This is a genomic window from Streptomyces lunalinharesii (assembly GCF_039532155.1).
Classification (GTDB): domain Bacteria; phylum Actinomycetota; class Actinomycetes; order Streptomycetales; family Streptomycetaceae; genus Streptomyces; species Streptomyces lunalinharesii.
In genome coordinates, this window is record NZ_BAAARK010000022.1 from 113,517 (window position 1) to 159,808 (window position 46,292).

General features: G+C 74.0%; 39 protein-coding genes (1 of these 39 only partly in view). 22 read left to right on the forward strand and 17 right to left on the reverse strand.

Features of this window, described 5'->3' with window-relative positions:
- The 3 genes from ABD385_RS28280 to ABD385_RS28290 all read right to left on the reverse strand — a co-directional run.
- Positions 1–24, reverse strand: partial view of an SCO2322 family protein gene (locus tag ABD385_RS28280; protein WP_344581465.1) — the 5' portion only. 606 nt of this gene lie to the left of the window's left edge; 24 of the gene's 630 nt are visible here — the first part of the coding sequence; its start codon is at positions 22–24; its stop codon lies off the left edge, out of view.
- Positions 25–65: 41 nt separating this feature from the next.
- A complete protein-coding gene (locus ABD385_RS28285) occupies positions 66–1,391 on the reverse strand; it encodes an SCO2321 family membrane protein (protein WP_344581381.1) in 1,326 nt (441 codons plus the stop codon).
- 455 nt (positions 1,392–1,846) lie between these two features.
- Positions 1,847–2,926, reverse strand: coding sequence for a Strvi_7410 family MBL fold metallo-hydrolase (locus tag ABD385_RS28290; RefSeq protein ID WP_344581383.1), 1,080 nt, complete (start codon positions 2,924–2,926; stop codon positions 1,847–1,849).
- A gap of 227 nt (positions 2,927–3,153) precedes the next feature.
- On the opposite strand from ABD385_RS28290, the gene ABD385_RS28295 reads away from it, so the two are divergent.
- Together ABD385_RS28295 and ABD385_RS28300 are read left to right on the forward strand one after the other, a co-directional pair.
- On the forward strand, positions 3,154–4,605 hold the full coding sequence (locus ABD385_RS28295; protein ID WP_344581385.1) for an aldehyde dehydrogenase: 1,452 nt from the start codon (positions 3,154–3,156) through the stop codon (positions 4,603–4,605).
- Entirely contained in the window at positions 4,605–4,838 is a 234-nt protein-coding gene (locus tag ABD385_RS28300; RefSeq protein WP_344581386.1) for a ferredoxin, read from the forward strand. The genes ABD385_RS28295 and ABD385_RS28300 overlap by 1 nt, the downstream gene beginning before the upstream one ends.
- A 100-nt stretch (positions 4,839–4,938) precedes the next feature.
- Here the strand turns inward: ABD385_RS28300 and ABD385_RS28305 are convergent, their stop codons facing one another.
- Positions 4,939–5,592 (reverse strand): TetR family transcriptional regulator, encoded by a 654-nt coding sequence (locus ABD385_RS28305; protein ID WP_344581388.1) that lies wholly within the window; start codon positions 5,590–5,592, stop codon positions 4,939–4,941.
- 238 nt (positions 5,593–5,830) lie between these two features.
- Between ABD385_RS28305 and ABD385_RS28310 the strand changes: the two genes are divergently transcribed.
- The 4 genes from ABD385_RS28310 to ABD385_RS28325 all read left to right on the forward strand — a co-directional run bounded on the left by ABD385_RS28310 (position 5,831) and on the right by ABD385_RS28325 (position 9,927).
- Positions 5,831–7,216, forward strand: coding sequence for a glycosyltransferase family 4 protein (locus tag ABD385_RS28310; protein WP_344581390.1), 1,386 nt, complete (start codon positions 5,831–5,833; stop codon positions 7,214–7,216).
- A gap of 76 nt (positions 7,217–7,292) precedes the next feature.
- Positions 7,293–8,144, forward strand: a complete 852-nt coding sequence (locus tag ABD385_RS28315; RefSeq protein WP_344581391.1) for a class I SAM-dependent methyltransferase — start codon at positions 7,293–7,295, stop codon at positions 8,142–8,144.
- Positions 8,141–9,211: a prenyltransferase/squalene oxidase repeat-containing protein gene (locus tag ABD385_RS28320; RefSeq protein ID WP_344581393.1), complete on the forward strand. Its 1,071-nt coding sequence runs from the start codon at positions 8,141–8,143 to the stop codon at positions 9,209–9,211. The genes ABD385_RS28315 and ABD385_RS28320 overlap by 4 nt, the downstream gene beginning before the upstream one ends.
- Before the next feature lie 128 nt (positions 9,212–9,339).
- Complete coding sequence (locus ABD385_RS28325) at positions 9,340–9,927, forward strand: hypothetical protein (RefSeq protein ID WP_344581394.1); 588 nt, start codon at positions 9,340–9,342, stop codon at positions 9,925–9,927.
- A 643-nt stretch (positions 9,928–10,570) separates the two neighbouring features.
- On the opposite strand, the gene ABD385_RS28330 is transcribed toward ABD385_RS28325, so the two are convergent.
- Positions 10,571–11,911, reverse strand: coding sequence for a UDP-glucose dehydrogenase family protein (locus tag ABD385_RS28330; protein WP_344581396.1), 1,341 nt, complete (start codon positions 11,909–11,911; stop codon positions 10,571–10,573).
- 206 nt (positions 11,912–12,117) lie between these two features.
- Between ABD385_RS28330 and ABD385_RS28335 the strand changes: the two genes are divergently transcribed.
- The gene (locus ABD385_RS28335) at positions 12,118–13,290 is read left to right on the forward strand and encodes an acyl-CoA dehydrogenase family protein (RefSeq protein ID WP_344581398.1); all 1,173 of its coding nucleotides are present in this window, start codon (positions 12,118–12,120) and stop codon (positions 13,288–13,290) included.
- A 75-nt stretch (positions 13,291–13,365) separates the two neighbouring features.
- Here ABD385_RS28335 and ABD385_RS28340 read toward each other — a convergent pair whose 3' ends face one another.
- The gene (locus ABD385_RS28340) at positions 13,366–14,661 is read right to left on the reverse strand and encodes an LCP family protein (RefSeq protein WP_344581399.1); all 1,296 of its coding nucleotides are present in this window, start codon (positions 14,659–14,661) and stop codon (positions 13,366–13,368) included.
- 284 nt (positions 14,662–14,945) lie between these two features.
- Between ABD385_RS28340 and ABD385_RS28345 the strand changes: the two genes are divergently transcribed.
- The gene (locus ABD385_RS28345) at positions 14,946–15,500 is read left to right on the forward strand and encodes an acyl-CoA thioesterase (protein ID WP_275464403.1); all 555 of its coding nucleotides are present in this window, start codon (positions 14,946–14,948) and stop codon (positions 15,498–15,500) included.
- Between the two features lie 27 nt (positions 15,501–15,527).
- On the opposite strand, the gene ABD385_RS28350 is transcribed toward ABD385_RS28345, so the two are convergent.
- From ABD385_RS28350 to ABD385_RS28360, 3 genes are read right to left on the reverse strand one after another with little or no spacing between them, the layout of a single operon-like run.
- On the reverse strand, positions 15,528–16,127 hold the full coding sequence (locus ABD385_RS28350; RefSeq protein ID WP_344581401.1) for a VanZ family protein: 600 nt from the start codon (positions 16,125–16,127) through the stop codon (positions 15,528–15,530).
- Between the two features lie 45 nt (positions 16,128–16,172).
- Positions 16,173–16,625 (reverse strand): hypothetical protein, encoded by a 453-nt coding sequence (locus ABD385_RS28355; protein ID WP_344581403.1) that lies wholly within the window; start codon positions 16,623–16,625, stop codon positions 16,173–16,175.
- Positions 16,622–18,082, reverse strand: coding sequence for an LCP family protein (locus tag ABD385_RS28360; RefSeq protein ID WP_486388772.1), 1,461 nt, complete (start codon positions 18,080–18,082; stop codon positions 16,622–16,624). The genes ABD385_RS28355 and ABD385_RS28360 overlap by 4 nt, the downstream gene beginning before the upstream one ends.
- Before the next feature lie 293 nt (positions 18,083–18,375).
- Between ABD385_RS28360 and ABD385_RS28365 the strand changes: the two genes are divergently transcribed.
- On the forward strand, positions 18,376–19,404 hold the full coding sequence (locus tag ABD385_RS28365) for a glycosyltransferase family 2 protein (protein ID WP_344581405.1): 1,029 nt from the start codon (positions 18,376–18,378) through the stop codon (positions 19,402–19,404).
- Between the two features lie 52 nt (positions 19,405–19,456).
- On the opposite strand, the gene ABD385_RS28370 is transcribed toward ABD385_RS28365, so the two are convergent.
- The 4 genes from ABD385_RS28370 to ABD385_RS28385 form a co-directional block, all read right to left on the reverse strand.
- Positions 19,457–21,214 (reverse strand): LCP family protein, encoded by a 1,758-nt coding sequence (locus tag ABD385_RS28370; RefSeq protein WP_344581406.1) that lies wholly within the window; start codon positions 21,212–21,214, stop codon positions 19,457–19,459.
- A gap of 148 nt (positions 21,215–21,362) precedes the next feature.
- Entirely contained in the window at positions 21,363–23,123 is a 1,761-nt protein-coding gene (locus tag ABD385_RS28375) for an LCP family protein (protein WP_344581409.1), read from the reverse strand.
- A gap of 251 nt (positions 23,124–23,374) precedes the next feature.
- Positions 23,375–24,673, reverse strand: a complete 1,299-nt coding sequence (locus tag ABD385_RS28380) for an LCP family protein (protein ID WP_344581411.1) — start codon at positions 24,671–24,673, stop codon at positions 23,375–23,377.
- Between the two features lie 210 nt (positions 24,674–24,883).
- On the reverse strand, positions 24,884–25,642 hold the full coding sequence (locus tag ABD385_RS28385) for a TIGR03089 family protein (protein WP_344581414.1): 759 nt from the start codon (positions 25,640–25,642) through the stop codon (positions 24,884–24,886).
- Positions 25,643–25,767: 125 nt separating this feature from the next.
- Here ABD385_RS28385 and ABD385_RS28390 point away from each other — a divergent pair, with 125 nt between their 5' ends.
- The 3 genes from ABD385_RS28390 to ABD385_RS28400 all read left to right on the forward strand — a co-directional run bounded on the left by ABD385_RS28390 (position 25,768) and on the right by ABD385_RS28400 (position 29,486).
- The gene (locus ABD385_RS28390) at positions 25,768–27,114 is read left to right on the forward strand and encodes a peptidoglycan recognition protein family protein (protein ID WP_344581418.1); all 1,347 of its coding nucleotides are present in this window, start codon (positions 25,768–25,770) and stop codon (positions 27,112–27,114) included.
- Between the two features lie 333 nt (positions 27,115–27,447).
- Entirely contained in the window at positions 27,448–28,530 is a 1,083-nt protein-coding gene (manB, locus tag ABD385_RS28395; protein ID WP_344581420.1) for a mannose-1-phosphate guanylyltransferase, read from the forward strand.
- A 50-nt stretch (positions 28,531–28,580) separates the two neighbouring features.
- Positions 28,581–29,486, forward strand: coding sequence for a DNA-3-methyladenine glycosylase family protein (locus ABD385_RS28400; RefSeq protein WP_344581423.1), 906 nt, complete (start codon positions 28,581–28,583; stop codon positions 29,484–29,486).
- Positions 29,487–29,525: 39 nt separating this feature from the next.
- Here the strand turns inward: ABD385_RS28400 and ABD385_RS28405 are convergent, their stop codons facing one another.
- From ABD385_RS28405 to ABD385_RS28415, 3 genes are all read right to left on the reverse strand, one after another.
- The gene (locus tag ABD385_RS28405) at positions 29,526–30,908 is read right to left on the reverse strand and encodes a coenzyme F420-0:L-glutamate ligase (RefSeq protein ID WP_344581427.1); all 1,383 of its coding nucleotides are present in this window, start codon (positions 30,906–30,908) and stop codon (positions 29,526–29,528) included.
- Complete coding sequence (gene cofD, locus ABD385_RS28410; protein ID WP_344581430.1) at positions 30,905–31,864, reverse strand: 2-phospho-L-lactate transferase; 960 nt, start codon at positions 31,862–31,864, stop codon at positions 30,905–30,907. The genes ABD385_RS28405 and cofD overlap by 4 nt, the downstream gene beginning before the upstream one ends.
- Before the next feature lie 115 nt (positions 31,865–31,979).
- Positions 31,980–32,510 (reverse strand): cysteine dioxygenase, encoded by a 531-nt coding sequence (locus tag ABD385_RS28415; protein ID WP_344581431.1) that lies wholly within the window; start codon positions 32,508–32,510, stop codon positions 31,980–31,982.
- A gap of 693 nt (positions 32,511–33,203) precedes the next feature.
- Here ABD385_RS28415 and ABD385_RS28420 point away from each other — a divergent pair.
- The 3 genes from ABD385_RS28420 (at position 33,204) to ABD385_RS28430 (ending at position 39,246) form a co-directional block, all read left to right on the forward strand.
- On the forward strand, positions 33,204–33,467 hold the full coding sequence (locus ABD385_RS28420; RefSeq protein ID WP_003983763.1) for a WhiB family transcriptional regulator: 264 nt from the start codon (positions 33,204–33,206) through the stop codon (positions 33,465–33,467).
- Positions 33,468–33,787: 320 nt separating this feature from the next.
- Positions 33,788–37,657, forward strand: a complete 3,870-nt coding sequence (locus ABD385_RS28425) for a glycosyltransferase family 2 protein (RefSeq protein ID WP_344581433.1) — start codon at positions 33,788–33,790, stop codon at positions 37,655–37,657.
- Positions 37,654–39,246: a DUF5719 family protein gene (locus ABD385_RS28430; RefSeq protein WP_344581435.1), complete on the forward strand. Its 1,593-nt coding sequence runs from the start codon at positions 37,654–37,656 to the stop codon at positions 39,244–39,246. The genes ABD385_RS28425 and ABD385_RS28430 overlap by 4 nt, the downstream gene beginning before the upstream one ends.
- A gap of 48 nt (positions 39,247–39,294) precedes the next feature.
- Here the strand turns inward: ABD385_RS28430 and ABD385_RS28435 are convergent, their stop codons facing one another.
- On the reverse strand, positions 39,295–39,753 hold the full coding sequence (locus ABD385_RS28435; protein ID WP_344581436.1) for a metallopeptidase family protein: 459 nt from the start codon (positions 39,751–39,753) through the stop codon (positions 39,295–39,297).
- 268 nt (positions 39,754–40,021) lie between these two features.
- Here ABD385_RS28435 and ABD385_RS28440 point away from each other — a divergent pair, with 268 nt between their 5' ends.
- The 7 genes from ABD385_RS28440 to ABD385_RS28470 form a co-directional block, all read left to right on the forward strand.
- Complete coding sequence (locus ABD385_RS28440; RefSeq protein WP_344581438.1) at positions 40,022–40,468, forward strand: DUF3499 domain-containing protein; 447 nt, start codon at positions 40,022–40,024, stop codon at positions 40,466–40,468.
- Between the two features lie 103 nt (positions 40,469–40,571).
- Complete coding sequence (locus ABD385_RS28445) at positions 40,572–41,930, forward strand: phosphomannomutase/phosphoglucomutase (RefSeq protein ID WP_344581441.1); 1,359 nt, start codon at positions 40,572–40,574, stop codon at positions 41,928–41,930.
- 129 nt (positions 41,931–42,059) lie between these two features.
- The gene (locus ABD385_RS28450) at positions 42,060–42,242 is read left to right on the forward strand and encodes a Trm112 family protein (RefSeq protein ID WP_016573075.1); all 183 of its coding nucleotides are present in this window, start codon (positions 42,060–42,062) and stop codon (positions 42,240–42,242) included.
- Between the two features lie 44 nt (positions 42,243–42,286).
- Positions 42,287–43,423 (forward strand): SIS domain-containing protein, encoded by a 1,137-nt coding sequence (locus ABD385_RS28455; RefSeq protein WP_344581445.1) that lies wholly within the window; start codon positions 42,287–42,289, stop codon positions 43,421–43,423.
- Between the two features lie 73 nt (positions 43,424–43,496).
- The gene (gene manA, locus ABD385_RS28460) at positions 43,497–44,699 is read left to right on the forward strand and encodes a mannose-6-phosphate isomerase, class I (RefSeq protein WP_344581449.1); all 1,203 of its coding nucleotides are present in this window, start codon (positions 43,497–43,499) and stop codon (positions 44,697–44,699) included.
- A gap of 117 nt (positions 44,700–44,816) precedes the next feature.
- The gene (locus ABD385_RS28465; protein WP_344581469.1) at positions 44,817–45,761 is read left to right on the forward strand and encodes a cation diffusion facilitator family transporter; all 945 of its coding nucleotides are present in this window, start codon (positions 44,817–44,819) and stop codon (positions 45,759–45,761) included.
- A 377-nt stretch (positions 45,762–46,138) separates the two neighbouring features.
- The coding region (locus ABD385_RS28470) for an adenosylhomocysteinase (protein ID WP_344581471.1) at positions 46,139–46,292 on the forward strand (154 nt) is incomplete at its 3' end.

Below are 46,292 nucleotides of genomic sequence, written 5' to 3' on the forward strand. Positions count from 1 at the left end.
GCCGGCGCCCAGACCGGTCGCCATCCCCGCCAGCAGCAGCACCCCAGCGGTCCGCCGCGCCCGCCTCACAGCCCGGTCTTGTTCTTGTTGCGGCCGCTGATCAGGAAGCCGGCGCCGGCGCCGACGGCCAGCCCCACGCCGATCACCCACCACAGCCCGATGCCGCCGGCGTCGCCGTCCTTGGTGTCGTCGTCAGCGGCCGGCGACGCGGCGCTGCTGCCGGCCGGCGCGGGGCCGGTGGCGTTGAGCGCGGCCACCAGGTCGGTGCCGCCGAAGGACCGCGGGTCGGTGCCGGTGGCGTGCGCGGCGAGGACCAGCTGGGCGTAGGCGGCCGGGCCGTTCTGCTTCGCCCAGCCGGTGGCGTTCTTCTCCAGCCAGGCCAGCGGCTGCTGCGCGGCCGCCCCGTGCCCGCCGGCCGCCAGCGCGACCACGGTGTCCGCGGTGTTGCCCACGTCGGGCTGCTGCGTGGCACCCGGCATCGCGGACTTCAGGTGCTGTCCGTTCGCGGCGAGCTGCCCGACCAGCCAGCTGGCGCCGCCGTCCGCGAGCGCCGTACGGGCGTCCGTGCCGCTGCCCGGTGCCCCGTCCTTCGCGCAGTCCAGCGCCTTGACCGGCTGGCCCGCGTCCTTCGCCGCCGGCGCCACGACGAAGCCCTTGCCCAGCGCGCCGGTGATCGCCGCGGCGGTCGCGTCGGCGTTCGGCGCGGCGTTTTTCAGCTGGAAGGTGAACGCCCCGCGCTCGCCCTCCTTCGCGTCGCACCCCAGCTGGAAGCCGAGCAGCGCGTCGTACGGCGACTTGCCGCCCTTCGCCGTCACCGACTCCGGCTTCTCGCCCGCGGCGGCGAGCGCCCCGATCACCACGGCGGTGGAGTTGGCGTCGCTCTCCGAGCCGCCCTGCCCGCCGGGCATCGAGCTCCAGCCGCCGTCCGGGTGCTGGACGGACTTCAGCCATCCGACGGCCTTCTGCACCGCGTCGCCGTGCCCGCCGAGCGCGGTCAGCGCCTGGATCGCGGCGGCCGTCTGGTTGGTGTCCCGCAGGGTGCCGGCACCGCACGCCGCACCGGGGTCGGCCCGGAACGCGGTGAACGCCCCGTCGGCGCACTGCTGCCCCGCCAGCCAGTCCACGGCGGACGTCGCCGGGCGCACCCCGACGGTGTGCTGCGCCAGCAGCGCCAGCGACTGCCGCCACACGCCGTCGTACTGCGGGTCCTTGCTGCCGTACAGCCCCTTGGGCAGCTTCTGCTGCGGCGGGGCCGCTGGGCCGTCGGCGTACGCGGCGGGGGCCGCGGCACCGGCCAGCACGGCGGCGGTCGCCAGGGCGGCCAGCGCCGTGCCGGCGCGGCGCGGCCGGGGGGCGGCGGAGTGCGGCTGCGGCGCAGCCGTGGGGGCCATGCGGGCCATCGGGTGGGTGCCTCTCGGGTCGGTCGGGTCGCGGCGGGGTGCGGAGCCGAGCCGCGCTCGGGCGACCGTCCGCCGCGCCTCGGGGGTGCGGCGCGGTGGCACCGGGCTCAGCTCCGCATACCTCGACGGTGCCGCGCACCGGCCGGCCGCAGGGGCGGCGGGTCCGGTGGCGGGAGCTTTGGTCGTGCCCCACCGGGTGCTCCGGCTCGCAGGGCCGCGCTGCGGGCGGCCGTGCTCACGGATGGGGGTGCCCCCGGGCTTGAGCGAAGCCGAGAGCTTGGGGGAGGGTCAGCGCCGGATTTCCACCGGCTTCCCCCGATCGGGTACGGATGAAGTTGTCCCGCACACCTTAACGCCGGCGCCGACGGCGGTGGGGCGCGCATCGGAGCGCGAGCGGAGCGCCCCCACCGCGCCCGCCGCCCCGCCCCCGCCCCGCCGGGGCCCGGCTAGATCGCCACGTACCGCACCGGCGCCGAGCCGGCGACCGGTTCGACGTGCCCCCGTTTGACCAGGTGGCGCAGGTGGGCCTCGGCCTCGGAGACGGCGATGGTGCGGGAGCCGGCGGGGATCTGCTCCCAGGGGCGGTTCCACTGCATGGACGTGGCGAGCTGCCAGGCGGTGAGCGGCTCGCGCAGCAGCCGGCGGAGGTCGGTCAGCCGCTCCTCGTGGTGGGCGAGCAGCTCCCGGACGCGGCCGGCCGCGTCCGGGAAGGCGTGCTGGTGGGCCGGCAGCACCTCGGCCGGCGCGAGGCGGGCGATCCGTTCGAGGGAGTCGAGGTAGTCGCCGAGCGGGTCGCCCCGGTCGAGCAGGTCGGGGGCGACCTCGTCGGGGTCCTCGTACAGGCCGATGTGCGGGGTGATGCCGGGCAGGAGGTGGTCGCCGGAGAAGAGCCGGCCGAAGCCGGTGGGGCGGGCCGCGGTGGGGGCGCTCTGCTGGGCGGGGTGGGTCTCCTCCAGGTGGAGGCAGACGTGGCCGGGCGTGTGGCCCGGCGTCCAGATCGCCCGGACGCGGCGGCCGGCCAGGTCCAGGAGCGCGCCGGGCTCGATGGCCCGGTCCGGCAGGGCGGCCCGCCGCCCGGGCGGCTTGCGGCCGCGCCCGGCGGCGCGGGCGGCCCGCAGCGGTTCCAGGTGGTCCTCCGGCGCCCCGGCCGCGGTGAGCGTGCCGAGCACGTAGTCGAGCCACCGCCCTGGTTCGGCCGCGCGGCTGCGCCGGACCAGCGCGGTGTCCGCGGCGTGCATGGCGACCCATGCGCCGGAGGTCTCCCGCATCGTGGCGGAGAGTCCGTGGTGGTCGGGGTGGTGGTGGGTGATGACCACCCCGTGGACGTCGGCGGGGTCGAAGCCGCAGGCGGTGATGCCGGCGGTGAGGGCGTCCCAGGAGTCCGGGTCGTCCCAGCCGGTGTCGATCAGGACCGGGCCGCGGTCGGTCTCCAGGAGGTGGACGAGGGTGTGGCCGAGGGGATTGTCCGGGATGGGGACGGCGATGCTCCACACCCCGCCCTTGTGGTCGATCACCTGCGGTGCCATGGCTACCGTCCCCTCCCGCGCCGTCGTCGCCTCAACTATAACTAGAACGAGTTCCAACAACAGGGTGACTGCCGCGCCGGAGAGGGGAGTTGGGATTCGGTGGTGGGCGTGGACTCCGCCGGGTGGAACTGGTATCAGTTCTGCTGGCACCGCAATCCTGATGGACCGTCAGAAATCGTGGTCCGTCGGGAGCGCAATCCGTCGAGACCGTCGGGAGGCGGGCAGCAATGAGCGACCTCGTCGAGCACGGAAAGCTCTACATAGGCGGTGAGTGGGCCGATCCGGCCGGACCGGACGCGATCGAGGTCGTCTCGCCGCACACCGAACGCGTCATCGGCCGCGTCCCGCACGCCGCGCGGGCCGACGTCGACCGGGCGGTGGCCGCGGCCCGGGCGTCCTTCGCGTCCGGGGTGTGGGCCGACGCCCCCCTTGCCGAGCGGATCGCGGTGGTGACCCGCATCAAGGACGCGTTCGCGGCGCGCAGCGAGGAGTTCGCGCGGGTCATCGGCGCGCAGAACGGCACGCCGGTCACCTCGGGCGTGATGGTGCAGTCGCTGGCCGCGCTGATGGTGTGGGACGCGACGCTCACCGTGGCGCGGGAGTTCGCCTTCGAGGAGCGGCGGGCCGGGGCGTTGGGGCCACTGTTGGTGCGCCGTGAACCGGTGGGGGTGGTCGCGGCCGTCGTGCCGTGGAACGTCCCGCAGTTCACCGCCGCCGCCAAGCTCGCGCCGGCGCTGCTGGCCGGGTGCTCGGTGGTGCTGAAGGTCTCGCCGGAGACCCCGTTGGACGCGTACCTGCTCGCGGAGATCGCCTCGGAGGCCGGACTGCCGCCGGGGGTGCTGTCGATCCTGCCGGCCGACCGCGAGGTCAGCGAGTACCTGGTCGGCCACCCGGGCGTGGACAAGGTGTCGTTCACCGGCTCGGTGGCGGCCGGCAAGCGGGTTATGGAGGTCGCCGCCCGCAACCTCACCCGGGTGACGCTGGAGTTGGGCGGCAAGTCGGCGGCGGTGATCCTGCCGGACGCGGACCTGGACGCGGCGGTGGCCGGCATCGCGCCGTTCGCGTGGATGATCAACGGCCAGGCGTGCGTGGCACAGACCCGGATCCTCGCGCCGCGCAGCCGCTACGACGAGATCGCCGAGCGGTTCGCGGCGGCGGCGGGCGCGCTCGTCGTCGGCGATCCGCTGGACCCGGCCACGGAACTCGGGCCGCTGGTCGCCCGCCGCCAGCAGCAACGCTCGCTGGACTACATCGCGTTGGGCCAGCAGGAGGGCGCCAAGGTGCTGGCCGGCGGGGGCCGCCCCAAGGGGCAGCCCACCGGGTGGTACGTCGAGCCGACGCTCTTCGGCGAGGTCGACAACGGGATGCGGATCGCCCGGGAGGAGATCTTCGGCCCGGTCATCTGCCTGCTGCCGTACGGGGACGAGGCGGAGGCGGTGCGGATCGCCAACGACTCGGAGTACGGGCTGTCGGGGTCGGTGTGGACCGCGGACACCGACCGCGGCATCGACCTCGCGCGGCGGGTGCGCACCGGGACGTACTCGGTGAACACCTTCAGCATCGACATGCTCGGTCCGTTCGGCGGCTACAAGAACTCCGGCATCGGCCGGGAGTTCGGGCCCGAGGGGTTCGCCGAGTACCTGGAGCACAAGATGATCCACCTGCCGGCGGGTGCCTGATGGCGGAGCGGTGGCGGGTGGCGGTGGACCGGGGGGTCTGCATCGGTTCGGGGCTGTGCGCCGGGACCGCACCGGAGCGGTTCCGGCTGGACGCGGCGCGCCAGGCGCACCCCGTCGAGCCGGAGACGGAGGCCGCGGACGGCGTGCTGGCGGCGGCCGAGGGGTGCCCGGTGGAGGCGATCGCGATCACCGCGGCGGACGGCGGCGCGGCGGTCTTCCCGCCGGACGAGTGAGCGGTGGGACGGGGGAGTTGGGCCCGTAGGGGGTGGGGCGGTCCGGCCCGTAGGGGGTGGGTGGGCCCCTTGCGGGCCCGCTACCCGCGGCCGGGGGAGGTCATGCGGAGGGAGGCGGACGGTGGTGGGACCGCCCCGGGGTGGTGAGGTCGATCAGCCGGCAGACCGTCTCGATGTCGATCTTCACCTGGGCGATCGAGGCCCGTCCGGACAGCCAGGTGATCAGCGCGGAGTGCCAGGTGTGCTCGATGACCCGGACCGCGGAGAGCTGCTCGGGGGAGGGCGGACCGTCCAGCCCCATGGCGTCGAGGATGATCGCGGTGGTCAGCCGGGAGACGGTGTCCACCTCGGGGCTGACGGACCGGTCGGCGAAGGTCAGCGCGCGCACCATCGCGTCGGCCAGGTGCGGTTCGCGCTGGAGGGCGCGGAAGGCCCGCATCAGCGTCTGGGCGACCCGGGCGCCGGGGTCCTCCTCCGACGGGGGGCGCTTGCGCAGCGTCTCGTGCAGGTGCTGGAGCTGGTCCTGCATGGTGGCCACCAGCAGGTGCACCTTGGAGGGGAAGTAGCGGTAGAGCGTGCCGAGCGCGACCCCGGAGGATTCGGCCACCTCGCGCATCTGGACCGCGTCGAACCCGCCGCGGCTGGCCAGCCTGGCGCTGGTGTGCAGGATGCGGCGGCGCCGGGCCTCCTGACGCTCGGTCAAGGGAGGACTCGCCGGAAGCGCCGGACCGGCCGCCTTGGATTCCGTAGTCATGTGTCCCATTCCGTGGCTTTCCGTCCGCGATGCGGTGCGTGCCGGTGGTGCGATCGGCACAGCATGGCAGGGCCGGTGTCGTGGCGCGAATCACCTGGTGTGGCTCTTTTCGCTCCGTTCCCGGCCGGTAGATTCGAAACTCGGTGAACTGATCAGTAGCTTTTCAGTTCTGAAACTTGTTCTAGATTACCGCCAGCGGTTACGCTCCGGCGAAAGTCCAGCGAGAAGGGGGCCGTGCGTGACCGCAGAGGCCGTCCAGGCAGCCGCGCCCCGCCCGGCGGAGACCCCCTCGGCCTCCGCCCCGACGGACGGTGAGCGTCCCTTGCGGATCGCCATGCTCACGTACAAGGGGAACCCGTTCTGCGGCGGTCAGGGCGTCTACGTCCGCCACCTCTCCCGCGAGTTGGCCCGCCTCGGCCACACCGTCGACGTCATCGGCGCCCAGCCCTACCCCGTCCTCGACGCGGTGGACCCCGCCCGGTCGGGGTCCGGGGCGGTGACGCTGACCGAGCTGCCCAGCCTCGACCTCTACCGCCAGCCCGACCCGTTCCGCACCCCCGGGCGCGACGAGTTCCGCGACTGGATCGACGGCCTCGAAGTCGCCACCATGTGGACCGGCGGCTTCCCCGAACCGCTGAGCTTCTCCCTCCGCGCCCGACGCCACCTCGCCGCCCACCGCGGCCGGTTCGACGTCGTCCACGACAACCAGACCCTCGGCTACGGCCTGCTCGGCGGCCCGGACGCGCTCGGCGCCCCGCTCGTCACCACGATCCACCACCCCATCACCGTCGACCGCCGGCTCGACCTGGCCGCCGCGCAGGGCTTCAAGCGCCGCGCCTCGGTCCGCCGCTGGTACGGCTTCACCCGGATGCAGAAGCGGGTGGCCCGGCGGCTGCCGTCGGTGCTGACCGTCTCCGGCTCCTCCCGCCAGGAGATCGTCGAGGACCTCGGCGTGCACCCCGGCCGGATCCACGTCGTCCCCATCGGCGCCGACACCGACCTCTTCTCCCCGGACCCGGCCGTCCCCGAGGTGCCCGGCCGGATCGTCACCACCTCCAGCGCGGACGTCCCCCTCAAGGGGCTGATCCACCTCGTCGAGGCGCTTGCCAAGGTCCGCACCGAGAACCCCGAGGCCCACCTGGTCGTCGTCGGCAAGCGGGCCGACGACGGGCCGGTCGCCGCCGCCATCGAACGGCTCGGCCTGTCCGGCGCCATCGAGTTTGTCAAGGGCATCAGCGACGCCGCACTCGTCGACCTGGTGCGCGGCGCCCAGGTCGCCTGCGTGCCCTCCCTCTACGAAGGCTTCTCGCTGCCGGCGGCCGAGGCGATGGCCACCGGCACCCCGCTGCTCGCCACCACCGGCGGCGCCATCCCCGAAGTCGCCGGCCCGGACGGCGAGACCTGCCTCGCGGTGCCGCCGGGCGACGCCGGGGCGCTCGCCGCCGGCCTGCTCCGGCTGCTCGGCGACGAGGGGCTCCGCCGCCGGCTGGGCGCCGCCGGCCGGGAGCGGGTGCTGGCCCGCTTCACCTGGCGGCAGGCCGCCATCGGCACCGCCGAGCGCTACCGGGAGGCCATCGCCCGGCAGGCGGCCGGCGCCGCCGTGCGGGCCACCGGCCGCCGGTGACCCCCGCATACCGTCCTCCCGCCGCCCACGACGCACTCCACCCCGCCCCTGACCGCCGGACGAAAGCGTAAACGCCGTGCTGACCGTCGACTTTTCCCGTTTCCCGCTCGCCCCCGGCGATCGCGTGCTCGACCTGGGCTGCGGCGCCGGTCGGCACGCCTTCGAGTGTTACCGGCGCGGTGCGCAGGTCGTCGCCCTGGACCGGAACGGCGAGGAGATCCGCGAGGTCGCCAAGTGGTTCGCCGCGATGAAGGAGGCCGGTGAGGCCCCGGCGGGCGCCTCCGCCACCGCGATGGAGGGCGACGCCCTCGCGCTGCCGTTCCCCGACGACAGCTTCGACGTCGTGATCATCTCCGAGGTGATGGAGCACATCCCGGACGACAAGGGCGTCCTCGCCGAGATGGTCCGGGTGCTGCGCCCCGGCGGCCGGATCGCCGTCACCGTGCCGCGCTACGGCCCGGAGAAGGTCTGCTGGACGCTCAGCGACGCCTACCACGAGGTCGAGGGCGGCCACATCCGCATCTACCGCGGCGACGAACTCCTCGACAAGATGCGCCAGGCCGGCCTGGAGCCGTACGGCACCCACCACGCGCACGGGCTGCACAGCCCCTACTGGTGGCTGAAGTGCGCGTTCGGCGTGGACAACGACCAGGCGCTGCCGGTGAAGGCGTACCACAAGCTGCTGGTCTGGGACATCATGAAGAAGCCGCTGGCCACCCGCCTCGCCGAGCAGGCCCTCAACCCCCTCATCGGCAAGAGCTTCGTCGCCTACGCCACCAAGCCGCACTCCCCCTCGCTCCGCGAGGGGGACCCCCAGCCCGAACCGGCGGCGCGGCCCGAGCCGGCCGAGCCGAAGGCGGCCAAGCGCCCCCGATCCGCCGCCAAGCCCGCCGCCAAGCCCGCCGGCGCCCGCGGGGCCGCCAAGTGACGAGTCCCGGACGCACCGAACGGCTCGTCCTGCCGGGCGTGCTGACCGCCGAACAGGCCGCCCGCACGGTCGCCGGCATCCTGGCGACCCAGCGCACCGACGGCGCCATCCCCTGGTTCCGCGGCCACCACCTCGACCCGTGGGACCACACCGAGGCCGCCATGGCCCTGGACGCGGCCGGCGAACACGAGCGCGCCGAGGCCGCCTACGACTGGCTGGTCCGGCACCAGAACCAGGACGGCTCCTGGTACGCCGCCTACGCCGACGGCGACGCCGCCGCTCCCACCGACCGCGGCCGGGAGACCAACTTCTGCGCCTACCTCGCGGTCGGGGCCTGGCACCACTACCTGTCCACCAGCGACGAGACGTTCCTCGACCGGATGTGGCCGGCGGTCCACGCGGCGATCGAGTACGTCCTGGAACTCCAACAGCCCGGCGGCGAGGTCGGCTGGAAGCGGGAGGACGACGGCACGCCCGTCCGCGACGCGCTGCTGACCGGCTCGTCCTCCGTCTACCAGGCGCTGCGCTGCGCCCTGGCGATGGCCGAGCAGCGCGAGGAGCCACAGCCCGACTGGGAACTGGCCCTCGGCCGCCTCGGCCACGCGATACGCCACCACCCCGAGCGGTTCCTCGACAAGTCCCGCTACTCCATGGACTGGTACTACCCGGTGCTGGGCGGTGCGGTGCGCGGCGCGGCGGCCCGCGAGCGGATCGACGCGGACTGGGACCGCTTCGTCGTCCCCGGCCTGGGCGTGCGCTGCGTGGTGCCCAACCCCTGGGTCACCGGCGGCGAGAGCGCGGAACTGGCGCTGGCGCTGTGGGCGATGGGGGAGTCCGACCGGGCCGTGACGATCCTCAAGTGGATCCAGCACCTGCGCGCCGACAACGGCATGTACTGGACCGGCTACGTCTTCGAGGACGACGCGATCTGGCCGCGGGAACTGACGTCCTGGACGGCCGGTTCGCTGCTGCTGGCGGTGGCCGCACTCGGCGGTGACGAGGCCACCACCTCCGTCTTCGGCGGCGAACGGCTGCCGGTCGGACTGGCGCCGGACTGCTGCCGGTAGGCCCGGACCCTGCCCCGGCCGGGTAGGAAGCGCCCCCATACGGCCGATTCCGGCTGGCGCCCCTCCGGCGGGTGGGACAGGCTGCGGACGATGCTCCCCAGCCGAACCGAGCCCGCCGGAGGCGCGCCGTGACCGTTCCGCAGCCCCCCGTCCGCAGCCGCGCCGCCCTGCGCCGGGCCGCCGTCGCGCTGCCGTTGGCCTGCACGCTGAGCCTGGGCGCCGTCGCCTGCGGCGGCTCGAAGAAGGACGAGGGCGGGGCCAGCGCCGCCCCCGCCGGCTCGCCCAGCCCCACCAGTTCGGTGGAGAAGCAGAAGTTCGCCAAGACGCGGTTCGTGACCAACGCCGGCCTGGCGGCCGGTGCCACCTACCAGTGGATCATCAAGCCGTACAAGGCCGGCGGGTTCCACAAGGGCGCCAACCACCGCAAGACCGCCCTGGTCAAGGCGGGCCTGGCCGGGGTCTTCACCTACAACCGCCTCAAGGCCGCGGTCCGCAACGCGCAGGGTGACCCGACGCTCTCCAAGGCACTGGCCCCGCTCAACAGCGGCATCGACTCGCTGAAGAACCTCGGCACCAAGCTCCGCAAGGGCGAGGCCGGCCCCGGCGACGTCGACCAGTTCCAGAACGTCATCAACAACGTCAAGGACGTCGGCAAGAAGAACGGCGCCGAGGTCACCAACCAGGTCCCGAGCGCCTCCCAATTGAGCGGCGGCTGACGGGTCGCTGCGCTTGGCTTTGCTTCCCACGTTGTTCTCTTTCCCGCCGTGGTGGTTGCCGTCTTTGCGCCTGCGGCGCGGGGCCGCTGCGCGGGGCTTGTTGGGGTGCGGTGCCGGGTTGGCGGGTGGTGGGGTGCCCGGACTGCTGCGCTTTACGTCCGGGCACCCCACCACCCGCCAACCCGACCCCTCCCGTAGATGGGTGGAAGAAAGCTGAGCGGGGGTCTGTGTTGGTGGGTCCCTGCAACTCCGTGGGTGGATTCACATCCTTGAGCGCGCTCAGTGGCTGCGCCAGCACCAACCCACCGGGCCTCTGCCCCCACCCACCCCTCTTTCAACCCACCCTCAACGGGAGGGGTCGGGCCTGCGGGGGTGGTGTGCAGGACGTAAAGCGCAGCAGTCCTGCACACCACCCCCGCAGGCCCGACACCGCCACCCGACAGCCCCGCGCAGCGGACAACGCCCCGCGCCGCAGGCGCAACGGCGAGACGCCACACGGCGGCAAACCGGCAACGTACGAGCAAGCCCCGCGCAGCGGCAGGCGCAACGGTGGGAAACCCCGCAACGTGGGAACAGGCCCGCGCCGCCAGGCGCAAACCGCAACCACCACGGCGGGAAAGAAAAAATCGTGGGAAGCCAACCGCTACGCGGTGGGCCGCCCCAAGGCCCGGTACGTCCAGCCGGCCTTGCGCCACAGGGTCGGGTCGAGGGCGTTGCGGCCGTCGAGGATGCGGCGTTCGCCGGCGACCTCGGCGAGTGCGGCGGGGTCCAGCTCGCGGAACTCGCGCCACTCGGTCAGGTGCAGGACGACGTGTGCGCCGCGCACCGCTTCCAGGGCGCTCTCCGCGTAGCCGAGGGTGGGGAACAGCCGCTGGGCGTTGGCCATGCCCTTGGGGTCGTAGACGGTGACCTGGCCGCCCTGGAGGTGGATCTGGCCGGCGACGTTGAGGGCGGGGGAGTCGCGGACGTCGTCCGAGTCGGGCTTGAAGGTCGCGCCGAGGACGGCGACCCGCTTGCCGAGGAAGCCGCCGCCGACGGCGTCCCGGGCGAGTTCGACCATGTGGCCGCGGCGGCGCATGTTGATCGAGTCGACCTCGCGCAGGAACGTCAGGGCCTGGTCGGCGCCGAGTTCGCCGGCGCGGGCCATGAAGGCCCGGATGTCCTTGGGCAGGCAGCCGCCGCCGAAGCCGATGCCGGCCCGGAGGAACTTCTTGCCGATCCGCTCGTCGTGGCCGATCGCCTCGGCCAGCTTCACCACGTCGCCGTCGGCGGCCTCGCACACCTCGGCCATGGCGTTGATGAACGAGATCTTGGTGGCCAGGAAGGAGTTGGCGGCGGTCTTCACCAGCTCGGCGGTGGGGTAGTCCATGACGACGAACGGCGAGCCCTCGGCGATCGGGGTGGCGTAGACCTCGCGGAGCAGCGCCTCGGCCCGTTCGCTGGTGACGCCGGCCACGAGGCGGTCCGGGTGCAGGGTGTCCCGGACGGCGAAGCCCTCGCGCAGGAACTCCGGGTTCCAGGCGAGTTCGGCGTCGGCGCCGGCGGGTGCCGCGGCCGTCAGGCGCCGGGCGAGCCGGGCCGCGCTGCCGACCGGCACCGTCGACTTGCCGACCACGAGGGCGGGCCGCGTCAGGTGCGGTGCCAGCGCGTCGAAGGCGGCCTCGACGTAGGACATGTCGCAGGCGTACTCGCCGTGCTTCTGCGGGGTGTTCACGCAGACGAAGTGGACGTCACCGAAGGCGCCGACCTCCTCGTAGGAGGTGGTGAAGCGGAGCCGGCCGGTCGAGCCCTCGATGCCGGCGACGTGGCGGCGCAGCAGCTCCTCCAGTCCCGGCTCGTACATCGGGACCTCGCCCCGGCGGAGCATCTCGATCTTTTCCGGCTGCACGTCCAGGCCCAGCACCTCGAAACCCAGCTCGGCCATCGCGGCGGCGTGGGTGGCACCGAGGTAGCCGGTGCCGATCACGGTGATCTTGAGGGCCATTGAGGGGCTCCAGACGTCTGGCGGAAAGTGGTGCCGACCGAGCATATCCGCGCACGGAACGCCCTCTCCCGACCGTGGTGGGCCCCATGGGGGACTGTCGGGAACCTCACCTACCCGCGGCCCCGGTATCCGCCCTAGAATCCCTTCTCAGTAAGGGTTACTTAACGGTAGTTAGCGCTGCCGGCACCTCTGGGGAGTGAGAGACCTTGGCGGGAACCGCTGATTTCGATCTGTACCGGCCGTCCGAGGAGCACGACATGCTCCGCGAGTCGGTGCGCTCGCTCGCCGAGGCGAAGATCGCGCCGTTTGCCGCCGCGGTGGACGAGGAGGCCCGCTTCCCGCAGGAGGCGCTGGACGCCCTGGTCGCCAACGACCTGCACGCCGTGCACGTGCCGGAGTCCTACGGCGGCGCGGGCGCCGACGCGCTGGCGACGGTGATCGTCATCGAGGAGGTCGCCCGGGTCTGCGCCTCGTCGTCCCTGATCCCGGCGGTCAACAAGCTGGGTTCGCTGCCGGTGATCCTCTCCGGCGGCGAGGAGCTGAAGAAGAAGTACCTGACACCGCTGGCCAAGGGCGACGCGATGTTCTCGTACTGCCTGAGCGAGCCGGACGCCGGTTCGGACGCGGCGGGGATGAAGACCAAGGCGGTGCGGGACGGCGACTTCTACGTCCTCAACGGCGTGAAGCGGTGGATCACCAACGCCGGCGTGTCGGAGTACTACACCGTCATGGCCGTCACCGACCCGGAGAAGCGGTCCAAGGGCATATCGGCGTTCGTCGTCGAGAAGGGCGACGAGGGCGTCTCCTTCGGCGCCCCGGAGAAGAAGCTCGGCATCAAGGGCTCGCCGACCCGCGAGGTCTACCTCGACAACGTCCGCATCCCCGCCGACCGCATGATCGGCGCGGAGGGCACCGGCTTCGCCACCGCCATGAAGACCCTGGACCACACCCGCATCACCATCGCGGCCCAGGCGCTCGGCATCGCCCAGGGCGCGCTGGACTACGCCAAGGGCTACGTCCAGGAGCGCAAGCAGTTCGGCAAGCCGATCGGTGACTTCCAGGGCGTGCAGTTCATGCTCGCCGACATGGCGATGAAGCTGGAGGCGGCCCGGCAGCTCACCTACGCGGCCGCGGCCCGCTCCGAGCGCGTCTCGGCCGGCAGCAAGGGCGAGGACCTGACCTTCTTCGGCGCCGCCGCGAAGTGCTACGCCTCCGACGCCGCCATGGAGATCACCACCGACGCCGTCCAGCTGCTGGGCGGCTACGGCTACACCCGTGACTACCCGCTGGAGCGGATGATGCGGGACGCCAAGATCACGCAGATCTACGAAGGCACGAACCAGGTGCAGCGGATCGTGATGGCGCGGAACCTGCCGTAGGCAGGGTTCGCCCTACGGGACGGGGCCCCGACCGCAGATGCGGTCGGGGCCCCGTCCCGTAGGCGGCTGGTCCGGTCAGCTGTTGCCGCCGGAGACGGTGACCGGCTCGTCGTTGTTGAGCTGCTGGACGAGCTGCTTGAGCTTGGCCTGGTCCCAGACCAGGTTGCCGCCGACGGTGCCGGAGATCGGCATGTTCATCGACTTGCCGTTGCCGCTGCTGACGTCCTTCATCGCGAAGAACATCTGGCCCAGGTCCCACAGGCTCATGTCCTTGTCCACCTTCAGCGTGTCCAGGCCGGCGCCCAGCGTCGGGTAGAGCTTGAAGGGGTTGAGGATGGTGCCCGGGGTGGCGGCCTGCTTGGCGACGGCGGCCAGGAACTTCTGCTGGTTCTTGGTGCGCTGGAGGTCCTGGGAGGCGAAGGCGTGCCGGGTCCGGACGAAGGCGAGCGCCTGCGCGCCGGTGAGGGTCTGGGTGCCGGCCTTGAAGTCGGCGCCGGAGTCCTTGTCCTTGAACGCCTGGGGGATGTTCATCTCCACGCCGCCGAGCGCGTCGACGATGTTGGCGAAGCCGGCGAACCCGATCTCGACGTAGTGGTCGATGTGCAGGTGGGTGTTGTACTCGACGGTGCGGACCAGCAGGTCGGGGCCGTCCTCGGCGTAGGTGGCGTTCAGCTTGGTGTGCCGCCCGGACGCCGGGTACTTCTTGCCGGAGGTCGAGCCGACGTACGAGGGGATCTCGACGTTGGAGTCGCGGGGCAGGGATATCAGCGTCGGGCCGTTGCTGCCGTCGTGCAGGATCAGCATCGAGTCGGTGCGCCCGCCGTCGGTGGGGCCGCCGGTGTGCAGCTGCTTCTTCATCTCGTCGGTCATGCCCTCGCGGCTGTCCGTGCCGACGATGAGGTAGTTGGTGCCGTCGCCGGTCGCGGGGCGGTCGATGACCTTGCTCAGGTCGACCTCGCGGCGCAGCTTGCCGTCCGCCCAGAAGTAGGTGCCGATGGAGGCGGCCAGCACCACCACGACCAGGATGATCAGGGCCCACTTGATGCGGCGGCCCCACCGCGGGCGCGGGCGGGCGTCGTAGCCGTCGCCGCCGCCGTAGCCGTCATCGCCGCCGCGGCCCCGGCCGCCGCCCCCGCCGTAGACCTGGCCGGTGTTGTAGCCGTCGTCGTGGCTCCGGGACTGCTGCGGCGGCACGCTGCCGCCGCGCGGCGAGAGCGAGGGCGGCAGCGGGGGCTCGTTGCGCTGGTAGCCGGGGCCTGCGTCGCGCCGTACGTGCGGCATGGCGCGCGCGCCCTCCGGCTCGGCGCCGCTGCCGCGCCCGTACCGGTTGCCGCTCTGGTCGCCGGACCGTCCTTGGGGCCACTCATTCATAGAGGGAAGTGTGCACGCCGCGGGGGTCCGCTCCATAGGGCGGGTACCGGATCGGTCCTCGGCTGTTGCAGAGCTGATGCAAAGCGACGCAGCCCTAACGGGCCATACCCCGAAGGGCCCGACGATTCCGGCGCGGCCATCGGAAGCAGCCATTCCGGATGGTTCCCGGCGTCGGGGAGGAGAGCCATCTCACGCCCCCGCCGAGAGCTGCGTCACGCCGGCCCCGGGGCGTTCCCCGGCCCGCGCCGTACGGTCCCGTACGGCACCCGCTTACGCTGTTCTGCATGACCGACCTCGCCACCAACAGTCCGGAGGACGCCCCTGCGGGCAAGCCCACCTCCGTCTCCCGCACCACGCTGTCGCACATCATGACCGCGGCCGACACCAACCTCCTCGGCACGGTGCACGGCGGCGTGATCATGAAACTGGTCGACGACGCCGCGGGCGCGGTCGCGGGCCGGCACTCCGGCGGCCCCGCGGTGACCGCGTCCATGGACGAGATGGCCTTCCTGGAGCCGGTCCGGGTCGGCGACCTCGTCCACGTCAAGGCGCAGGTCAACTGGACCGGCCGGTCCTCCATGGAGGTCGGCGTCCGGGTGCTGGCCGAGCGCTGGAACGAGTCCACCCCCGCCCAGCAGGTCGGCTCGGCCTACCTCGTCTTCGCCGCCGTCGACGAGCACGGCAAGCCCCGCACGGTGCCGCCGGTGGTCCCCGAGACCGAACGCGACCGGCGGCGCTACCAGGAGGCCCAGATCCGCCGGACGCACCGGCTGGCCCGCCGCCGCGCCATCAAGGAACTGCGCGAGCGGCGCGCCGCCGAGGGCCTCGACGACGCCTGACCGCGCCGGTCGGCCGGGCGGCGGCGCTCACGCCTCCTCGGGCGCGGGCGCCGCGGCAGGGGCCGCCTGGTCGGGCAGCGTCCGGTGGTGCAGCACCGCCGCGGCGGCCTTCGCCAGCAGCGCCAGTGCCGCCCCGAGGACCGTCCCGGCCGCCGCGCACAGCACGTCGTCGATGTCGGCGACCCGGCCCGCCCGCATCAGCAGCTGCGCCACCTCGATGGCGACGCTCAGCCCCACCCCCAGCAGGAACGCGCCGGCCGCCGACCACCGGGGCGCGGCCCACCGCAGCAGCAGCGGCAACGGGACGAAGAGCGCGGTGCCGGCGATCTGGCGCCGCACCAGCAGCGCCACCTGGCCCGGCTCCAGCTGGGCGCCCAGTTCGAGCAGTCCCTCCCCGGGGCGCCACCAGATCGTGGCGTCCCCGGAGCCGATCGGCTGGGTGGGGGCGAGGGTGACCACCAGCGTCACCAGCAGCCAGGCCGCCAGCAGCACCCGCGCGGTGCTGCGCGGGGCCCGCCGGTGCGGGGCCCGCAGCGCCCACAGCGCCAGGCCCAGGGCCAGCGCCAGCGCCCCGAGCAGGAAGAGGACCACCGTCGTCGGCGTGATGGCCAGGACGACCTGCCACATGCTCCGCACCCACCTTTCCGGACCCCGGACGCCGCCGGCCCGGAGTCAGCCGCAGCTCCACTTGGTGACGAAGAGCGTCGCGGTGTGTTCCATGACGCCCCGGATGCACTCGTCCGGCAGCATCTCCACCCGTCCGCTCAGCCGGAGCGTGCCGCCCTGGGTCCGTCCGGTGCCGAACCAGCCGGGGAACGCGGTGATCCGGGAGTTCTTGCGCTGGTAGCCGAGCCGGACGGTGAGCTCGCCGGGCATCGGCTCGTCGCGCCGGTAGACGGCGGTGTAGCGGCCCGGGGCGCCGACCGGCCCGCGCAGGCACAGCCGGCCGCGGACCAGGACGCCGCAGCCGGTCGGCGCGTCCGGGGCCGCCGGGGCCGCCGCCGCGGTGGCCGCGAGGAGCGCGAGCACGCCGACGGCGGCCGCGGTCCGGCCCGCGCGGTGCCGCCGGCCCGGCCCGGGCGGCGGCGGCCCCGGCGCGGTCCGTCGGGGCGCGGGAACGGTCATCGGCACACCGCTTGGTCACCGGTGATCGCCGCCAGGGACCCGGGGGCCGGCGTCGGCTCCTCGGCCCGCACCGGCCGCACCGCCCGGAAGCCCGTCCCCACGGTGAGCCGCATCACCGGCCCCTGCCCGGCCGTCGGCCGCAGCCGGGCGCCGGGCAGCGCCGCGGCCAGCGAGCGCGCCGAGCGGTCCCAGTGGGGGTCGTAGGAGAGCACCGTCTCGGTCGCGGCGCCGTGCGCCCCGTCGCCGGGCACCTCGGTGGTGAAGCCGGTGTCGTGCAGCTGCCGGGTGACCTGGGCGGCCAGCCCGGGCCGCCCGGTGCCGTTCTCGACCTGCACCCGGACCTGCCCGGGCGGGACGTCCACGACCGGCGCGGCCGGCGCCTTCGGGTCCGGGCGGGCCGCGAACGGACGGTCCTCGCGCAGCGCCCGGAACAGCTGCGGCGCCCGGACCGGGTCCCAGCGGACCGTCGAGCCCAGTCCCGGCACGTTCTCGGCCTCGCCGCGCAGCGGCACCGAGGCGAACTCCGAGGAGGCCGGGCCGAAGCCGCGCATCGCCTGCGCCAGGTCGGCCAGGTCGCCCGCCCCGAAGCCGTCGTCGGCCCGCACCGAGCGGAGCATGGCGTCCGCCACCTCCTTGAAGCGGACCGGGTTCATCAGCACCCCGGACGAGGTGATCCGGTCCAGCAACGCGGCCAGGAACCGCTGCTGGCGCTGCATCCGCCCCAGGTCGGCGGAGGCGTCCACGTGGCGCGAGCGGACGTATTGGAGCGCCCGGCCGCCGTTGAGCCGCGAGGTGCCGGCCGGCAGGTCCAGCCCCGAGTAGCGGTCCCGCAGCGGCCGCACCGTGCACACCTCCACCCCGCCGACCGCGTCCACGGTCCGCATGAAGCTGGTGAAGTCGACCTCCAGGTAGTGGTCGATGTGCACCCCCGTCATGTGCTCGACGGTGCGCACGGTCAGGTTGGGGCCGCCCTCGGCGTAGGCGGCGTTCAGCTTGAGCGCGTGCCGCGGGTGGCGCCGGCCGTCGGCGTCCTGGTGCGCGGGCACCTCGGCGTACGAGTCGCGGGGCAGGCTGACGACGCTGGCGCGGCTGCGGTCGGCGGACAGGTGCACCAGCATCAGGGTGTCGGTGCAGTGACAGGGGTCACCGCCCAGGTGGTACTTCTGCTTCTCGCCGTCGGTCAGCTTGTCCCGGCCGTCGGTGCCGACGACCAGGAAGGTCAGGCCGGCGCCGCCGCCGGGCCGGTCGCTGATGCCCTGGAAGGCGTCCACCCGGCTGATCCCGGTCTCCACGCCGGTGACCATGGCGTGCCCCACTCCGCTCGCGGACAGCAGCAGGGCGGTCGCCGCGGCACTGATCCGCACCCCCCAGCGGGCCTGCCGCGGCCGGCATCGCAGGCGGCGACGGGACCGTCGGGGGCGTCGGCCCGGGACGGTGCGGGAGGAGGGGGACGGCACGGTCACGGGCCACCTCCGCGGTGGACGGGGACAGGGGCGGCGGGGCCGCGCGGGCGGGTCCGGCCGGTGCGCGGACGGGTGCGGTGCGGACCCCGTCACGGAACGGACCGGGTCACCATAAACCCGTACGATCTGCATCAAAACGCCACACACCGGGCGGTCGTCGTCCGGCCACCCGGTTGCCGTCCGAAGGGGTCGCCCGTTCGCGGTACCGTGAGGCGGAATACCGCAGTCTCCCGGCGGGCGCTGCCGCCCCGATGGCGGCTCGCCGCGGGCCGTACCCCCGAGGAACCATGCCCCAGCAGCAGCTCCCGGCCGTCTCCGTGATCATGCCGGTGCTCAACGAGGAACGTCACCTGCGCAACGCGGTCCGGCACATCCTGGCGCAGGAGTACGCCGGCGAGATGGAGGTGGTGATCGCCCTCGGCCCCTCCACGGACCGCACCGACGAGATCGCCGCGGGACTGGTCCGCGAGGACCCCCGTGTGCACACCGTCGCCAACCCCACGGGCCGCACCCCGGCCGCCCTGAACGCCGCGATCAAGGCGTCCCGGCACCCCGTCGTCGTCCGCGTCGACGGCCACGGCATGCTCTCGCCGAACTACATCGCCACCGCCGTGCGCCTCCTGGAGGAGACCGGCGCGGCCAACGTCGGCGGCATCATGCACGCCGAGGGCGAGAACGCCTGGGAGGAGGCGGTGGCCGCCGCCATGACCTCCAAGATCGGCGTCGGCAACGCCGCCTTCCACACCGGTGGCGCGGCCGGCCCCGCCGAAACGGTCTACCTCGGCGTCTTCCGGCGCGAGGTGCTGGAGCAGCAAGGCGGCTACAACGAGGAGTTCATCCGCGCCCAGGACTGGGAGCTGAACTTCCGCATCCGCGAGGCCGGCGGGCAGGTCTGGTTCTCGCCGGAGCTGCGGGTCCAGTACCGGCCGCGGCCCAGCATCAAGGCGCTGGCCAAGCAGTACAAGGACTACGGCAAGTGGCGGCACGTCGTCGCCCGCTACCACTCCGGATCGATCAACCTGCGCTACCTCGCCCCGCCGACCGCGGTCTGCGCCATCGCGGCGGGCCTGGTCGTCGGTGTGGCCGTCACGCCCTGGGGCCTCGTCGTCCCGGCCGGCTACCTGGCCGCGATCACCGCGGGTTCGCTGCCGGCCGGCAAGGGCCTGTCGTTGAAGGCCCGCGCCCAGATCCCGCTCGCCCTGGCGACCATGCACCTGTCGTGGGGCACCGGCTTCCTCACCAGCCCGCGCGCGCTCGCACAGAAGGTCATCGCCAGCCGGCGGCCCGCGGTGGTGCCGGCCCCGGCCGCGGAGTAGCCGCCCCGGTGCGCGCCTTGCGGGGCGCGCACCGGCACGGCGCGTCGGCGCGTCAGAACGAGTACTGCGGATTGACCTTCATGCAGGCCGAGGAGTCCTTCTCCGCGTTCAGCGGGTCCGCGCTCTTGGGGGCCTGGTGCGCCGACCCGCCGTCCCCGCCGGCCGCCGCCGGGTAGGCCGTGCCGGTTCGCCAGTCGTTCCCGACCACCAGCCGCATCGTGCCGACCGCGGACGACTCCCGCACCGCACCGCTCGGCAGCCCCAGGGCCTTGGCGAGCGCCAGGGCGTCGCCGCGCTGGGCGGCGTCCCGGTAGACCAGGGCGGTGTCGGCCCGGCTGGTGAGCCGGGAGTCGGTGCGCGCACCGGTGTAGCCGAGCGCGAGCAGCCGGTCGTGCAGCTCGTTGGCGCGACCGCCCGCCGGGCCGCGCGCACCCTCGGTGCCGTTCTGCACGACGACCTCCAGCTTCGCCTTGGGCGTCGACGCTCCGGGCTCCGGCGTCTTCTTGGTGCCGGTGCCGGCTCCGTCCTTGCCGCCCTTGCCACCCTTGCCGTCCAGCGCGACGTCGTTGCGCAGCATCGCGAAGGTCGCCTGGGCCTCACCGGGCTTGGGGAGCACGTACTCCTCGCCGGGACCGTACTGCCACGGCATGGTGGCCATCGTGATGCGCTGGGTCGGCACCCGCTGGAGGTCGCCGCCCAGGTCGTAGAGCTTCTTGACCGAGCCCAGCCCGTCGTCGACGGTGAGCGCGCTGGTCGCGGCCTCCGCGAGGTCCCGCAGCTGCACCGGATCGGTGAGCTTGGTGCCCTGCTTGAGCTGCCGGATCATCGAGTTCATGTACATGTGCTGGGCCTTGGCCCGGCCGATGTCGGTGTTGTCCTCGAAGCCGTAACGGGTGCGCAGCCACTGGAGCGCCTGGACGCCCTGGACGGAGTGGGTGCCCTTGGTCAGCTTCAGCCCGCTGCCGTGGCCCCTGCGGTCGTGCGAGTAGACGTTGCGGTCGACGCAGACCGGCACCCCGCCGACCGCGTCGGCCATGTCCACCACCCCGGCGAAGTCGACCATCATGAAGTGGTCGATGTAGACGCCGGTCAGCTCCTTCCAGGTGGCGACGGTGCAGCCCGGACCGCCGTGCTGGAGCGACTCGTTGATGGCGGCGGTGGTCCGCGGGTAGACGTGGCCGTCCTTGGGGTCGGTGCACTGCGGGATGTCCACCCGGGTGTCCCGCGGTATGGAGAGCACCGACATGTTGCTGCGGTCGGCGCTGACGTGCAGCAGCATCTGCACGTCCGCCAGCGGTTTGCGGTCCGCGTCCTGGCGGGCCCCGCCCAGCTCGATGTTCTTCTCGCTGTTCCGGCCGTCCGAACCCACCAGCAGGATGTTCAGCGGCGTCTGCCCGAACGCGTTGGGCTCCGGCTTCGCCAGTCCGCCCGGCCCGAGGTCCAACGCCTCCTTGCGGAGGTTGGAGTTCAGGTGCTGGTAGTAGAGGTAGCCGCCGGTCGCCCCGGCCACCAGCAGCACGCCCAGGCCCAACGCGGTCCAGCGCAGCACCCGGCGGCCCCTGCGGCGGCGCGGCCCCCGTCCCGCGCGGTGCGCGGCCGGCTCGTCCCCGGGCGGACCGCCGTCCCCGTCGGGAGCCGGGCCGCCGGCACCTCCCTCGGGGGCCCAGCCCGGCGCGTCCGGGGGCAGTCCCTTGTCCTCGAAGCCGTCCGGAGCCGTCCAGCCGAGCCGCTTCGGCTCGGGCTCCGCCTCCGACTCCGCTTCCCGCCGCCCCCGACGCTGCCCCTCACCGCGCACACCGCTCTGCGGCATTCGGCCCACTCCCCGTCGTCCGTTCCGGTGCGCGCGACGGCCCGGCCCGAGGGCCGGTGCCGCCGCAGCGCCCGGCGCGAGCTCCGGCTCCGTCGGCCGCGGCGGACGCCGCGCCCGCTACGGGGCGCCCGTGCCGGGGCCCGCCGGATTACTTCGCGCAGATGTTCTTGTCATCTGCATTGACGTGCTGAACCCCCTCCGGGGTTTCGGTCGGAGCCTCGATCGGTGAACCCGGGGCGGTGAAGTCCTTGCCGAGCACCAGCTTCATCGGGACCCGCGCACCGGCGTCCGCGGTCGCCTGCTTCAACGCGCTCTTGGGCAACCCCATCCATTCCGCCAGCGTGGCGGCCTGGTCGGCCTGGTTGGGCGCGTACTCCAGGCGCGTCGCGGACAGCTTCTCCGGGGCGTTGCCGGCGTTGGTCGAGAGCCGCGCGCCCTTGTTGTTCTGCAGCCAGTCGACGGTCTCCTGGGCCGCGCCGAACGGCCCGCCCCCGTTGGTGACGTCGACCCGGACCAGCTCCGGCGGGGCCTTCTTGACCGGCGCGGACGTCTTGCCGCCCTTGTCCTTGGCGGCCTTGGAGAGCGTGTGGTCCTGCTGCACCATCTTGAACAGCGGGTCGGCCTTGGCCTGGTCCAGTATCACGGTGGCCTTGTCCTGGGGGTTGTCCAGCACCGGGACGGTGGCGAAGGTGATCTTGTTGAGGTCGACCTTCTTCAGGTCGTTGCCGAAGTCCATCAGCTTCGAGGCGCTGCCGATTCCGGTGTCCACGGTCAGCGCCTTGGTCGCGGCCTGCGCCACGTCGAGCAGCTTGCTCGGGCTGCTGAACGCGCTGGACTTCAGCTTGCGGATCAGCGATCCGACGAACTGCTGCTGGAGCTGAATCCGACTCAGGTCGCTGCCGGTGCCCACCGCGTGCCGGGTCCGCACGAACGCCAGCGCCTGCTCGCCCTTGACGACGTGCCGACCGGCCGTCAGCTTCAGGTGCGACTTGGGGTCGTCGATGTCCTTGCCCGCGCACACCTCGACGCCGTCCACCGCGTTGGACAGGTCCTTGACGGCGTTGAAGTCGGCCATCATGAAGTGGTTGACCTTCACGCCGGTGAGCTTCTCGACGGCCCGCCAGGTGCACCCCGGGTCCCGACCCTCCTGCCCCAGGCTGGTGTTGAACCGCACGTGCTGCTGGCCGGGGATGACCTTCGTCGAACCGTCCGGCTGCTTGGTCGGACAGTCCGGGATGTCGGTGATCAGGTCGCGCGGGATGCTCAACGCGGTGGCGTTGGTCCGGTCCTTGGACACGTGCATCAGGATCGTGGTGTCCGCGTGGCCGACGCTGCCCGAGTCGCCGTAGCCGGCGTCGCCCTTGCCGGTGCGCGCGTCGGTGCCGATGACCAGCAGGTTCACCGGGCCGTCGGTGACCGCGGAGTTTTCTTCGCCGACGTCGACCTTCTTGATGTTGCCGTCGAGCTGCTGGTAGATGACGAACGCCGTGCCGCAACCGGCGACGAGCACGAAGCCCACCACACCGGCCGTCCAGTACACGAACTTCCGCTTGCCCGACTTCTTCGGCTTGGGCCTGCGGCGACCGGCCGCCGCGCCACCAGCCGCCGCCGCTGACCCGGCCCGTTCCGCGGCCCGGCGCGCCGCCCGACCGCCCGCCGCGGGCTCGCCGGCGTCGTCCGTGCGCCGGCCCCGCTGCACCGGCAGCGGACGGGTGTCGGTGTCGCCGCCCCCCGCGCCCGGATTCCTCGCGGAACGTCTGCCGGGCGCCTTGCGGTCGGCGGGCCGAGCCGGGCCCTGACCCGTCGGGTCAAGTCGCAACTCGTAGTTGCCGGTGTTCGGATCGAACACCCACTGATCGGCGGGGTCGACGTTGTCGTCGCCCGCCTGCCCACGGCCTTGCGCGTCCACGGTGCCTTGAGTCCTCCGTCGGTACCCCGCGGCGCCATCCCCTCAAGGCGCTCGGTCGGTCGATCGCGTAGTAAATGATTCAGTACTTGGTCGCCGGTCAACGGTCATCGGTCAGCTGGTCGAGCGGACCGGATCGCTCACACTATCCGCCCAGTTCAGCGTCGGGCGACGCCCGTGACACATTCCACTTCCCTACAACTGGGCAATCCGCCCATTCCCTTCGAGGCGCCGCGGCGCACTTTGCGGCCTTTTTATTCGCAGGCGCCGTGTTCTGCGGTGGTTCCGGGAAAAGCCGGTGGTGAACTCGCGGCGGGCCCCGGCCGACCGGCCCGGCCGTTGCCGGGTGCCTTACCGACCGCCTTACCGAGCGCGTTGTCGATCGCCTTGTCGTCGGCCGCCGCGGACGGCGGCTGCGGCACCACCGTCACCGATTGATCCTTGCGCAGCTGCCCGAAGAGCCGTTCCGCATCGGGTTGCACCAGCTCATCGCGATTGGAGTCGTAGCGGTACGCGGTGCGCGGCACGGTCAGGAACTGCACGTGCGCGGTGGGAATGCCGCGCATGCTGCGGACCAATTCGTACAACCCCCTCAGGGAAGCCAGTCCGGCATCGGTCGTCAGGGAACTCGTCGCGGCATCCAGCACCGGATACAGCCGCATCGGATTGAGCAGCACACCATTGCTCTGCACTTTCTTCACCAAAGCGGCGAGGAACTGTTGCTGCCGCTCCATGCGCTGGGTGTCGCTGCCGTCGCCCAAGCTCTTACGGGCCCGCACGAAACCGAGCGCCGCCTCGCCGCCCAACGTCTGCCGACCGGCCGGCAACGTCACGTGCGCCTCGTCGTCCTCGATGGGCCTGGCCAGACACACCTGCACCCCGTGCACCGCGTCCACCATGTTCTTGAAGCCCGTGAAGTCCACGATGACGTGGTGGTCGATCCGGATCCGGGTCATCCGCTCCACCGTGCGGATCGCGCACGCCGCACCGCCGAACGCGAACGCCCAGTTGAACTGCACCGTCTGCGGCGCCGACTCCGTCCCGTCCGCGCGCTTGCAGTGCGGCACCGTCACCATCACGTCGCGCGGCACGCTGACCGCGGTGGCGCTCTTCCGGTCCGCCGCCAGGTGCAGCAGGATCGTGGTGTCCGAACGCTGGGTGCCGCTGTCCGCCCCGTACTCGCCGTTGTCGCCGCCGCGGTTGTCCGAGCCGATCAGCAGGATGTTCTGCGCGTTCGGCGGGCCCGCCGGCGGGCGTTCCGACTCGTACTTCTCCAGCTCCCGCTCGGTGGCGCTGTCCGCGCGGATGTTGCCGTTGAGCCGGGTCCAGACGGCCCACCCCATCCCCGCCGACGCCAACACCGCGACGGTCAGCACCAGCGCGGCGGCCCGCAGCCAGTGGCGGTGCCGCGGCGCCGGGGTGCGCACCGGCCCGGGCCGGTCGGCCGCCAACCGCCCGACGGGCCGCGCCGGCCAGCCCCGGAACCGCGCCCCGCGCCCACCGCCCCGTGAAGGACGCCGGCGGCCGGGCGGGGTGTCGGGGCTCTCGGTCACGGGGCGTCCCTCCCTCACGGCGTCGGCGACACGCTCCCGCCGCCGGGCACCGCCGGGGAGGAGACCGCCGGACCCCGTACCGGGGAGCCCGTACGCGCCGGGCGTACGTACACCGAGCATGGCCCCGCGGGGCCGGCGCGGCCCGTCCGGCGGGACTCTCCTGCGCCGGACGGGGGAGCCGGCGCCCCCGGGCCGGGCCGCCCGCCCCGCCTACGGGCGCGGCACGGTGAAGGTGACCTTCTCGGTGGCCTCCCGCGCGGCCAGCGCCGCCGCGTCCAGCCGGTCCGCGTGGCGGCACAGCACCACCGAACCACCGGTCGCCAACGGCGCGTACAGCCCGAACGACAGGCCGCGCCAGGTGTCGTACGCCAGCCCCGACAGCACCCGCGGCGCCGCCGGCAGCCCGGCGTCCGCGACGTCCGCCGCCGCCCGTCGACCGATGCCGGCACCGGTCAACTCCACCCCGTCGACGACCAGCGCCGGCGCGCCCGGATCCACCGGGACGAACGGCGCGAACCGGTCGCCCTGGGCCGGCACCTCCACCGCGTAGTCCGCGAACCCGGCCGGCGGCTGCGGGAACCGGCCGCCCAACGGGCGCAGCGCCAGCGCCACCCGCTCCCCGGAACAGGCCCGCGCCGCGTCGAGCGTGTCCGGGCCGCTGACGACGAGGTCCGCCGCGGCCGGATCACCGCCCACGTCGGCGACCACGCCCACCGACGCGCACGCCACCAACCAGACGGCGGTCTGCCAGTGCGCGGGCAACAACAGCGCGAGCCGGTCGCCGGGCTCGGCGGCCAGGTCGCCCTGGAGGTAGTTGGCGGTCTTCGCCACCCAATTGGCGAAGGTCGCGACGGACAGTTCCACCCGCTCGCCGGTGGCGTCGTCGTAGAAGGTCACCAGCGGGCGGGCCGGGTCCGCGGCGAGCGCGGAACCCAGCAGGTCGGCGGGGGTGCGATCGGTGGCGTTCATCGCGGCCAGCGTACGCGCGCGAGCCGTTGACGGTCAGTCGGGTGTGGCCCGCGGGCCACCGGTTCGGCCGATGCCCCCGCCGACCAGCGTTGGCGGGCCGCACCCGGCCGTGTCCAGGATTTCCCATGCGCCCCTTCCTCGCGTCCTGCCTCGGCGCCGCGTGCACGGCCGCCCTCGCCCTGCCCCCGGCCCCGGCCGCCGCGCGCCCCGCGGACCCCTCGGGCCCGGTAGCCGGGCCCGAGGCATCGCGCGCCAGCGACCTGCCGGGCGGCACCCAGTCCCTGCCGCTGGAGCACCTCGTCCCGGCCGCCCCGGGCGCCCCCGCCCAGGACATGGCCGCGCCGCAAGGAGGCGCCGTCCACGAACTGGCCCCCCGCACCGTCCGCCCCTTCTCCCTCGTCGGCATCGTCTGGGACGACGTCGCGGTGGCCCTCCGCGGCCGGGTCCAGATCCGCACCCGGGGCCGCGCGGACGGCCGGTGGTCCGGCTGGCAGGACCTCCAGAACGAGAAGAGCGACGACGCCCCCGACCCCGGCGCCGCGGAGGGCCTCGGCAGTGCCGCCCACGGCAGCACGGCCCCCCTGTGGGTCGGCGCCAGCGACGCCGTCCAGGTCCGCCTCACGCTCGCCGACCCGCACCGCGCCGCCCTCGCCGTGCCGCACGGCCTCCGCCTCGAACTCGTCGACCCCGGCCCCGACACCCCCGCCGCCCGCACCGCCCCGGCCACCACCCCCGAGGCCACCGCCAGTTCCGCCGCCAACGCACCCCTCGCGCCGCTCGGCGCCACCGAGATCCCGGCCGCCGACCAGGCCGCCGCGCAGGCCGACGTCACCGCCGCCGGCGGCGCCGCACCGGCCGCACCGGTGCACATCGGCGCCCGCCCCCGCATCGTCACCCGGGCCGGTTGGGGCGCCGACGAGAAGCTGCGCGAAGCGCGCTTCGTCTACACCCGCAACGTCCGCGCCGTCTTCGTCCACCACAGCGCCACCGGCAACAACTACACCTGCGCCGAGACCCCTTCGGTCATCCGCGGCCTGTACCGCTACCACGTCAAGAGCAGCCACTGGCGGGACATCGGCTACAACTTCCTGATCGACAAGTGCGGCTCCATCTACGAGGGCCGCGCCGGCGGCGTCGCCAAACCGGTGCTCGGCGCCCACACCCTCGGCTTCAACAACGACAGCACCGGCATCGCCCTGCTCGGCTCGTTCGGCAAGACCGCCCCGCCCCGCGCGGCCCTCGAAGCCCTGGGCAGGCTGACGGCCTGGAAGCTCGGCCTGCACGGCGCCGACCCGCGCGGCCGCACCGCGATGACGTCCACCGGCGGCAACCTCTACCGCAAGGGCAGGGTCGTCGAACAGCACGTCATTTCCGGCCACCGCGACGGCTTCAAGACGGAATGCCCCGGCACCCTCCTCTACGCCGACCTCCCCTCCGTCCGCCAGGCCGCCGCCCGCCTCCAGGGCCGCTGACCTCGGCCGGAGCCCCTGCGGCGGAACAACCGTGAAACTCGTCACCCCGTTCCCGCGGACTCCGTGGCCCACACACTGAACCGATCACCGCCCCCACACGTCCTAGGGGCCGCGAGAGAACCCGTCACCCCGTCACCTCCCCGGCCGCGTCCCGGCGTCCCGCAGGCCGGGCCCGATGTCCCATCTGCCTACACTGGTCCGCCCGACCAGCCGACCCCCAGGAAGCAGAGAAGACCACGTGAGCGTCGCCCCCGCGGCCGCCGGGCCGCGGTCGACGAGACGATCCCCGCACCGCTGCGCTGCGGGGGCGGAGAAGCGAACAAGAGGACACAAGTGACCGAAGCGATCCTCCTGGTCGGCGGCAAGGGCACCCGGTTGCGCCCGCTGACGGTGCACACGCCCAAGCCGATGGTCCCGGCCGCCGGCGTGCCCTTCCTCACCCACCAACTGGCCCGCGCCCGCGCCGCCGGCGTCGAGCACGTCGTCCTGGCCACGTCCTACCTCGCCGAGGTCTTCGAGCCGTACTTCGGCGACGGGTCCGCACTCGGCCTGCACCTGGAATACGTGACCGAAGTGGAGCCGCTGGGCACCGGCGGCGCCATCCGCAACGTCGCCTCCCGTCTGCACTCCGCCCCCGGCGACCCGGTGCTGATCTTCAACGGCGACATCCTCACCGGCCTGGACATCCGCGCCCTGGTCGACACCCACCGCACCAGCGGCGCCGACGTCTCCCTGCACCTCTCCCGGGTCGAGGACCCGCGCGCCTTCGGACTGGTCCCCACCGACGACACCGGCCGGGTCACCGCCTTCCTGGAGAAGCCGCAGACCCCCGAGGAGATCGTCACCGACCAGATCAACGCCGGCGCGTACGTCTTCAACCGCTCGGTCATCGACACCATCCCCACCGGCCGCCCGGTCTCCGTCGAACGCGAGACCTTCCCCGGCCTGCTCGCCGACGGCGCCCACCTCCAGGGCATGGTCGACTCCACCTACTGGCTCGACCTCGGCACCCCGCAGGCGTTCGTCCGCGGCTCCGCCGACCTGGTCCTGGGCCGCGCCCCGTCCCCGGCCGTCCCCGGCCGCTGCGGCGACCGCCTCGTCCTGGCGGGCGCCGACGTCGCCCCGGACGCCAAGCTGACCGGCGGCACGGTCGTCGGCTCGACGGCCACCATCGGCGCCGGCGCCCGGGTGGACGGCAGCGCCGTCCTCGACGGCGCCGTGATCGAGCCGGGCGCGCAGGTCCGCGACTCGCTCATCGGCGCCGGCGCCCGGATCGGGGCCCGCACCGTCCTGGACGGCGCGGTGATCGGCGACGGCGCGGTGGTCGGGCCCGACAACGAGCTGCGCGGCGGCATCCGCATCTGGTGCGGCGCCGACATCCCCGCCGGCGCGGTGCGCTTCTCCTCCGACCAGTAGCGCCACCGCCACCCACCAGGGACGTCACCCCGATCGCCTAACCTGGCGGCATGCCCGCCCGCACCTGGGTCCCGCCCGGCCCGTACGACCTGCACCGCACCCTCGGGGTGCTGCGGCGCGGTCCCGGCGACCCGGCGTTCGCGGTCCGCGGCGACGAGGTCTGGCGGGCCTGCCGCACGCCCGCCGGCCCCGGCACCCTGCGCCTGGTGACCCGCCCGGCCGACGGCCACGTCGCGGCGACGGCCTGGGGCCCGGGCGCGGAGTGGCTGCTGGAGCACCTGCCGGCGCTGCTGGGGGAGTGCGACGACCCGACGGCGCTCACCGCCCGGCACCGCGTCGTCCACGAGGCGCGCCGCCGCCACCCCGGCGTCCGGCTCGCCCGCACCGGCCTGGTCCTGGAGTCGCTGATCCCCTCGGTCCTGGAGCAGAAGGTCACCAGCGACGAGGCGTACCGCGCCTGGCGGCTGCTGCTCCAGCGGCACGGCATGCCCGCGCCAGGACCGTGGGACCGACTGCGGGTGATGCCCGAACCGCGCGGCTGGGCGCTGATCCCGTCCTGGGAATGGCACCGGGCCGGCGTCGACGCCAAGCGGTCGTCGGCGATCGTGCGCGCCGTCCGGGTCGCGGCCCGCATGGAGGAGGCCGCGCGGATGGACCTCGCGGCCGCCACCCGCCGGCTGACGGCCGTCCCGGGCATCGGCCCCTGGACGGCCGCCGAAACCCTCCAGCGCGCCCTGGGCGCCCCCGACGCGCTCACCGTCGGCGACCTGCACCTGCCGAACATCATCGGCTACGCGCTCACCGGCCGCCGCGGCACGACCGACGAGGAGATGCTGGAGCTGCTGGCGCCCTACGAGGGCCAGCGGCACCGCGCGGCCCAGCTCATCCTGCTCTCCGGCCTGGTCCCGCCGCGCCGCGCGCCGCGCTTCCCGGTGGGCGACATCGCCCGGCTGTGACCGGGGCGGTGCCGCCCTCCGGAGGAACGGACCCGGTCCTCAGCGGACGCTGACGAAGTCGTCCACCGCTCGCGCCGGCCGTTCCCGCGGCGGTGCGGCCGGCCGCCCGATGGCCACCGCGCCCATCGGCTCCCACTCCGCCGGCAGTTCCAGCACCTCCCGGACCACGTCCCGGCAGAACATCGTCGAGGAGATCCACGCCGACCCCAGCCGCTCGGCGGCCAGCGTCACCAGGAAGTTCTGGATGCCGGCGCCGTGCGCGACGACGAACATCTCGCGCTCGGCGGCGCCGCGCCGCGCGTCGGGGTAGTTCTGCGCACCGTCGAGCACCATGCACGGCACCGCCAGATAGGGCGCGTTGCGCAGCACGTCGCCGCGGCGCACCCGCTTGGCGATGGCCTCCGCCGACTTCCCGTCCGCGCGCAGATCGGCCACCCAGGCGTCCCGCATCGCGTCCAGCAGGCGGGTCCGGGACTCCGCCGACTCCAGCAGGACGAACCGCCACGGCGCGGTGTGGTGCGGCGCCGGCGCGGTCAGCGCGGCGGCGACCGCGCGCCGCACCGCACCCGGGTCCACCGGGGCGTCGGTGAACTCGCGGACCGTGCGCCGCAGCGTCACCGCCTCCCGCACGGCCTCGGAGGTGCCCAGCCGGAACATGTCGTCCGCGGCGTTGCGCACCAGCGCCCGCGCCCCGCGGTCCGCGGTGCCCGCGTCCTCGTCGGAGTCCGCCCGGTGATCCGCCGCCGGCTCCGCGTCCGCCGGTAGGACGACGTGCGGCAGACCCCGCACCACCGCCACCGGCCGCCCGGTCGCCTTGCCCTTCACCAGGTCGCCCGCGGCGGCGAGTTCGTCCGCGGTGGCCACGATGGTGGCGACCAGCGGATTGCCGTACGCGTCGGTGCCGCCGCGCAGGTCGTCCAGCACCCGCACCCCGGCCGCCCCGATGGCGACGTCGGTCAGTCCGCTGCGCCAGGGCCGCCCGAAGGTGTCGGTGACGACCACGCCGACGTCCACGCCGAGCGTCTCGCGCAGCCCGGCCCGCAGCGCGCGGGCCGAGGCGTCCGGGTCCTCGGGCAGCAGCAGGATGGTGCCGGAGGGCGTGTTGGAGGCGTCCACGCCGGCCGCGGCCATCACCAGGCCCCGGTGGTCCTGGACGATGCGCAGGGTGCCGCGCCGGGCCACCACCCGCGCCGTCTCGGCGTCGATCGCGGCCTCGCGGTCGGTGGCCTCGACGATCCGCCCCTCGGCCTTGCTGACGATCTTCGAGGTGACCAACACCACGTCGCCGTCGGCCAGTTGGGGCGCTCCGGGGGCGTTCGCCGCGGACGCGACCAGCTTGACGAGGTCGTCGCCGGGCCGCACCTCGGGGATGCCCGGCAGCGCCCACACCCGGTAGCCGGGCACCTGCTCCGCCCCGGTCATCCCCGCACCTCCGCGGCGAGTTCCAGCGCCGTGCGGGCCATCGCGGCGGTGGCGTCGACGTCCGTCATCATCAGCGGCACCGCCCGGCAGCGGATGCCCGCCGCCTCGACGTCGGCCACCGCGTCCGCGTCCACGTCGTCCACCAGCCAGCCGTCCAGCAGCCCCGCACTGTAGTGCTGGGCCACCGCCGCCGCGGTGGACTCCACGCCGACCGCCTCCAGCACCTTGTCGGCCATGCCGCGCACCGGGGCGTTCCCGACGATCGGCGACAGCCCGACCACCGGCGCCGCGGCCTCGGCGACGGCCTCCCGGATGCCGGGCACGGCCAGGATCGTGCCGACGCTGACGACCGGGTTGGACGGCGGGAAGAGGATCACGTCGGCCGCGGCGAGGGCCTCCAGCACGCCGGGGGCCGGCTTGGCCTGTTCGGCGCCGACCGGCACCACGGCCAGCGCCGGCACCGAGGCCCGCAGCCGCACCCAGTACTCCTGGAAGTGCACGGCCTTGCGCTCGCCGGTCTCGTCCTCGATGGCCACGTGGGTCTCGACGCGGTCGTCGGACATCGGCAGCAGCCGCACACCGGGCTGCCAGCGGTCGCACAGCGCCTCGGTGACGGCGCTCAACGGGTAGCCGGCGCCCAGCATCTGGGTCCGGACGATGTGGGTGGCGAAGTCCCGGTCGCCCAGCCCGAACCACTCCGGCCCGACGCCGTACGCGGCAAGTTCCTCCTTCACCCGGAACGTCTCGCCCGTCCGGCCCCAACCCTGGTCCTCGTTGATCCCGCCGCCGAGCGTGTACATCACGGTGTCGAGGTCGGGACACACCTTCAGCCCGAACAGGTGGATGTCGTCACCGGTGTTGCCGATGACGGTGATGTCCGCGTCCGGAGCCGCTGCCTTCAGTCCCCGCAAGAAGCGGGCGCCGCCGATACCGCCGGCCAGAACCACAATGCGCATGCCCCCAAGTCTGTCAGCCGCAGGCTGATTCCATGAGGGGCGGTGGCCGGGCGACGGGCGGGCTGTCAGCCGGAGGCCGAATCCATGAGGGGCGGTGGCCGACGAGGGACGGTCCTCAACCGGCCGGAACCTCCTGGACCGGTGCCGCGCACCGCGCGCTGTGCTGCGCGACGGCGTCCCGCCCGCCCGCCCGCGGGAGCATCGGCATCTCGGTCAGACCGGGGAAGTACACGTGCAGGCTGACGGCCGGCACCAGCGCGTCGTTGACGACCTCGTGGGCGTAGCCGGGGGCGAAGACCCGCTGCGCGCCGGCCGCCAGGGTGCGCGGTCCGCCCGCCGCGTGTTCGGTCAACTCGCCTTCCAGGACGGTCAGTACGCCGGAGGACGGCCCGTGGTCGTGCCGTCCGCTGCCCTGTCCCGGCACCCAGCTCAGCAGCCACACCTCGTAGCCGGGGGCGGTGCGCAGCCGGTGGTACCAGCGGGTGGTGGCGTCGTAGCGGACCAGCGGGGCCCAGGCGGCGCGGTCGGCGGCGATCGCGCGGGCCAGGCCGGCGAAGCCGGCGACGGTGCTGGGGTGGGCGGGGACGGGCGGCAGCAGGTGGGGGATGGCGAGCGGGTCGCCGGCGATCTGGACGTCGCTGTTCATGGCGGGGTTCCTCGGCGGAAGTGCTGGGTGGCGCGCGACAGGGGGTGCGGCACGGCGCCGGGCCGTTCCTTGTGGGGACGCGGCGCGGTGATCGCGGCGGAGCGGTGCGCCGGCGGGATGGTGCGGGCGCGGGGGCTGGAGCTCAGTGGCTGCGACAGCTGGAACAGCGACAGCGAGCCTGCACGGCGCAGAGCGACCCGTAGGAACGGGTCAGTCGGTGCGCGGGGGTCGCTGGCATGCGGTCAAGGAGACACGGGGCGGCCGTGCGCTGTCAAACGCGCAGCGGCGCATGGGACGGCGTTCACCTCATCCGGTTACTCCGTCCGGAGAAAGGTTTGTGCAGTCGGCGACGGGGAGAAGCGGTCAGCGATCGCGCTCCGGTTGCCGTTGCGGTCCTGTGATCCCGCTGTGATCTTGCCCGCTCCGGGGCGCGCGGTGCAACGGACAAGACGTTCGTTGACGTCTCACTCGTTGAGAAGGGAGCCACGGGTCACTCGCCCGGGGAAGTGTCCTGTTTTTGGATGATTTGAACACTTTCCGCATACGCTTGGTTCCGCAGAGTGAATAAGAGGCCCAATAGCAGATCTCGGCTTGACTGGCCCGGATCAGCACACTTGTAATTTCACTCGTGTCGTTCAGCCGAATTCGATCACGGCTTGATCACGGGGACGTAAAGACAGACGAGGGGCGCACATGACCGAGCTGTTCCAGGAATTGCTGGTCGAGGAGGCGGACGAGGAGCTCGGCTGGCAGGAGCGCGCACTGTGCGCCCAGACCGACCCCGAGTCCTTCTTCCCGGAGAAGGGTGGCTCCACCCGCGAGGCCAAGAAGGTCTGCCTCGCCTGCGAAGTCCGGTCCGAGTGCCTCGAATACGCCCTCGCCAACGACGAACGCTTCGGCATCTGGGGCGGTCTGTCCGAGCGCGAGCGCCGCCGGCTCAAGAAGGCCGCCGTCTGACCGTGACAGGCCAGCCCCCCGCACCAGCACCCCGCGGTTGCGCCGACCACGCCACCGCACCACCCCAACTCCCCATATCCCCCTATAGCGAACGCACCGCCTCCAGCGCTCTGTCCGCCGGAGGCGGTCTGCTGTGTACGGAGTCGATCGGCGCCCCGGCGCGAACCATTAGTGTGGGGCCCCGTCCGAGACACGCCCGCACCGCCGGCGCGGGGTGCGCGTGTCCCTCGTAGTCCGTCGCAGTGTCTTCCGGGGGCGGGGGCCTTTCAGCGACTTCGCCGTGGGCCCCGGACTCCCGGGTCCGGAGGGCCCGTACCTCGATGTCCGTGCACAGCCAGTCGGCGGCCCAGGCCGCCCCGTACGCAGCTGCCACCCCTGAGTTCCCGCGACACGTCGTCACCGCCGTGATCGTCTCGCACGACGGCGGCCGCTGGCTGCCCGACGCGTTGGCCGGGCTGCTCGGCCAGGAGCGCCCGGTCCAGAACGTCATCGGTGCCGACACCGGCAGCGCGGACGACTCCGCCCGACTGCTCGCCGAGGCGATCGGCGACGATCACGTGCTCCACCTCGCCCGCCGCTCCGGATTCGGCACCGCCGTCGACGAGGCCGTCCGCACCGCCCCCGTCCTCGGCCCCGACGACCTGCCCCACCTCCGTCGCCCCAGCGGCTGGGACCCGGTCAGCCGCACCTGGCACGACGAGGCGTACGACATGCCGGAACTCCCGCACGGGGAACCGGTCCAGTGGCTGTGGCTGCTGCACGACGACTGCGCGCCGGCCCCCGACGCGCTCGCCGAACTCCTGCGGGTCGCGGACGCCAGCCCCTCCACCGCCATCGTCGGCCCGAAGCTGCGCAGCTGGTACGACCGCCGGCAACTCCTCGAGGTCGGCGTCAGCATCGCCCGCAGCGGCCGCCGTTGGACCGGCCTGGACCGCCGCGAACAGGACCAGGGCCAGCACGACCAGGTCCGCCCGGTGCTCTCCGTCTCCACCGCCGGCATGCTCATCCGCCGCGACGTCTACGAGCAACTGGGCGGCTTCGACCGCCGGCTGCCGCTGATGCGCGACGACGTCGACCTGTGCTGGCGCGCCCAGGCCGCCGGCCACCAGGTCCTCATCGCCCCGGACGCCGTCCTGCGGCACGCCGAGGCCGCCGCCCGCGAACGCCGCCCCATCGACTGCGTCGGCCGCTCGGTGGCCAACCCGCACCGCGTCGACAAGGCCGGTGCCGTCTACGCCCTGCTCGCCAACACCCGTGGCGCGCTGCTCCCGTACACCCTGCTGCGGCTGCTGATCGGCACCCTGCTGCGGGTCGTCGCCTACCTCGTCGGCAAGGTCCCCGGCCAGGCGCTGGACGAACTCGCCGGGCTCTTCGGGACCCTGCTGCGCCCCGGCAAGATCCTCGCCGCCCGCACCCGCCGGGGGAAGCCGACGGTCGAGGCGAGCGAGCTGCGACCGTTGTTCCCGCCGCCCGGTGCCACCGTCCGGGCCACCGTCGAACAGGTCGCCGGCAACCTCGCCGGCCGGGCCGCCCCCGACGTGGCCTCCGCCGGCCGGCACGGCGCCGTGGAGTCCGGGCCCGGCGGCGACGACGCCGACTACCTGGAGATCGAGCAGTTCGCACGCCTCAAGCGGATCGCCCGCCGGCCCGCGCCGGTGCTCTTCCTCCTGCTGCTGCTCGTCTCGCTGGTCGCCTGCCGGGGACTGCTCGGCGGCGGCTCACTGGTCGGCGGCGCCCTGCTGCCCGCCCCCGACGGCCTGGGCGCCCTGTGGTCGTCGTACGTCGACAGCTGGCACCCGGTCGGCGTCGGGGACACCGCCTCGGCACCGCCCTACCTCGCCGTGCTGGCCTCGTTCTCCACGCTCTTCCTCGGCAGCACCGGCTTCACCCTGACCCTGCTGCTGGTCTGTTCGGTCCCGCTGGCCGGCCTCACCGCCTACTTCGCCTCCCGCCCGCTGGTCGCCTCCCGGCTGCTGCGGGCCTGGGGCAGCATCGCCTACGCCTTCCTGCCCGCCGCCACCGGCGCGCTCGCCGGCGGCCGGCTGGGCACCGCCGTACTGGCCGTCCTGCTGCCGCTGATGGCCCGCGCCGCGGTCGCCGCCGGCGGACTGCGGCTGGCGCCCGGCACCCGGCCCAGCTGGCGCGCCGCCTGGGCGTACGCCCTGCTGGTCACCGTCACCACCGCCTTCACCCCGATCGTCTGGCCGATCTCGGTGCTGCTCGGCGTGGCCCTGCTGGTGCTGCGCTTCCTGGGCGCGGCGAAGGCGAACGGGGCGAGCGGCGGCGCGGCGAAGCAGGGCGGCCGCGGGCCGCTCCTGCCGTACCTGCTGCGGTTCCTGGCCGTGACGCTCGCCCCGCTGGTGGTGCTGGCGCCCTGGTCGCTGTCGCTGCTCGCCCACCCGTCGCGGTTCTTCCGCGAGGCCGGCCTCGACTACGGCGCCGGCTCCGCCTCCGTCCTCGACCTCATCGGGCTCAGCCCGGGCGGCCCCAAGGCCGTCGGCGGGCTGCTGCTCCTCGGCATCGTGCTGGCCGCGCTCGGCGCGACCCTGCGCGACGAGCGGCAGACCGCGATCCGCACCGCCTGGGCGGTGGCCCTGACCGGCCTGCTGTGCGCGGCGCTCGGCAACGGCTCCGGCTGGACCGGCCCGGCCATGCTCGTCTACGGCCTGGCGCTGCTGTGCGCGGCCGCGATCGGCGCCGAGGGCATCCGCACCCGGATGACCGCGCTCGGCTTCGGCTGGAAGCAGCCGGCCGCCGTGCTGATCGCGCTGGCCTGTCTGATCGCCCCGCTGTACGCCGCGGTCAGCTGGATGGTCACCGGTGCGGCCGGCCCCCTCCAGCGGCGCGACGCCACGCAAGTCCCGGCATTCGTCGCCGAGGAGGCCACCACCACCGACCGCGCCCGCACGCTCGTCCTCGACGGCACCCCCGGGCACGTCTCCTACTCCCTCGTCCGCGGCTTCGGGGCCCAGCTCGGCGACGCCGACCTGGCCGCGGAGGCCGGCCCGGACGCGCGCCTGGACGGGGTCGTCGCCCACCTCGTCGCCGGCTCCGGCGCCGACCAGACCGACCGGCTCGGCGGCTACGCGGTCCGCTACGTCCTGGTCCGCAAGGGCGCCCCGCGCGAGATGGGCCGCGTCCTGGACGCCACCCCGGGCCTGACCCGGCTCAGCCAGGAGGACGGCAGCGCCCTGTGGCGCGTCGACCAGCGCGTCTCCCGGATCGCGATCGTGCCCGGCCAGACCAAGGAAGGCACCGGCAACGGCGACGCCGCCGTCCCCGTCCCGGTGCCGGCCGGACCGGTCGACGCGCACACCACCAAGGTGCCCGCAGGACCCGCCGGCCGGCTCCTGCGGATCGCCGACGCCGCCGACGACGGCTGGCACGCCACCCTCGACGGCACCGCCCTCAAGCCCGTCACCGTCGACGGCTGGGCCCAGGGCTTCCAACTGCCGTCCAACGGCGGCCGGCTCGACCTCACCCACGACAACCCCCTGGGCCACACCCTGTGGCTCTGGGCCCAGGGCCTGCTCGCCCTCGTCCTGGTCGTGATGGCGCTGCCCGGCCGGCGACGGGAGGTCGACGACGACCTGCCCGAGGAGACCGCCGCGGTCGCCGCCGCCCCGGCCTCGGGGGAGGGCCGCCGGGCCCGCCGGCTGCGCGCGCAGGCCGAGGCGGCCGGCGCCGCACCGGCCGCCGCAGCCCCCGACACCGTTGACACCGTCGACGGCGCGCCGGCCGCCGGCACCGGTGCGGAGCCCCTGGCCGCCGCGCCGGCCCCGGAACCGCTCCCGTCCGCCGACCCGTACGCCGCGGTCCCCGCGCAGCCCTCCTACGAGGACTGGACGGCCGCCCAGGACCCGGCCGCCGTCGACCAGCAGCCCTACGTCCCGACCGCCGACCCGTACCAGGCCGGCCCGTACGACGGTCAGTACGCGGGCCAGTACGACGGCCAGCAGCAGCCCTACCCGCCGGCCGACCCGTACCAGGCCGGCACCTACCAGCCCGGTGACTACGCGGTGGACCCCTACCAGGCGGGCGCCTACGACCCGTACGGCTACGGCGCTCAGCAGCAGCCGTACCCGGACGCCGGGACGGAGCAGCACCCGCAGCACCCGCAGCCCTACGACGGCACGACGTACCCCGGCGCCTTCCCCGAGCCGCGCCGTGACGGGAGCGAGCAGCAGTGAAGCGCACCATCATCTCCCTGACCGCCGCGGCCGCCGCGCTGGCCGCCGTCTCCGGTGTCGCCGCGCTCGCGGCCCCCGGCGGCGGTGCGGCCGCGGCCCCCGCGAGCGGCACCCGGCTGCCCGTCCAGCGGTCCACGCTGGTGTGCCCGGCGCCCAGTTCGTCGGAGGTCGCCGACACCACCTACACCGCCTTCGCGCCCCCGGGGGCCGCGGCCGGCGCGGACGCCAAGAAGGGCACCGCCCAGCTCCAGCCCGCCGGCACGGTCGCCGACAGCCACGGCAACCCCGCCGGCAAGGGCGGCAAGGACGCCAAGGACGGCAAGGGCAAGGGCGCCGCCGCGGACGCCGGCGCGCCGCAGACCGTGCCGCCGGCCGACACCAAGCCCGTGGTGCCCCTCCAGCAGGCCGGGAAGCCGGTCACCGCGGCCACCGACAGCCCCGACGCACCGGCCCTGACCGGCTCCGCCGACGGCCTGCTGGCCCCCGGCTGGACCGTCCAGCAGACCACCGCCGTCGCCGCCGGCTCCGGCCGCGGCCTCCAGGGGCTGACCTGCACCGCCCCCGACACCCAGTTCTGGTTCCCCGGCGTCAGCACCGCCGCCGGCCGCACCGACTACGTCCACCTGACCAACCCCGACGCGATCCCGGCCGTCGTCGACCTCGAACTGCGCGGCAAGGACGGCGCGTTGAGCGAGAGCGGCGGCGGCGAGGACATCACCGTGCCGCCGCACACCACCGTCCCGGTGCTGCTGTCCACCCTCACCACCAGCGCCGTCGACGGCGCCGCGCTGCACGTCACCGCGCGCTCCGGCCGGATCGGCGCGGCCGTCCAGGCCGCCGACGCCAAGACCGGCGGCGACTGGCTCCCGCCGGCCGCCGACCCGGCCCCGAGCGCCGTCCTGCCCGGCATCCCGGCCGACGCCACCGACGTCCAGCTGGTCGCCGTCGCACCGGGCGACGCCGACGCCGACGTCAACGTCCAACTGGCCACCCCGACCGGCCTGATCACCCCCGCCGGCCTCGACACCCTGCACATCAAGAGCGGGATGACCACCACCGTCGACCTCAAGGACATCACCAAGGGCGAGGCCGGCTCACTGGTCCTCACCCCGAGCGACGACGGCTCCACCGCCCCGATCACCGCGGCGCTGCGAGTGCTCCGCGGCAAGGGCGACAGCCAGGAGATGGCGTTCATCCCGGCGACCCGGCCGGTGGAGGCCCGCGGCACCGTCGCCGACAACCGGGCCAAGGGCGGCACCCTGACCCTGGTCGCCTCCGAGAAGGGCAAGGACGCCACGGTGAAGGTCACCGCGTCGGCCGGCAGCGGCGGCGGCTCCCCGGTCACCAAGACGTTCACGGTCAAGGGCGGCACCAGCCTCGCCGTCCAGCCGCCGCAGCCGTCCGGCCTGAAGGGCTCCTACGCGCTGACCGTCGAGCCGCAGTCCGGCAGCGGTCCGGTCTACGCCGCCCGCACGCTGGCCCTGCCGCAGGGCGCAGTGCCGGCCTTCACCATCCAGCCGGTGCCCGACGACCGCGGTTCGGTGCTGGTGCCCACCGCCGGCCAGGACCTGTCCCTGCTCACCCGCTGATCGACGACGGCGCCGCGGGCGGCGCCGTGCCGGACCCGCGCCGCCGGCTCACTCCTGGCCGTAGCGCGGGTCCACCGACTCCGGCGCCAGCCCGAGCAGCTCGGCGACCTGCTCGACGACGACCTCGTGCACCAGCAGCGCCCGCTCGTCGCGACTCTTCGTGCGGATCTCCACCGGCCTGCGGTAGATCACGATCCGGTCGCGATGTCCGTCGCCGGCCGGCAGCACCCGACCCAGCGGTACGCCCTCGTCCTCCGCGAGCGGGTCGGGCGGGCCGTCCGGCCCGAAGCCCGGCACCTCCAGCACCAGGAAGTCGACCTGCGCCAGCTGCGACCAGTGCCGCTCCAGCCGGTCCCGGGAGTCGTAGACGAGATCCGTGAACGCGTCGGCGCGGGTCACCGACAGCGGCACCTGGGGAGGCGCGATCGGGCCGCGCATGCCACGGCCGTGGCGGTCACGGCGGCGGGGTCGCGGCTCCGCAGGACGGGGAGGTACGGGGCTGTCCATCAGATCGAGCGTAGCCCTCCGGGGACGGGCCGTACGGCGTTGTGCGACAACTCGCCACTTGTCGTCGGGTGACCGGACCGGCCCCGGTTCGGTTCGTTTGTGGCTCCCTCTTGCCCCCTCTCCTTCCCAAGCAGCGACGCAGAATGACACGGATTGCACCACCTAGGGACGGCCCGTCGCCCACCGCGCGCCCCCTCGGCATCCACCCCCGACGGGCCCCGGCCGACGGGTGCAGGTCAGACGCATCGGACGAAGCGGGACGACACGGTTGGGTGAGCCGAGGGAGAGTCGTCGCGGCCCGCTCAAGAGTGCGGTACCGTCCAACGTCGTGAGCCCTGTACGTCGCTGTTCGCGCACTGCGTGCGGCCGCCCCGCCGTCGCAACGCTGACGTACGTCTATGCGGATTCGACCGCCGTGCTCGGACCGCTCGCCACCTACGCCGAGCCGCACTGCTACGACCTGTGCGCCGAACACTCCGAGCGCCTGACCGCACCCCGCGGCTGGGAAGTCGTCCGCCTCGCCATCGACCCCGGACCCGTCCGCCCCAGCGGCGACGACCTCGAAGCGCTGGCCAACGCCGTCCGCGAGGCGGCCCGCCCCCAGGAGCGCGCCGCCGGCGGCCCGGACACCCCCACCCCCACCGGCCGCGACGGCCACCCCATGGAGGTCGCCCGCCGCGGCCATCTGCGGATCCTGCGCTCGCCCGACTCCTGACCCGCCACCACCTGCTCCGCTGCCGTTCACGGCTGGTTCACGGCCCCCGCGCGGAACGTACGGGTAGGTTTGTCAGCCCGTAGCGACTCCAGGAGGGCTGGCTGTGACTGATCTGTCGCAGATCGTGAAGGCGTACGACGTGCGCGGCGTGGTCCCCGACCAATGGGACGAGACCCTGGCCGAACTCTTCGGCGCGGCTTTCGTCGAGGTCACCGGCGCCGACGCGATCGTCATCGGGCACGACATGCGGCCCTCCTCGCCGGGCCTGTCCGGGGCCTTCGGCCGCGGTGCGATCGCCCGTGGCGCCGACGTCACCGAGATCGGCCTGTGCTCGACCGACGAGCTCTACTACGCCAGCGGGGCCCTGGACCTGCCCGGCGCGATGTTCACCGCCTCGCACAACCCCGCCCAGTACAACGGCATCAAGCTGTGCCGGGCCGGCGCCGCCCCCGTGGGCCAGGACACCGGCCTCGCCGACATCCGCGCCCTGGTCGAGCGCTGGATCGCCGACGGCGCCCCCGAGCCGGCCGCCACACCCGGCACCCGCACCCGACGCGACGTCCTGAAGGACTACGCCGGCCACCTGCACTCCCTGGTGGACCTGTCGGACATCCGCCCGCTGAAGGTCGTCGTCGACGCCGGCAACGGCATGGGCGGCCACACCGTCCCCACCGTCTTTGCGGGCCTGCCCCTCGACCTCGACGCCCTCTACTTCGAGCTGGACGGCTCCTTCCCCAACCACGAGGCCAACCCGCTCGACCCCAAGAACATCACCGACCTGCAAGCCCGCGTCCGCGCCGTCGGCGCCGACCTCGGCCTCGCCTTCGACGGCGACGCCGACCGCTGCTTCGTCGTCGACGAGAACGGCGACCCGGTCTCCCCGTCCGCGATCACCGCCCTGGTCGCCGCCCGCGAACTGGCCAAGCACCCCGGCGGCACGGTCATCCACAACTGCATCACCTCCTGGTCCGTCCCGGAGGTCGTCAAGGAGCACGGCGGCGCCCCCGTCCGCACCCGCGTCGGCCACTCCTTCATCAAGGCCGAAATGGCCCGCACCGGCGCCATCTTCGGCGGCGAGCACTCCGCCCACTACTACTTCCGCGACTTCTGGAACGCCGACACCGGCATGCTCGCCGCGATGCACGTCCTGGCCACCCTCGGCAGCCAGGACGGCCCGCTGTCCCAGCTGGTCGCCCAGTACGACCGCTACGCCGCCTCCGGCGAGATCAACAGCACCGTCGACGACCAGGCCGGCCGGCTCGCCGCCATCAAGGCCGCCTACGAAGGCCGCGACGGCATCACCCTCGACGACCTCGACGGCCTGACCGTCACCGCCACCGACTGGTGGTTCAACGTCCGCCCCTCCAACACCGAGCCGCTGCTCCGCCTCAACGCCGAGGCCCGCGATGCGGCCACCGTCGACCGCATCCGCGACGAGGCCCTGGGGATCATCCGCGGCTGATCCACCGCCCCAGGTGGGAGGGCCGCCCAGACCGGTCCTCCCACCTGCCGAAAACCCCTCCGGGCAGGCCCCGCCCCCCACACCGGCGGTACGCTGGCCACGCCGCAACCACGCCGAAGGAGCACCCCGATGCCGGTCGAAGCCAGCCTGATCCAGATCCTCGCCTGCCCGGCCTGCCACGCCCCGCTGGAGGACCGCACCGCGGCCGACCCGGCCGAGCTGATCTGCACCTCCGCCGACTGCGGCCTCGCCTACCCCGTCCAGGACGGCATTCCGGTCCTCCTCGTCGACGAAGCCCGCCGCCCGGCCTGACCCGGCAGCACCCCCGCCCACCGGCGATCGGAGGCCGCGCCACCATGCTCGACGAGTCACTGCTCGACGCACCCGAGGCGCTGGCCGGCGCCGATCGCTTCGGCCTGCTGCGCGGCGTCGCCGAATCCGGCGCCCGGGTCCGCACCGCCGCCCGCAGCGCCGCCGAATCCGGCATCCCCGAGCTGACCCCCGACGGGCGGCCGCGCGCCGTCCTGGTCGCCGGACCCGGCCCGGCCGCCGCCGGCGTCGCCGACCTGCTGCGCGCCCTCAGCGGCGGCAGCTGCCCGGTCAGCCTCATCCAGCCCACCGGCGTGGCCCCCCTGCCCGGCGCCCTCCGCTGGATCCTGCCCGGCTGGGCCGGCCCCCTCGACCTCCTCCTCGTCGCCGGCCCCGACGCCGCCGACCCCGGCCTCGCCGAACTCGTCGAGCAGTCCTACCGCCGCGGCTGCGCGGTCGTCGCCGTCACCCCCGCCGGCGGTCCACTCGCCGACGCCGTCATCCAGGCCCGCGGCCTCGCCGTCCCCCTGGCCACCACCGCCTACGACGCCGAGTTCGACGTCGAGGGCGCCCCGCCCGCGGCCCCCGGCACCCTGTGGTCCGTCCTCATCCCGCTGCTCGTGCTCGCCGACCGGATCGGCCTGATCAGCGCCCCCGCGGACGCCGTCAGCAAGCTCGCCGACCGCCTCGACGAGGTCGCCGAACGCTGCGGTCCGGCCATCCCCACCTACACCAACCCCGGCAAGACCCTCGCCGCCGACCTCGCCGACGCCCTCCCGCTGATCTGGACCGAGGGGCTGGTCGCCGGCGCCGTCGGCCGCCACTTCGCCACCGAGCTCGCCGGACTCGCCGGCCGCCCCGCGCTCACCGCCGACCTCCCCGAGGCGCTCACCACCCACCGCGCCCTGCTCGCCGGCGCCCTCGCCGCCGGCGCCGACCCGGACGACTTCTTCCGCGACCGCGTCGACCAGCCCGCCGCCCTGCGCGCCCGGATCGTCCTGTTCCGCGAGGACGAAGCCGGCCCGCTCTCCGCGACCCGCGCCGCCCAGCAGCTCGCCGACGAACGCGACACCCCCCTCAGCGAACTGGAACCGACCGCCGGCAGCGAGCTGGAACGCGCCGCGGAACTCCTCGCCATCGCCGATTTCGGTGCCGTTTACCTGGCGCTCGCCGGCACCGAGTGATCATGGCTCCGGGGGAGCCCACCGCCCCGCGCCCCACCGGACCATCCACGCCACGTCAGGAAGCAGCCGTCCCATGGACCGCCTCGTCAACACCGTGCGCCCCTATGCCTGGGGCTCCATCACCGCCCTCCCCGACCTCCTCGGCGTCCCGCCCACCGGCGAACCGCAGGCCGAGATGTGGCTCGGCGCCCACCCCGGAGCCCCCTCCCGCCTCGACCGCGGCGCCGGCCCTCGCTCCCTCGCCGACGTGATAGCCGCCGACCCCGAAGGCGAACTGGGCGCCGACGCCGTCCGCGCCTTCGGCCCCCGGCTCCCCTTCCTCTTCAAGATCCTCGCCGCCGGCGCCCCGCTCTCCCTCCAGGTCCACCCCGACCGCACCCAGGCCGCGGCCGGCTTCGCCGACGAGGAGGCCCGCGGCATCCCCCTCGACGCCCCGCACCGCAACTACAAGGACGCCAACCACAAGCCCGAACTCCTCTGCGCCCTCACCCCCTTCGACGGCCTCTGCGGCTTCCGCCACCCCGACCAGGCCGCCGACCTCCTGGCGGGCCTCGACGTCGACGACCTCAAGCCGTACGTCGACGTCCTGCGCGCCAGCCCCGAGGAATCCGCCCTGCGCGAGGTGCTCACCGCCGTCCTCGGCGCCGAACCCGAGGCCCTCGCCGAGACCGTCGAACGCACCGCCACCGCCGCCGCCCAACTCGCCCCCAAGGGCGGCCCGCACGCCGAGGCGTACGCGGCCCTCGCCGCCATCGCCCACCACTACCCGGGCGACCGCGGCGTCCTCGCCGCCGCACTCCTCAACCACGTCCGGCTCCAACCCGGCGAAGCGCTCTTCCTCGGCGCCGGCATCCCGCACGCCTACCTCAGCGGCCTCGGTGTCGAACTCATGGCCAACTCCGACAACGTGCTCCGCTGCGGCCTCACCCCCAAGCACGTCGACGTCCCCGAACTCCTGCGCGTGGTCCGCTTCACCCCCCGCGACGCCGGCGTGCTGCGCCCCGAGGACGTCGACGGCGAAGAGGTCTACGACACCCCCATCGACGAGTTCCGCCTCTCCCGCTTCGTCCTGGCCCCCGGCGCCACCCCCCGCCCGCTCGCCGCCCGCACCCCGCAGATCCTCCTGTGCACCGCCGGCGCCGTCCGCCTGACCAGCGACCGCGGCACCACCCGCGACCTCACCCTCACCCCCGGCACCGCCGCCTTCGCGCCCGCCGGCGAACGCCTCACCCTCGCCGGCGACGGCACCGTCTTCCGCGCCACCGTCGTCGCCTGACGCCCGTCCGGCATCCGGCCTCCCCGCACCGCCCGCAGACCGGGCTGCAACAATGACCGCCGCACTGCATTAAAGGGGCGGTAAAGCCCGGTCTACGGAAGGGACATGGCGCAACCCATGAGCGCATCCGGCGGTACCAAGGCGATCGTGGCGGCGCTGGGCGCCAACCTGGCGATCGCCGCGGCCAAGTTCGTCGCCTTCGCCTTCAGCGGCTCGTCCTCGATGCTGGCCGAGGGCGTCCACTCCCTCGCGGACTCCGGCAACCAGGGCCTGCTGCTGCTCGGCGGGAAGCGGGCCAAGCGCGCCGCCACCGCCGAACACCCCTTCGGCTACGGGCGCGAGCGCTACATCTACGGCTTCCTCGTCTCCATCGTCCTGTTCACCATCGGCGGCGTCTTCGCGCTCTACGAGGGCTGGGAGAAGATCCAGCACCCGCACCCCCTGGACAACTGGTTCTGGCCGGTCGGCGTCCTGCTCTTCGCCGTCGTCGCCGAGGGCTTCTCGTTCCGCACCGCGATCAAGGAGTCCAACGAGCTGCGCGGCCAGCAGAGCTGGGCCCAGTTCATCCGCCGCGCCAAGGCCCCCGAACTCCCCGTCGTCCTGCTGGAGGACTTCGGCGCACTGATCGGCCTCGTCCTCGCCCTCTGCGGCGTCGGCCTCACCGTCGCCACCGGCAACAGCGTCTGGGACGGCGTCGGCACCATGTGCATCGGCACGCTGCTCGTGCTGATCGCCCTGGTCCTCGCCGCCGAGACCAAGTCCCTGCTGCTCGGCGAGGCGGCCGGCCCCGACCAGGTCGCCAAGATCCGCGCCGCCGTCGTCGACGGCGACGTCGTCACCCGCGTCATCCACATGCGCACCCTCCACCTCGGCCCCGAGGAACTCCTCGTCGCCGCCAAGATCGCCGTCGAGCACGACGACACCGCAGCCGAGGTCGCCCGCGCCATCGACGCCGCCGAGGCCCGCATCCGCCAAGCCGTCCCGATCGCCCGCGTCATCTACCTCGAACCCGACATCTACGACGAGAAGGCCGCCGCGGCCCAGCCCCCCAGCAACACCTGACGCCCCACGCGCCACAAGGCCCCGCCACCCCCGGGAGGCGGGGCCTCCCGCATGCCACCGCACCCCACACCCCACCCCCACACCCCCGCACCGCACGGAACAAGCCAACGATCGAACCGACGCGGGCTGGGGCAGCGCAGCCGATCGGTGTAAATTCGAGGGCAGTGCCAGACGTCGCTGCTGATGGCGGTCGGTCGGCCCGCACCGCGGACCGGCCGAGGGAGAGAGGGCCTCCGACGGACTGCGCTGCGGCAAGGGGAGAGGTGCGCCCGCCTCCACGTAGGCTCAAGTGCACCCCGTCACCACTGGGGACCCCCAGCCCGCGCCGCAGACTGCCCGAATGCCCGACCGACCTCGACATCCGAGGAGCAGCCCGAATGACGACAGCAGCCACCGGCCAGGACTTCAAGGTCGCTGACCTTTCCCTCGCCGCCTTCGGCCGCAAGGAGATCACCCTCGCCGAGCATGAGATGCCCGGTCTGATGGCGATCCGCAAGGAGTACGCCGAGCAGCAGCCCTTGAAGGGCGCGC

Coding starts and splice junctions, on each gene's coding strand:
- ABD385_RS28405 (WP_344581427.1), bottom strand. CDS start 30,908: ATGACCGGGGCGGAGCAGGTGCCCGGCTACCGGGTGTGGGCGCTGCCG.
- ABD385_RS28465 (WP_344581469.1), top strand. CDS start 44,817: ATGAGCGCATCCGGCGGTACCAAGGCGATCGTGGCGGCGCTGGGCGCC.
- ABD385_RS28425 (WP_344581433.1), top strand. CDS start 33,788: ATGTCCGTGCACAGCCAGTCGGCGGCCCAGGCCGCCCCGTACGCAGCT.
- ABD385_RS28295 (WP_344581385.1), top strand. CDS start 3,154: ATGAGCGACCTCGTCGAGCACGGAAAGCTCTACATAGGCGGTGAGTGG.
- ABD385_RS28415 (WP_344581431.1), bottom strand. CDS start 32,510: ATGAACAGCGACGTCCAGATCGCCGGCGACCCGCTCGCCATCCCCCAC.
- ABD385_RS28390 (WP_344581418.1), top strand. CDS start 25,768: ATGCGCCCCTTCCTCGCGTCCTGCCTCGGCGCCGCGTGCACGGCCGCC.
- ABD385_RS28450 (WP_016573075.1), top strand. CDS start 42,060: ATGCCGGTCGAAGCCAGCCTGATCCAGATCCTCGCCTGCCCGGCCTGC.
- ABD385_RS28455 (WP_344581445.1), top strand. CDS start 42,287: ATGCTCGACGAGTCACTGCTCGACGCACCCGAGGCGCTGGCCGGCGCC.
- ABD385_RS28340 (WP_344581399.1), bottom strand. CDS start 14,661: ATGAATGAGTGGCCCCAAGGACGGTCCGGCGACCAGAGCGGCAACCGG.
- ABD385_RS28290 (WP_344581383.1), bottom strand. CDS start 2,926: ATGGCACCGCAGGTGATCGACCACAAGGGCGGGGTGTGGAGCATCGCC.
- ABD385_RS28345 (WP_275464403.1), top strand. CDS start 14,946: ATGACCGACCTCGCCACCAACAGTCCGGAGGACGCCCCTGCGGGCAAG.
- ABD385_RS28400 (WP_344581423.1), top strand. CDS start 28,581: ATGCCCGCCCGCACCTGGGTCCCGCCCGGCCCGTACGACCTGCACCGC.
- manA (WP_344581449.1), top strand. CDS start 43,497: ATGGACCGCCTCGTCAACACCGTGCGCCCCTATGCCTGGGGCTCCATC.
- ABD385_RS28365 (WP_344581405.1), top strand. CDS start 18,376: ATGCCCCAGCAGCAGCTCCCGGCCGTCTCCGTGATCATGCCGGTGCTC.
- ABD385_RS28370 (WP_344581406.1), bottom strand. CDS start 21,214: ATGCCGCAGAGCGGTGTGCGCGGTGAGGGGCAGCGTCGGGGGCGGCGG.
- ABD385_RS28350 (WP_344581401.1), bottom strand. CDS start 16,127: ATGTGGCAGGTCGTCCTGGCCATCACGCCGACGACGGTGGTCCTCTTC.
- ABD385_RS28420 (WP_003983763.1), top strand. CDS start 33,204: ATGACCGAGCTGTTCCAGGAATTGCTGGTCGAGGAGGCGGACGAGGAG.
- ABD385_RS28435 (WP_344581436.1), bottom strand. CDS start 39,753: ATGGACAGCCCCGTACCTCCCCGTCCTGCGGAGCCGCGACCCCGCCGC.
- ABD385_RS28330 (WP_344581396.1), bottom strand. CDS start 11,911: ATGGCCCTCAAGATCACCGTGATCGGCACCGGCTACCTCGGTGCCACC.
- ABD385_RS28355 (WP_344581403.1), bottom strand. CDS start 16,625: ATGACCGTTCCCGCGCCCCGACGGACCGCGCCGGGGCCGCCGCCGCCC.
- ABD385_RS28385 (WP_344581414.1), bottom strand. CDS start 25,642: ATGAACGCCACCGATCGCACCCCCGCCGACCTGCTGGGTTCCGCGCTC.
- cofD (WP_344581430.1), bottom strand. CDS start 31,864: ATGCGCATTGTGGTTCTGGCCGGCGGTATCGGCGGCGCCCGCTTCTTG.
- ABD385_RS28285 (WP_344581381.1), bottom strand. CDS start 1,391: ATGGCCCCCACGGCTGCGCCGCAGCCGCACTCCGCCGCCCCCCGGCCG.
- ABD385_RS28300 (WP_344581386.1), top strand. CDS start 4,605: ATGGCGGAGCGGTGGCGGGTGGCGGTGGACCGGGGGGTCTGCATCGGT.
- ABD385_RS28305 (WP_344581388.1), bottom strand. CDS start 5,592: ATGACTACGGAATCCAAGGCGGCCGGTCCGGCGCTTCCGGCGAGTCCT.